Origin of the sequence: Pantoea sp. B623, assembly GCF_024814475.1 — a bacterium.
In the GTDB taxonomy this organism is placed as follows: domain Bacteria; phylum Pseudomonadota; class Gammaproteobacteria; order Enterobacterales; family Enterobacteriaceae; genus Pantoea; species Pantoea ananatis.
Genome location: NZ_JANUXM010000002.1, coordinates 1 through 57,671 on the forward strand (window position 1 = coordinate 1; position 57,671 = coordinate 57,671).

Sequence of the window (57,671 nt, forward strand, 5' to 3'; positions counted from 1 at the left end):
GATAATATATTCAACCACTGCACGGCACTGCCTGATGAAGGCTGGGAAATCCTGCGAGAAGCCGGTGTCCGGGTGAACGTATGCCCGCGCTCAGATTCGCATTACGGCATCGAAAGCGGGATGTTCGCTATTGAAGCCGCGCAACGTCATGGTATCCATCCTGGCCTGAGTGTTGACAATGAAACGTCTTACAGCACCGACATGTTTATGGAAATGCGCGTGGCGTTCTATCTGCAGCGTGTGATGGGTATGCACAAGCAGCACTGTTGTGATTCAGCGCATTCGCTGACGACGCTTCCGGCTGCGCAGCTGCTTAAATCGGCCACCGTCGATGGTGCTTACTGTGCAGGAATGCAGGACAAAGTGGGCAGCCTGACGCCAGGCAAGCAGGCTGATCTGGTGCTGATTAACGCGGCTGATATCAACCTCTATCCCAACGGAAATGCGTTTGGTACCGTGGTACATGCAACCGAGCGCAGTAACATCGACACCGTGATGATCGGCGGGCGCATCGTCAAGCAGAACGGCAAAGTGCTGGGTGTGGACAGTGAGCGCCTCCGCGCAGCCATTGATGAATCACGCGAGCACCTTTTTGCGGCGGCAGGGTATGAGCCAGACATCTTTGCGGAAAAATTCCTGCCGCTGGTTCAGGCTAACTGACAGAGACGAACAGCATGAGCGCGATTTATTACGTGATAGCTTTTGCAGCAGGTCTGGGGATTACCCTGCAGACGACCCTGAACAGTCAGCTTGCAAAAGGACTCGGAGGCGACTCTGTCACCGCCGCGTTGTTTTCCTTTACGGCCGGGGCGTTCAGCCTCGGGATTTACTCGCTGCTGCGTGGAGGGTTATTCACCTCCCTTTCAGCCATTCCTTCTCAGCCTGTCTGGAGTCTGGCGGGCGGACTGATCGGTGCCTGCGCGCTGTTCAGCTACGTGGTACTTGCACCGAAAATCGGTTTTTCAGCTCTGCTCGGACTGGCAATTGTCGGGCAGTTGCTCTCATCTCAGATGATCGACCATTTTGGTCTGCTGGGCGCGATCAAGCGTCCGGTTTCTTTAATTAAGTTGGCTGGAATGCTTGTAATGCTGGCCGGTCTCGCCGTCATGCTTTTCGGCGATCGACTTTCCGCACGTTTTCTGCAGTAACGGCTTTCCCCCGTTTGCTACCACGCAGGCGGGGATAAGTCTGGTCTGGCGCAAAGTACGACCTTTATTTATCGAGAGGATTCACATGTTTTCAATCGCAGCTGATATAAGGAATACGCTGGGGGAGTGTCCCCTGTGGTGTGAAAGGACCCGCAGGCTTTACTGGACTGACATTGAAGCCTGTGAACTGCTCGCATTAGAAGAAGGTAACGACGCTGTCATGCGCTGGTCGCTGCCTGAACGCCTTGGTTCCTTTGCTCTGACTGACCGAAGTCATATTCTGCTGATGGGGCTTGCATCCAGGCTGGCTTTGTATGATCTCAACACCGGTTTTCTTACCACGCTGGCCGCCTCACCGGGAGGCACGGGTACCCGCATTGGGGATGGCAGATGTGACCGTAGCGGTAATTTTGTCTTTGGAACAATGGATGACGGTTTTCCCGTGAACGTTATCGGTAAGTTTCACCGGCTTAATGCGGCAACGCTGACAGTTGAGACGCTTGCACTGCCCGATGTCGCCATTCCAAACAGCATCTGTTTCAGCCCCGATGGCGGCACCCTCTATTACTGTGACTCGATGCAGGGTCGGATAATGTGCTGCGATTACCCCTCGCTGCAAAACCAGCGCGTATTCACCAAAGTCGAAGGCGCGCCTGATGGTTCCTGCGTGGATGCCAGGGGCTATTTGTGGAATGCTGAATGGGGAGGGAGTCGTGTGGTCCGCTACCGGCCGGATGGAACCAGAGACGCAGTTCTGTCGTCGCCGGGAATGCAGAGCACCTGCCCGGTACTGGCAGGTGAGAACTTCAGCCGCCTCTGTTGCACTACAGCGTCTGTAGGGCTCACTACGCTGTCTGAATATGACGGTAAATTACTGAAAGCTGAATCTGATGTCAGTCCCGGATTATCTGAAAGCCGCTTTGCGACACATAGAATTTAACGGATTAAATTTGGACAGCATCATATCTGCTTCAGGTCGTAAGGTGACGCTTGCTTTTGGCACAACGCGACTATACGCAAGTAGACGTCTGCCATGAGCGCGATGTAAACAACAGATTATGAAATTGTTCTCAGGCGGCGGGAGTCAGAATGCCGGTTAACGCTTCGGCTGTCTGCCACAGGCGCGTCGGGTCGGATTTCATTACGGTTTTGGGTTGTTTTGCGACATGGGGAGCTCCAAAAAGCAGAAAGCGCGGGCCGTAAAATTCTCCCTGCGTCGCCGAAGGGTCAACAGCTGCTCTCAGGAGCGATTCTGTTGCCCACTCTACACGCACTGAAGGCACGAGATAATACATCAGTTTTTTTCGGGTCGATGCCGTTCCCAGATTCGGGCCACTTGTCTGCAGATTAGTGCGCGTATGGCCCGGATGCGCACTCGTACTGAGTAACGGCCAGTGACGTGTTTTTGCGATATGGCCAAGTTGATTCGCAAACAACAAACAGGCCAGTTTGGACTGTGCATACGCCGCAATCGGTTTTTAAGACCGTTCACAATGCAGGTCATCAAACCGAATGTTTCCCATCATTGCAGCGCTGCTGGTCATGGTTGTGACGCGGGGATTTTTTGCTTCCAGTAAAAGCGGTAGCAGAAGATTCGTCAGCGCGAAGTGGCCGAGAAAATTTGTCGCAAACTGCAGTTCAAAGCCGTCTGCGGTGAGCTCACGGCGTGGTGGTGCCATGATCCCCGCATTGTTCACGAGCAGATCCACCGGGCGTCCCTCTCTAAGCAGCTGATGGCTGAACATACGCACGCTTTCAAGGCTGGAGAGATCAACGATACGAACGTCAAGCGAAGCCCCGGAAACGGCCTGACAAATTTCCCGGCACGCCTCTTCCCCTTTCGCCTCATTTCGTACGGCCATGATAATATCGGCTCCCGCTGCCGCCAGCCTCTTTGCTGCTTCCTTACCCGTGCCGCTGTTGGCTCCGGTGATAATGACCCTGCGGCCCCGTTGCTGGCTGATTTCATACATCTGAGTTGCTCCTGTAGTGCATTGTGACAGGGCTGGCGCTGCTTTCACGCTATCCTGACCCAGCTTAACCGATAGGGCAGGCCAGTACGCCTGCAATCGGTGCCAGAGTTAATGCAATCAGCGCCATTTCGACGCCCGCCTTCCGTTTTCCATTGCTTACGGGTCAAAGCTTATTTCCGGGGAAGACTCTGATGAGCGCGCCCGACCGTTTGTCCAGTCCAGTCGTGAAATGCGCGGTAAAAAGAACTGGGGTCTGAAAAACCGAGCAGAAATGCGATTTCTCCACCTGACATTGAAGTGGTGTTGAGGTAATGGCGTGCCAGACGCTCGCGCGTGGAGTTAACCAGTCCGCGAAAATTGACACCTTCTTCTGCAAGACGGCGCTGGAGCGAGCGCTGACTCAGTCCGAGGCGGGTTGCCGCATTCTTTATCGTGGCCGTATTACCCGGTAGCAGCTCCAGCAGGACGGCCCGGACCCGTTCTGCCGATGCGGCGGTTGCTTCAAGTTCACTCAGTCTCTGACGGAGATCAGGCTCAAATACGCGCCACATACCTTCACTGGCGGTAAGAAATAGCCTTAATGCATCCCCGGCGGTAAACGTAATGGAAGGCACGCTTCCTTTCATGATGCTGGTACCGAAGAATTTCTCATAGCGTCGGGCATGGGGTTCGGGAAGACTGTCTGGCAGTACCACACGACAAGCGCGGACAGGCTCGCGGGTTGCGAGACGGGCAAACCACAAAAAAGACGATTTCCGCGATTTGTAGCGACAGCGGAGCCTCGGCCTGAAGCGTCAGCCAGCGTGGAGAAACTGTCAGTTCACCCTCTGGTCCCACATCCAGCATCAGCTCCATAGGGCAGACAAGCTTTTTGTACGTGGCGAGGTGCTTTGCAGCCTGAATAAGGTTTGGACTGCAAAGGGCGGCAAAAAGTGGTGGGCTGAAAGATTCGGTCGTCAGGGTTTCCATGACTCGCAGGGGAAACATCGCGTCACCAGACTCAGTTTCCAGCGCGTGTCAGAAGCGGAAATAGTCCTGTGTTGAAAGGGGCTGTTTTCCTCCCGAGAGTAAGTCTTCCGGGAGCGCGGCGCGGCGTAAAACCTGCGCAGGTGTCAGGCCCAGGTCTTTCAGTAAAGCCTGCCAGCCCACATCCACCGGAAAGGTTGCGCTCTAAACCATCTAGTCTCCCTCGTCACGTTCTGGGGCGAGTGACCAGGCTCTTCAATAAGGTGGCTGCAAAGACTGACAGACACCTGACGACCTAATCGCACACCAAGTTTTTTAATTTCATTAAGGCACGTCTCCGGAACGTATACTCCAGTAATAACTTTTGCGACTACTTTTTCACTTTCTCAGGTTTGATGCATTGTACGACAAGCCCCCGTTTTATCCCGAGGCGCCCGATCCCGGCCATGTCTGAAAGTGTCAATGTCCGCTTCTGGCACAAAGCGGACGTTCTAACTTAGCTGAAGGTCCGCTGAGAGCGAGAAGCGGACATAGTGTAAGTTTATACTCATAAAGCTTTTAGTAAATTTATGCACTAATTACTAACTTGAATGAACGCGAATTCAAAGAGTGTCAAGATGAAGAAAGAACCCAAGTGTCTATTCGCAAAAGTGCGGCAACCTTGTGATTATCGTCCAAACGTAACGGCTATCGTGCTGTTTGGGTTAAAGGTCATGGGAGATGAAGAAACGGTTTATATTGAGATCCGCTTTATCGATTACGACAGCTTGCAGGTTGAGGGCGACCATATAATGTTTTCACTTGAAGAGGCCCTTCAGTTTGCTCTTATAGATTATGGTATTGAGGCGTCGGATTGGCGCGAGATGAACCAGCAGGAAATAAGTCGGATTGAATGGTAGCCAGTGACCTGCTCCCCATAGATTAACATATCTTAATATTATCAATGTCGGCCTTTGGCACAAAGCGGGCAGGCTGACTGAGCTGGAGGTTCGCTATGAGCGAGAAGCGGACATTGCTAACAGCGTTATGAGTGAATCAACGGGGAGCAGGTCATTTTTGCCATAACGTTTGCTCACGTTAAAAATTTCATCAATCTTAGGACACATCATTCCTGCTGAAAAGCTAGATGCTCTACCCCTCAATTACATTACTGATATTTATCATCTGAATATGTAAGTATCCCTGTAAAACGAAACATCAATTTTTAGAGGACCTCAGGCACTCCAGATTCCGCTCTTGGCACAAAGCGGACGTTTATACTTGAATCAACCCCTGCAGTGAGAGCCGTATTCAGAATGCCGCTTCAGCGGCATGAAGGCGCCAGATGACGTAAAAGATGGCGCAGAAGCTGAACGGCGCCGTACGCCCGGCGTAGCCGGTTACAGACGTATAAATCGTGCTATACCCTACCTTTCCCTGAACAGCCCTGCGGGCTTTCAGTAGTGAAGAAGCTTATGTAACCCCTTTTAACCCCGGTGAGCGGGCTTCACGGCGCTTGCGACGTGAAGGGCGTGATTTCCGGGGCCTTGGGGTCGGCAGCTTGCTGCTGACGCTTAGGGGGGTGTTAATCGAAACTTTCAGCGAAAGTCATGGAACTTAACACGGTAGCTGATAAGCCAGACCCGCTTTCCGCTGCACGAAAGCCACTGTACGCCGTCGGAGTGGTCACGACAAGGCGGAGCCGCAGTCGGGGCGTATCTCCGCGTCAGCGGGCCGTGAGGGCCGCTTACGGGCGTGTTCACTGTATCCTGAAGCGAGACTACTCACAGCAATACAAGAGCCATTAGTTACAACACCCATTAATCAGCCACGCCTGTTCCGGCCCTGCGGGACGGGCGGGGGCGGCTGGTCAGTGGGGGCGATGGGTTTTCAGGTCCGGCTCAGGTCCCTGCCAGGAGGGGCACTCAGGGTGCAGAACTGCGCCGGTGCTGTTTACAGTGAACTAATGTATGCTGTAACTAAAATGGCTGGTTTTGGGGCCCGCGTCAGCGGGAGCTACTTCCCATTCTGAGCGGCGCGGACGCCTGCGGCCGCTGCGAGCGAAGGCCTTATTTATCCACACACAACGTCTGCATGAACACCTTATTTTACTTATGAATATTTCTTTATGACGTAAGTCAGGAATGTTTTGCGGGTATCTCATGAGTCATGTGCGGCTAACAAATTTTTCACGATTGCGGGTAAATGTAGATAGAAATTGCGACGGTCGTGTTTCTGGCCAGCGCCACTGAATTCAGCGATAAAAACGGCGTGTAGTGTGCGCGAACGTTGCCGCTTTTGCTGCCGGCACAAACGACTTTACCGCCAGTTAAGGCGGTTAAAATGAGGGGGGGGTGTCAGTGTACGACGTCGGGCGGCGCCGGCTCATAGCCGAGGCCCAGCTCCAGCTGGTTGAGGCTCTGCCACACCAGACGGTCGAAGCCGTCAGCATCGAGGTTAAAAAGCTCGTGGTTCGGACGGGAACGGATCAGCCAGCTGGCCATCGTCTGCCGGCGTTCGTCCAGCGGCAGACGACTGAGGCGTTTTCTGCGCTTCTCCATCACGGCCTTTTCCCGCCGGTGAAGCAGCGTGGCCATACGCATATTTTCGTACCAGCGCTTACGCGCTGCGCGAACGGATTCATGCGTGCCCGGCTCGATGATGCCTTCAGCCTGGGCCTCAAGGCGAACGTTACGCTGGTGAAGCAGCTTATCCATGTTGACGCCGGAGAGCTTCCAGAAGCGATCGGTGAGGATGATGTGCCGGGGCATCCAGTATTTCTCAACCGGGTCCCACTCCAGGCTGGGAAGCTCTATCAGGCCAAAGCGTGCCAGTTCCTGAAAAAGCCTGGACAGACGGCACGGCTCAACCCGCGTTTCCGGAATGACGTTGCCGTTTTCATCTTTCGGACTCAGCTCTCTGGCCAGCCCCCTGCCGTGAACGGTGACTACCGACGTGGCCATGTCTGCGCGCTGGACAAGCAAAGGTGCGATCGCATCGATGAGGTTTCTGCGCTCCGGCCGGAAATCGCGTTCGCGGCCTGCGGCCTTACGGAGTTTCACAAAATAGGGGTGACGGGAGAGGCGCTGGCGCAGCCGCCACTGACCGGTAACCTTGTCTTTAACAACAAAGTTACGCATGGCATGTCCATACTCGCCCGGCAACGGGCGGTAGTTTTCCGGCGCGAACCAGACGGGTTCTGGGCACTTGCAGGCAACAGAATGGTCGCCGCGACGACGTCTGTCTTCTTTTAGGGTCGGGCAGTTTAACCCGATTAAAATCTGATCATTCACCCTGTCCCGGACTTATGGCGGGCAGGGCTTGTCTTATGAAACGCATGCGTTATAATCCTTCACAGGCCAGCGCCTGCTTTTGACCCCCTGATATCTGCCGCCTTCCGCCAAGTTGATGACAGATTTCGGGGGGTTTTTGCATTCAGAGTCTGGTGATTTACCTTGCTCTGTACCCTGGACGTTTTTACGGATACGTCCTATCCGGATAATTCTTTGCCCTCACCGCGCATGACCGGTTAGGGGTTATGCTTTACCTGCCTTCGACCACCACAGTACCCGGCAAGGATCACACTCGATCGCCGGAACCACTCGGCAAAGTCCGAAAATCATAACCGCAGCCATCCACTAAATCCAGCACTGAATAAACAGTAAGCGTACCTGATGGATAAAAATACTCATACGTCGAGGTTTGTTTTGGTCAGTACCTGCTCATGTGTGCGGAAAATTGTCAAACATAGGAAATACGCGTAAACAGAAACGCTTCTTCCTGCCATTTCCGTTGTCTGTTTTGAAGCGCCTCCGTACGAAACAAGCTATCCCTCCCTGAATAAAGTTGTATAAGGGTTATACATACCGTAGTACCAGTTTATGCTGTTCCCAAAAAAATTGGGACAGGATTGCCAGCCACTTCCTATTCATGCCTCACTTTAACAGACCTCAGGATACGCCCATGGAACAGACATATTCGTTCAAAAGATGAGCTTAACGTACAATAATTTTTGATATCCAAACTGACCCCAACCTGTACTGCAGCAAAGGCTGGTCAGAGAAAGACAACAACATCGCGGAGAACGCGCTGCGTGGTGTAGCCTGGGCCGGAAAAACTGGCTGTTTTCCTGTTCAGACAGGGGCGGAGAACTTGCTGCTGTGCTGTACTCACTGCTCGGAAACTGCCGGCTGAACGATGTGGAGCCGGAGGCGTGGCTGCTCTTCGTGCTCAGCCACATTCAGGACTGGCCAGTGAACCGGCTGCGCGATCTATTACCGTGAAAATTCAGCATCTCACCTGCATAAGCGTACATCGATTTGGCCGTGATCTCTCGGTCCCGGAACGGCGGCTGGCGTGATCATCACCCCCCTCATCTGATGAGGGAGTACCGATGCGCAACTACTCACTTATGGTAACCAATCATTCCTCAAAGGAAAAAGCTAACTAATGCTAACTAATGCTAACTAGCCAGCGCCCCAGACTGGCAATCAGATAAGACATTTCGTCATTAAAAGTCCATAAAAAGGCGCTGAAAAGGGCATAAATTGTACATCCGCAGTAGTTCATGTTAATAAACCTGCTGTTCATTCAGGAGGTTAACTGCTAACAAATACGGTTTAATTAGTAAACAAAAAACATATAAGCTTAAATTTTAGCTAAATTTTTTAGCGTCTCCAGAGCCAAAATATCAGCTTATATACCGTTCAGGTTTGCTATCGTCCGTGCAATATCATTGTCAATACAGTTTGTATGTAACGCTTATCAAAAGTTCGATTTATTCAACAACGCTTTTTCTTCCCCCAAGTTTTAAAGGGGGGTATGGGCACATTTATTGAACTTTTACGGGATTACTGTTGTTCAAGAACCAATATGGCACTGGCGCTGAAAGGCCCCGTTTCAAGAGCCCCGGGAGCCACAGAGGGATTCCGGGTCACAACAGCCGTCAGGGTGTCATGCCCCAGTCCATCCTGCACGCGAGTGGAGAATTTTCCATTTGGCTGCAGCGGCACGCTGTTATGAGTGAGGGCTATGCCCACGGCAGGATTGGTGCTGGCAATGACAGAGTCAGAAAAGCCGGACCTCTGAGCCAACAGGTGCACTTCCGCCGGTAGCGTTTTTTTCACATTACAGCGGTAATCAAGCCCGATAGTCTTCCTGTTTTCATTTTCTCGCGCCGGGGTCAGGGAATCCGTAACGATATTACCGAAATCGATATACTCCCCCCCCGAAACACTAATCGAGCAGGCTGCAGGTGCCGGAATGAAGCCTCCGGTTTTAAGATAAATCTGGCTAAAAATGACCGAGCTATCATAGTGATCTGGCCAAAAACCAAGTATTTGTATAGCACCATAAGTATAAATCAGTGGGATTTCAGCAGGCGTGATGATGGCCCCTCCAACTACATCGTGTCTCAGCTCAAGCGTAAGACTCCCCTTTATTTCTTTGTTTATCTCAACTTTACCACTATATGAAGGTGGTTTGAATCCAGATTTGAACACTGAGTAGAACGTAACTGTATTTGTGACTAGATCAATTGGATTGCCTGTAACTTTAAAGCTAATTAAGTTTAAATCTTCATTGATCTTCCGCTTCCATCCATCTTTGGGGAGCATCAAATTGTAGCTACTGATATAGTCATACAAATTTACAGCTTGTAAATTGTTGAATTCATAATCCAAGGTCTGTGTGAAATGGGCGCTGAAATTCACCGTCAACTGCGAGCCTTTGGTGTAAGCAGGAAAACGCCCCAAGTCCGCTTCAATAATGAGTTTGTTTGATCCTTCGGGCCACATGCGAGCAGCCTTACAGTCAGTTGCATAACACAGCGCCAGCAGAAAAGCCAGAACAGTGACGACGCACCTATTTTTTGAAAAATTTATTTTCATGTTTAGTGGCTCTAGGTTTTAGGGGTACTGCAGAACGAAACTGGCGGTGGCATGGAACTCACCCATGTGGATGGCTTTCTCTCTGACCGCCTCTGGCGAGCCCTTCAGGGAGGCAAAAAGCCTGATTTCATTGTTACCTGAGTGAAGCATCGTGCTGAGTTTGTCCTGATTTATTCTTAAGGGTTCATCCTGAGGACCTGTCAGCCGCACTGCAATTCCCTGCGCTGCCCCGTCCACGGCCAGCAGGCCCGGCTGGCTCCCATCTTCCGTCCCATAAAACCTGATATCAACTCGCTGCGAGGTTTTAAATACGCAGTCGAGCAGACGGATGACAATGGGCTGCCGTGCAGTGGTAGTGAAGTCGTAAAAGTTTTTGACCGGTATACGACCAAAGTCCACCCTCTGGTACGCAGATTCGGTGTCGAGTTTACAGGGCGCATGACTTAGCACGCCGGAAAACGTCAGCCGGGCAATCCCCTCATCCGCAGTACATATGTTCACTGCAAAGGCTGAAACGGCAACTGCGCAGAGCAGGCCGGCTAAAAGCTGGTTGTATGTAGAGCCCGCCAGGCCTGCGCTACCGGTTTTCTGCTTCACAGTGTTCTCCTTCACAGTGAAAACTGACCTCGTTGCGTCCGCCAAAATCATTAATGTAGGTGAGCACCGGCCGGGCAAGACGAGTGGTGCTGAGGCGGGCATGCCCGCCCGGAGCAAGCATCAGGGGAGTCATGTCATTATCGGGCTGGCCCTGGTTTTTCAGGCTGACAACGGTAATGTAGTATGGGCTCGGATTGGCTATTTCATAACCATCATCAATGCGTCTCAGACTCATTGAGTCCTGTCTCCTGGAACCGTGCCTGAGCCTGAGTGCTTCAGGCCGGTAAAAAAGCTTGATGCGCGTCTGCAGCGCAATTTGCAGAACATTGCTGTTTTCGGCACGCGGCGGAATACCGCGCAGGTTAAAATAAAACAGGGATTCTTTATCACGAGGCAGACGCCCTGCGGCTTGCGCTGCAGTTATCCTGACGAGGCTGGAGCCTCCCGGCTCAATACGCTGCACCGGGGGAATGGTGACCAGCAGGTCGGTGCTTTTTTTTCCGGCTGAATCCTCCACCCAGGCCTGAGCCAGAAAAGGGCGAGCGCTGTCATCATTGGTGACGGTAAGGCTGACCGATGGCTCCGCTGCGTCAAAAATGATGCGGGTGCGATCCAGATTGACGGCGGCCCGCGCCGGGCACCCGGAACAGATAATACAAAGAAAGAAGACGACGTGTTCCATACGCACTATGCCACGTGGATCTTTATCAGCTACATGTGCTGTTTTTTTCGGCCGCTTCTGCTGAAAGCGCCCCCTTCCGGCCACGTAACGTTTCACCTTATTATTCCTCCCGGATCTTCCTCTTATCATCATGATGTCCTTAATGCCGGTCCGGCTCATTTTGGGGCTGTCACCTCATTAAAGAAGCAGGACGCCCGGGAGTGAGATAATTACGGGGGTCGAACGTCCGGATCATGCTCACCCTTGTGGGCATCCTTCTGTCGGCATCCCGGCTCTGCACCACCGTAACCCGGCCGCCGAATCCGGCCTGCTGAACGGCCTCCCGCCACGCAGAAGGAAGCTCGGAAAGAGTGGCATTCAGTATTTTCCCGTCCGCCTGCATGTCCTGTATAACTGTTCCGTCTGCCAGCATCTCGCGGGCCACGAGCGGGATAACGGCCTGGCGCGTAAGCCCCTCCCGGCGCCCGGGCAGGTCAACGCGAAACCAGATCCCTTTTCCACCGGCGCGCACTCCCCGCCGCTGACGGAAGTCGGCCACGAAACGTTTCTCCATTGATATCTGACGCGCACGCTCTGCGAACTCGGCCTGGTTGAGTTGTGCAACAACCCGCTGCTGTGCATTCTCGAGCTGAGGGCCTTGCAGCTGTATCTGCCGGTGAAAGACGTCACTGATACCGGCGAGAAATAACGCACTGTCATGCTTAATACCGGAGCGTCTCAGCGCGTCTTCCCTGCTCATCAGCGACGTTCCGGCCATTATGCCACTCGCGTAAGACTCTTCATCTCTGGCTCCGCTGATAACCAGCGGTCTTTTCACCGGCAGGAGAGAGATATAGTTAAACAACGCCCCGCTGCTCAGAGCCAGAAGACGCCGCGTTTTTCCGGCTTCGCGGCGTTTTTGTGTCTCTCTTATCATGGCGTGTACCGCATCACTCAGGCGTGAAAGCCAGTCATTCAGGTTTTGCACACCCGGAGGATGAATGGATTTCTCTGCCGTGCTCTGCACGGCAGAATGAGGTTGCGGTGCCGGCTCTGCTTTTTTTCTGGTGATGATTTCACAGACGGCGTTGCCCGTAAGCGTCGTCTGCCGGGGCAGCACGGGGCGTTGCGGTTTACTTTTGGGTGCATGAGAGCCGCCGCCGGTGAAGTAACTTTTCCCGTCCGGAGGCGGGGAATATCCTTCAGCCAGTGACCAGAGTGCGTTCAGTGAGGCTGCTGCTTCCGGACGCAGGATATCCCTTACGGGGGACGCAGCCTGAAGGGCTCCTGTACAGGTGAGCCAGAACACGCCAGTTGCCACGCGCAGCTTCATTCCTGCACCTGTCCGGCCTGCTCACTCAGGCTGTTCAGTAGGGAATGACGGATATCTGCGCAGAGCCTGTTAACCCGGTAGCGGTAGAGGGCATCCATTGTTTCCTGCAGAGGAGGCGACAGGGTGTCACGAAAGCCGGCATACTGGTTCATCTTCTGCATCATCGAAGTAAAGGTGTGTGAAAGAGGAGACGCCGCCGCGGGAGACACTGTAATTAATGCTTTAAGTTCCTGACGACAGCGGATGAGTAGGGCCCCGCCGCTGTCCTCCCGCGCAGACGTTTCCCCGCTAACATTTCGGTAAAGCGCAGGTGGCGGCACGGCTGTGCCGTCAGGCTTTCTGTGTTTGCCGACATCGCTAAAAACGCTGCAGCCACTCAGTGTCAGCGAGAATGCAGCAGAAAGTGCGCACGCAACGCAGGTGCGTAACCAGGCCTCAGGACTGTTTAACATAACAGCGTCCCCCCTGGCAGGAAAAAGTCAGCTCCGGCCGGGCACCGTAGTCGTCAATATACGTCAGAACCGGAACTGGCAGGAACGGAGAGACTAGGCGGGCCTGGTTTCCGGGGGCAACGGTCCGGGGCGCCATGTCGGTGCTGCCGCTGCCCTTCGCCTTTAGATCGATGATGGTGACATAGTAAGGCGTCGGGTTGTCCAGAAGGTACCCGTCCGGCGTTCGCGTCAGCGTCAGCTTGTTCATGCTGGGGCTGCCGGACTTTACCATGAGCGCCTGCGGGCGGTAGAACAGTTTTATCCGGGTCTGCACGGCAACCTGTAGAACGTTGGGCTTGTCTGAACGGGGAGGGATCCCCCGGATATTAAAATAAAACAGGCTCTCTCTATCAGACGGCAGTGCTGACGTCCCGGGAAGTGCGTTGAGTCTTATCAGGCTCCGAGCACCGGCCTCAAGGCGCTGTACAGGCGGAACAACCGCCAAGGGAAGCCCTGAGCGGGTACCTTTTTCGTCTTCGAGCCAGGCCTGTGCGAGAGCAGGCTCTGAACGGTCATCATTAATTACCGCCAGGCTGAGCGCTGACTGACCGCCATCAAAGATAATTCGCGTCCGGTCCGGTGTGACTGCGGCCTCTGCGACATGTATCAGCAGGCACTGTGTTACGGCAAAGACGGCTGAAATTGTCTGACCTCTGAGTTTCATAAAATTCATCCTGTTAGGTGCGTTATTCTTTACAGCGCAATGCTAGCGTGTCAGGCGCGGTGGCAATGTCAGCGGGAACGCGCAACCGGCAGCGGGGCTTTCCGTCCCAGACCACGCGGAGCGACTCCTTTTCCCTTAGACCGGCGACGTAAACCTGCCCACCGTCTCCGACAATTCCCCGCTCACGGCCGCCTTCATCCTGCACGCTGGCCCCAAATGGGGGAGGCAGTTTTCCCGCTCTCTTAATGGCAATCATGCCTTTCCAGCCCTTAAGGACGTCAAAGCGGTGATAGCCGATGGCCCCTTCCGTCAGGGTGGTATCATTTACCGGCCGGAATATTTCCACGCCGGAGGGTAGGTGATTAACGTCGATACTGGTATGCAGGCGATAGTAACTGCTCTGATTAGTGAGTACGCCCTTCCCCCATGGATTGGTAACGACTTCTCCGCCGTTTACCGGAATGCCCCCCGCCGGAGACGTATCTACCATCATCCGGGTTCCGCCGTTTCCGTTGCCGGCGCTCAGCGCCAGCCCTCGGGGAGTCGCGGTTATCCCACCCTGAAGGGTCAGGCCGGCTGAGCGGTACTGGTTGCGGGAGTAAGCCGCAGTAAGAGACATATCGCTCCAATCAGCCTTATGGTTAAGATAGCCGTTCACATAGGCTGGCGAAGACGCTCTGTTGCCCCCTCCTGCAGACAGTCGCCAGGCATTATGCCGGTCCAGCATCCGGTAGTAGGATGCACTCTGTAACAGAGTCCGCCCCTGACGCTGCACGTCATAACTCACTGACCCCTGATCCAGAGGGAGTGACAGGCTGACAAACAGCATATCGTCATGCCTCCCTGCCAGCTGCGTTCGCGTCGCGGACAGGCTCAGCGAAAGATGCTTCAGGCTGAACATATCAAACAGGCGGCTGAGTGTGAGGGTATAGCTGCGGGTTGCAGGGCGGTCCCAGTAATTCTGATGGCTGTAATTAAGGTACAGACTGATGCCTGAATCAGAAAAGCTTTTATTCATCATGATGTTGTACATCGATTTGCTGCGCCCCTGCAGAAGACCGGGATGTTCCCGCAGGTTCAGGAACTGATCCATCGACAGAAAATTACGCTCAGAGAACCGGTAGCCGGCAAAAGTAATGCCGCCGTTCAGCGAGGAGAAATATTTTGAATAGTTGAGACGCCAAGACTTACCCGACTCACGGGCGCCGCTGCGCAGCCTGGCCAGCGATTGAGTAACGTCCGCCGACACCGCACCGAAGCCAAACAGGTCGCGGCCGATACCGGCCGCAACGGCCTGATAGATAGCGGAAAAAGTGGTCCCCCCGTAGAGCGTCCACGCACTTGAAATCCCCCACGAAAACTCCGCCACGGTAAATAGCGGACCGCGCAGCTGATGATCGGGGCGGGAAGGACGCCCGGCGGCGATTTTATAGCGCAGGTGGCCGGGGCGTGTCAGATAAGGGACGGCACTTGCATCAACCTCAAAATGCTGAACCTCGCCATTCTGCTCCTCAACTCTGACATTGAGCTTGCCGGAGAGTGTTGAGCTCAGCGTCTGTATCCGGAACGGACCCGCGGGCACCGTTGTCTGGTAGATAACCTGCCCCTGCTGGGAAATAACAACCCGGGCATTGGTGTGGGCTATTCCGCTGACCTCAGGCGCATATCCCCGTTGGTCTGGTGCCAGCATGGCTTCATCGCTGGAGAGGCCGGCGCCGGTATAGCGCCACGTGTCGAATATTTCGGTATCAAGAATACTTTCGCCCAGCGTGGCGCGCGCCCTCATTGACGGCAGCGGGCGGTAGGCATAAAACCGTGACCAGCGGAAATCACGCTTTGCGCCCCTGCCTGTCGCACGAGAGATATCGCCCTGATAATCCCCTCGCAGGCGCCAGGCACCAGCATTAGCACCCGCCGTGCCAAAGACGGAGCCCTGCATTTCAGATCCTTGATGTTCCGGACTCAGCACAGTGGTGCTCAGGTCATAGTCAATGAATGCGCCTGGGATACCGTTGTCCCAGCGGGAAGGTGGATCCCAGTCCGGATTACGTTCGTCGAGGTAAGCCTGGGGCAGTGTAATGGCCAGTTCCGCCTGGCTCAGGTTAATGCGGACAGCACTACCCGGCAGAGCCTGCAGACCGAAGCACTGTCCCTGATGCCAGCCGACAAGCTTCGCCCGTTCACTTTTGCGCAGTCCGAGCATATCGACGGTATCCGCACTCAGACAGGCAGCAGGTGACCCGGCATTGCCCACCTCTGTGGGGAAAACGTCCAGCTCCTTTTCGCCGAGTCGGTGGTCATTCAGCAACACGGTCAATGAGTAGCGGCCGGGCATGACATAACCCTCGGAGCTGAAACGGGAAAAATCAACATTACGGGTGTCCTCTGCGTCGAGCATTCCCGTGTCAAACTCCGTAGCGCTTGTATAACTGGGCAGTAACGACATCATAAAAAGCAGAAGTCCGGGCAGAAGTGAGACTGCATTGGCGTGCATGTGCAATTCCCTCCGCCCGAATTTTATTACTGATAGGTCAGAGTAAAGTTAGCGGTACTGAAAAACTGCCCGGGCACCGGAACATCTTTGTCTCCTCCGGTTTTGGTGAGGTAAGCTGCAAACGGCAGGTCCTGATTACCGTTTTTGACTTCGCGAACGGGATAGGTCTTCCCTAGGGTAATCTGCTGGGAATCGCCGTTCTGCAGGATAATGCCGACGTTCTTCGCGGAGCCTGTCACACCCAGAATATTGGTGCTTGTTCCCTCAGGCGCATAGGCTCCGCTGCCTGTAAAGGTGATGAACACGGTTTTAGACTTGTCTTTGTCACCGATGTTGCAGTTTTTAAGGTTGATATTAAAATTCTTGGGATTCGTCTTGCCGTCCTTCAGCGCCTGAACGGAGGTGCTGCCTAGGTCAACGGGTTTACCGTCATTTGTATCAACCGAGCACGGAGCGTCGATGACTGAACCGATGAAATCGACCTTACCGCTCCCTTGGTCGGTTGTCCCGGGGGACGGTGTTGGTGTTGGTGCCGGATCATCGGCATAGGCGGATGAGATACCTGCGCAGAACACAGCCATGGCGGTCATTAATAACACTTTTTTCATTACATTCTCCTTGATTAATCATTTGGCTAAGATAAAAGTTGATCCTGTTACATGTACAACTGTCGCCGCATCTGAAAAAGAAGCGGCACCCTGTCCGTCAGGAAAACCTCCTTACTCTTTTATAAATTTTTAATGGCAGGGATAGTGAACGTTTATAGGCCGATGTATTCCATTACCCCTGATCGGAAAGTTCTGCATGAATTCGTAAGTACAGGGCGTAGAAAGCCCTCTGCGACATGTCACGGTTTACATCATTCGTGCAGGGAACGGTCAGCTGTGGCTGTTTCTAACCGGTATATGCCTTTGCAAGCCGGAGTACGATTTCTTCACTCTCAGAGGAGAACCGCTCCGAAGCACCCGCCCTCACGGCGTCTTCCAGCCAGTCCGGCAGTCTCACAGCATGCCAGCGTCCAACAGACACTCTTTCTAAAGCCTGGCAGAGCATGAATCTCGCCTGGGCCTCCGGCGTTCTTTCGAGGTATGCGGCCAGCTCATGCAGATAGAGGTTTTTGTCGTCGGGGAATTGATCAATCCTGATTGTTGCCATGTAGCCTCCCTAATATATAAATCATCCAGAAGCGTGCTGATCATGCTCTACTTGCAAACATCACGCTGACCAACATGCTTCACAAAAAAATCGCTTTGCATTTAGGAGTAGTCCTTTATTTGACTTAAATCATAACAAAACCACTATCATTGATCAACAATAACGATCAATATGTCATTTACAATAGATTGAAACTATTAAACATGAATTATCGATCGGTGCCACCGTTTCGCTTAAGTCGCACTAATAAGTTTCAATGATGTTTCTTTTGGACTTTAAGCTACATAAAAATAATGCATACCCCCACAAGGAAACACATGTCGACGCATCTAGTTGCCTGGTCAGGAGCCTGAGCTGCAGACGATACTTGAGAGATGCATACGCCGTGGCCAGTAGTATGAAGCGTCATGCTCCCCCAGTTGAGAACTTAGGCCACAATGGCTGCATTCCACGCGCCACCGGTTGCCGAGATAATGCCTGTAACGACTTATGGAAAAACGCCAGGAAGCATGAATGTTGTCAACCACTTTATTCCTCTAAGAAGGAAGGCTCGGCTGGCCTCCTTAAGTTTTCCGGTGATCATTGATGTGCGTGTGATGGCGTTAAACAGCACATACCACTTTGTATCCAGCATGATCATTGGCAGCGTCCAGCAGTCCAAACTTTGGACTAATTTGACAATCATCATCTAAACTGGCGGATAAAAAATGTTGTTTGCCAGAATAATTTCAGTCGGAACTGAATGCTTCAATCAGGGAAGAAGAGAATCTATCTCGGAAGAAACCCGCTTCAGCCGTCTGCTCAGAAAATAAGTCCGGAGCCTGCGGAATAAAGGATCATGTTTACTTTCCGGTGAGGGAACCGGACGGGGAGAATAGCTTTTGAAACCACCAATCATATGCATGCATGATGAATGATTAATAACAAGCGTCCAGCCAAGGCTGATGTTGCGAGAGAAAATATGTAACATTCCACACCTCAGAAGCGTGTATCACAAAACTGTTCTGTACTTAAGCCGTTCAGTTGACTTTGTACTCTTGCTGACAGTTCCGATTACACGCTGTAGTGTGGAGAACTGTCAGTTAATCCCAGACCTGCCTGAAGGAGGTTCGTCAACTGATATAGTTCGCATTGTCTTATTCCTTTTCACTTGAGAAATTTTTTCGTAGGCAGTATGTCCCTGCCACATTAAACCTTGCATAAACGAAAGTAACGGTGCGTAATTATTATGGGCATCCTCAAGAAATCCGGAATTGTCATAGCGAATTTTTACATTTCTGCTTAAAAGTAGGCGTCACATCCAGACCATATTGAGGCTTATTCAGATGTGAGGTCTAATGCGCCACCTTGATGATTGAGCTAATGATGCCGGGCACCTCGTTGAAATAATAATTTTCGAAATAGCTTTGCTCACACTCCGTCCGATAGCAACATAACTCTAATGCGGAGTAGTTAACTGATAAGCTTCGTATTAAATACGTACAGTTCTCAGCGTTGCTTTTTTCAGCAGTCTATAGCTAACAAGCAAATATATGAAGCTATTATCAAAACCCTCATGGAGTAAATTGTTTAACGAAAAATCTGGTCATCTGGCATAGTGCATCATTTCCAGTAAATTCTCTTAGAAGTAGTGCACGAATCTAATCTGAGAAACAGTGGAACAAACAGCATGCTAAAAGGTTAAATAACCCTTTGGTGATCGCCTACTATGCTTAGTTCGATGAGGAAAATACATTTTTATGTCTACGAGCATTGCACAAAGTATGCGTGTATACGAAATTACACACAGTAAACGCGTTATCTAAGAAGTACTTTCAATCAGAAAACTTTGTCTCACTTCGATTTTTTTCAAAAAACTTTTTCAATACTGGTTTTTTATATAATTTTATTATAGATTTTTTCATGAATTTTAATATAAGATGAGCGTTTATTGTTAGGGATCTGGAGCATAATGAACAAAAAAGATCTCATTTCTGTCATTATTTGCGTGGCAATATTTGGCCTGACTTACGGCCTTAGCGCACCGTTGATCGCCACACGATTGCAGGATAATGGTTTCAGCGAAAGCTATATCGGACTCAATGCCGCGATGCAGGCTATTGGCGTTTTTGCTGTCGCACCTTTTATTCCTCGTCTCTTTCAGCGCTTCCGTCCAAGGCTGCTTTTGGGGACTTCGCTTTCCGCCGTGGCCGTCATCATGTTGCTCTTTACCTGTTTGCCTTTTATTTACTGGTTCGGACTCCGGCTTGCTTTGGGCATTTTCAGTGAGATTATAATGGTGCTCACAGAAACCTGGATCAATGACGCGACCGTTGAGCAGGCAAGGGCAAGAACAATGGCATGGTACACAGCCGGCATCTCGACAGGGTTTGCCTGTGGCCCGTTAATACTGACCCTTAGCGCAAGCCAGAGCAATTTTCCTTTCTTTATCGGCACGGCCATTGTTCTCCTGGCGTTGGTGCTGGTTAAACTGCTGGGCATGGCGCAGCATCACTCGTTAACCAGCCACGCTATTGGCTTTCTGAAAAGCATCCGTATCGCCTTTTTAATGATCGTTGCCACGGGGTTAAATGCTGCCGTCGAAGTGGCCGGACTTAATTTTTTACCGCTTTATGCCGAGTCCCATGGCTGGAGTCGACAACATGCCGTTGGATTAATTTCGGTTCTGATGTTGGGTGCCATTCTCTTACAGCCTGTGGTTGGCATGATTGCTGACAGAGTTGACCGCCGACGACTCATCGTCATACTGGCGCTGTTGTCCACGGTGGGAGCGGCCATCTGGCCATGGTTATTATCCTGGCCGGTTGCAGCTTATCTGATCCTCTTTGTGTGGGGTGGGCTGTTCGTGGGGATCTATACCGTCGCAATAACCTGGGCAGGCGCGACATTCAGTGGAGCAGAGCTCGCAGGCGTATATGCCGCTGCCTCGGTAGCATGGGGCGCAGGGGCTCTACTGGGGCCGCTGCTGTGTGGCCTTGCCATGTCAGCAACGCAGAATGGCTTGCCGTTGATGGTCGGCGCGCTTTGCGGCCTCTTCTGTTTAATGGCCGCAGTGGATCTGGGTATTCATGGCCCCGGACGAGCCTGATAAGTGGTTACCGCCTTTGTCCTGAACGGTTTGCGAAGAGGGCTGGCAGGTTATTTTTCTATGGCACGGCGCCAGGGCAGACGGTGATACCAGGGACGAGGAACGGGATGCACCAGCGCATTCAGTGCCCGGCTGTAATCCATTACCAGGCCAGGCGTCCAGGCCATGATCTGCGCGCGTTTACGCACCTGTGCAGCGATCCATAGCTCCGGCACCAGCAGGTCGCTCAGTTTTCGCTCATGTGCCAGCGCACCATCCAGGGCGGCTTCAAGAGCATAGGCAACACTACTTGAGCAGTTACGATAAGTCAGGTTGTAGGTGTTATTGCGGCGATAAGATTCCCAGAAGTGATTCAGTTTCCGCAGGCTGAATTTTTTAAACTCGATTTGACGTACAGAATGACACCATTCTGAGGATTCTGTGGCGTAGTCTGGCAGAAAGCGCCCTGCCACATCATTATCACGGGTGGCCTTAAGTGTGCGCAAAAACTCCGAAGGAGACCGATCAATCTCCTCGGCAGGATAAAGGCTGATGTAGAGATAATCAGCCACTTCAAGCGCCGCGTGGCCGGTTGAGATAACACCATTTTCGTCCACGGCGGCGATATAACGGTTAATGACAGGGCGCGAAACAGGCCTGGCTTCGGTGGTTTCTTCAGGCGTCCATACGTGCACAATCAGTGCGCGCGCTGCAGCAGACGTCGGCACCGGATGGGGGGCGGTCAGTTCTTGTTCCTGGATTAAAGGGGAGCTACTCAGCAGTACGTCGCCGGGTTGAATCAGCTGAAAAATAGACGTACCTCTTTTCATCCGCATCGCCTTCCTGGCGATGCCAAGGGTACTCAACCCACTGGTAACCATCTGAAAACCAATAAAGAATGATACGGTCGCATCATGGTGACTGAGCAGGAAGAACGAAAAGGAAATTAATCCCAGTCCATAAATAAGCGTCAGCTTCCAGCGGGGAAAGCGCACAATAAAAGAGGAAAAGCTGGTGAAGAAGCCGATGATAAAAAAAGTAAAACCAAAAATGACAGCCAGCAGGACATTACTGTATTCCTGATTAACGATGATAATCAGTGATACGAATAAAAATATGCCGCCTTTGAAAAAAAGAATGCTCTTTTTTGTTCCGACAGCGCTGGTCGCAACACAAAGTGTAAGCATGCTTTCCAGCAGCAGAATATAGCCAAAGATCTGTAATGGAAAGTACGAGTGAAGGTCAAGACCATCGATGAAAAGTAATATACCTGTGATAAACCACAGTGTTGCGGCAACCGAAAGGTATCGGGCATTTCGCTTAATATATGCCGTACCCAGTAGCAACATGGCTATCTGTATCAATCTATCCCTCTCCTAAATGCGCTGAAAAGTCAGGTGGAAACCGACCAGTTACCCAGTATGAACAGCGATCCCTGACGCTCGAACATCAGGGCTCCGCTATCGGTAACGTGCAGCCATTGCCTATTTCCGTATTGCAATCTGAATTGAATCGCAGGAAGCGTCTGCTGACGTGGAATGGCCTGCCAGTGTCCGGCGAGGCGCTGTTTATCCTCTGGATGCAATTGCGCCAGTATTGCCTCTTTCTTTTCAAGAATCCCGGGAGGAAGCTCAGCAAGTTCACCAGAAAGGTTTTCCCAGCAGAGCGTGCCCTCTGTCAGGTTTAGCTGATAAATGGCCTGTAAATTGAGTCGTGCGTCGGTTTCTGAATTGAAGCGGTAAATATTTCGCGTCACCACCCGTAAAAAAACCAGCAGCAACGCACTGGCGCTTAAATAGCACTGCACAAGGAGCAGGGGTTCACCGGTATGTAATCCCTTGAGAAAGAACGGCCCCACGCCCTTATCGGCATAATAGATAACGCAACCTGACAACGTTAATAACGCTATCGATCCGCCACGATTACCCCAGAAGAGCGTTAAAAAAGCGGCAAGAATAATCGGGAGGCAACTGAAAGCGAAAATCAGGCTTTCATCGTGGGTGATCGTATTAGCGATACTAAATTCTTTAACACCGCCACTGAATATCCACAAAGACAGTGCCACAAGCGCGGCGAGCAGCGTTAAGCCTGACAGAAGTATTTTGATGGAAATCTGAACGGCTGTGGTAAGGCGGCTGTTAGCAAAGCCCATAATAATGGTGGTGGCCAGGAAAATGCCGGTCATGTCGGCAATAAAACCGGTCCAGAACAGATCGGAGAAGCTGTTTTTTCCTGCTAATGAGAGTCCGATACCGAAAAGCACGGCATCCAGAAAGCTGATGATAATGGTTGAGGCGAACCACAACATAATAATATTTAAATCATCACCGGGCCGGGAAAAACGTTTAACTATCCACGCAATTATCAGCGAAGAAGGCAGATCAAGAATGGCGTAAAACGTCTCGGTCGGCAGCCTGCTGAACGAAGGTTTGTCCAGAATCACATCAAGCACAACAAACAAAACACACAGCGCTGGCCATAGTCGCCAGCGCGAATTTAAAAACGCCGCAGTGGCGACGCCGGCAGGAAACCATACGACAGATATGTGCAACTGAGGATCGTCAAATCTCAGCGAAAGCACACCAGAAAGGTAATAAAGGACTGCCCAAATCGTCATTGCTATAAAGTTGGACATTACCGCTGAGACAAATTTTGGCATAAAACTGTGAAAAATCCTGAGTGGCTAACTTGCTAAAACAATCATCGGGTTAAATTTTAGCAAAAATTTTTTTTTTGACCAATAATAGAGACTCTTTTTGCATCATTAAACTTATCTTTTTCAAAAGCAGTTCCTATCGTCAGAATTAACAACGGTTCAGACCATTATCACATCGTTGAAGAAGAAGGCACTGGAGACTTTTTGCACGAATGTGATACCCAGGAAGATGCTATCAGTGGGCTAAAGGACAAAGGTCATTCCTGTAAAATTCACCGGGAACGTAACAGAGAACCCGGGGGCGAGCACGATCAGTTCCGTTGATACAGTCCCGGCGGCGCAATCCTGTCGCCGGGCGTTCCTTCCTTTCCGGCCGCTTTGTTGATGGCATGCTGCATCACCGCTTCGCTGACCACGCCCGGTACGACCGTTGTGTTCTCCGGGCTGGCATTCTCTGCCGGCATGACAATAATCCCCGGCGTTCCTGAAAGCCCCAGCATCTCAGCCAGAGAATCATTGTTAGCAATCAGGCTGTCAGATTTTGCATAATCCTCCTGCTTTTCAGGCCCTGCACCCGCTGTTTTCGCAGCAGTTTCTATGTCTTCAGCTGTAAGCTTTCCCTCATTGTGCCCTGTCCGGTAAATGCCGTTGTGATAAGCCATATAGGCCGCAGCGCCCTTCTGCCTGAATACGTCCAGACCACGTCGGGAGGCCTGAGTGGACTCCGGGAAACGGGAGGCAAATATCGTCCAGTCACGGAATGCAAACCTGACATCCGGATTACTGGCCATCACCTTTTCCATCACCGGCGACATCATGCTGCAGGCAATGCATTCGTAATCAAAAAACTCCGTCACGATCACCTTTGAGTCAGCCGGGCCTGTCACCGGCACGCCGTCGAGCTGCATCAGCAGCCGGTGGGCTTTAACCGCCGCACCGACAAAGGCCTTTTGCTTCATCTCTTCCTGGCGAGCCTGAAGCTTTTTACTGACTTCAATCAGGACATCCGGATGCGCAACCAGATAGTCAGCCGCAATTTCGCCGATTCGGGCCTGCTGCGCAGGCGTAAAGTCCTCTGCTGCAGACGTCGGTGCCGCCTGGGCGGCGCAGGAAATGCCAGTGGCCAGCATCACTGCCGCCATTTTCAGGTGTTTTTTCATAAGATTCTGCTTTCTCTTTCAGGAATTCAGGGAAATTAATGGCTGGCTGTTGCGCCAGCTTTCGCGAGCTGCAGGGCCGTGATACTGCCCTGCATGTGTATCAGCGCTCTTTCTGAATATTGCGGGTAATCTCAGGGACAGGTTCTTCACGCTCCCTGCCACGTCCTTCTGCCGGCAGGGTAGGCTGACTCTGTCTTTCAAGCTCACGCGCCGCGCTGGCAATGGCGCGCTCCGACAGTTCGGCTTGCGCCCTGACAGGAGCCTGCACAGACCGGTCCAGTTCTTCTGTCGCCTTCCGGATGACAGATGCCGGTATGGCACCCGCACCGCCCGTCTCAGCAGGCAGACGAATATCACCAGGCAGGCCTCCGCTCGCCAGTGCACTGAGCACCGCACTGGCTGAAGCCGCAGTCAGACCTCCCTGCGACGAAAGCTCGCCGGCAGCCTGACCGATAAGCCGTGCATAGTCAGGTTCCTTTTCCCCTGGTAATGCCGGTATTTGCTGTTTAACCGACTCCACTACGCGTGTCAGAAGTCGTGAATTCAGCTTCTCCTTTTCAGCATCAGTTTCAGGCAGTTTCACCGCAGCCTGAGCCTCAGCCATAAGCTGCTTCGCAAGCTTCTGCATCTCCGCCATTCCGTCCGGCTCTGTTTTTTCGGGTAGCTTTATGTCTTCCCTGGCGGCTTCGGTAGCCAGCTTTCTGGCCAGCGCTTTCATATCGGGCTCTCCTGCCCGCTCTGACCGGTCCGTTTCGGGCAGTGAGAGCGACGCACCCTGTGATTTTTCAAGCGCCGCGAGGGCCGCCTGCAGCAGGGCTGACTCGTCGCGGACGGGACCATCCGGAGGCAGATTTCTGAGCATATCCGTTAACTCATGCTGCACAAGGCTCACCAGCGCAGCGTCGGAACGGTATGCCCGTTCTGGCTGGCCACCGGCGACTTTCAGCATCCTGTCAGTCGGTGTTTTACGGCCGGTCTGAAGGATAACGCCGGTATGTGGATGCGTCCTGGCAGCGTCAAGCCCCTGCCCCAGTGACGTGACTATCATCGTTTCTCCGTTCCGGCTTTTCTGCAGCACAGCAGCCTGCGCTTCGCGGGTGGCCAGCTCCCTGCCCACACCTGTTGTCATCTGACCAGCGTCCGCACTGATCGGGTAGAGACTGACGCCGGCAGTCTTGCCATTGCCGTCAAAGACCGGCAGGGCAAGGTGGGGTTCCGGATACTTTTTAGTGGGGGGGATAATTCGCACGGTTAACGGACTGTTTTTAAGCCCATGCTCCCGCAGAAAGGTCCGGCCTATGGCCGTTTTTGACGCCGGTTTTCCCATACCCCAGATAAGTCTTGCCTGAGAGCGTTCAGGCTGAGGATCGATGGCGTCGTGCGCCGTTTCAGGGCCGTTATCCCTGTTACGAAGCGTGGCCATCCAGTCTGCCATTCCGTCCGTGTAAATCTGTACGTGGTCAACCGCACGGGAGATGCTGATGTAAAAGGCGCGCATACCGCTCATGCGCTGACGTGCCCCCTCAGTACCTTCAAGCGCAATGACGTACTCTGCACTGGCCCCCTGAGCACCGTATCCCGTTACCGCCCACGCATAGTCAATATGCTGGTCTGCAGTTACCTTCCCCGGCTCTATGACCTTTTCCCCTGCTGCACTCCTCAGTACCACCTCGCCATTATCCCGTAGCGCCTGTACCCGATACTGTTCATGTGCGGTGTGTCCGGCCTGTTTCTGCGTTTTGGTCATGCGCAGACTGTCGCCAACCCGCAGCTCCAGGCTTTTGCGTTCAAAAACCTCGATCTCCGTGGCATTGAGTTCAGCCGGTGAATAAAACTTTGTCCTGCCGTCTTCATCCCGTAACACGATGCGGTTAATACCCGAATCAACAGCCGTCACACTGAGATAGCTGTCGTTCACCATAACCACCTGCCCCGACTTCCAGGATGACGTGCGGTTAAAGTCATGCCTGCCGCCCGTGACACGCTCCAGAACAGGAACGTTTACGGCTTTATTACCCAGCTCCTTCACCTCAAACAGCCTGTCATGAATGCCCTGATTGATTGCCCGCCTGTCTTCGTTCAGCTGTGCGATGATCAGGGTCTTTTCCCTTGCCTCTGTCGTTCGCCCCATGTAGTCCGCAACGATGGCCTCCACCGGCGCTTTGGTTTCAGTAACAGAACGTTCCGGCTGTACCACGCCGGCTGCACGCGGAACCGCAGAGGGCTGGACCTGCATGATTTTCTCAATCGCAGCCGCTGCCTTGTTCTCGATAACGCTGTAAACCGCAGATTTGAGGTTTTCATCACGCTGACGGACGATTTCTTTCATTACGGCAACGTCGATGGGACTGCGCTCCTGAACCAGCCTGAACGGTGCGCCGCTCTCGGGCGAGGTGAACTGCGCGATGTCCCCGACCGACACCGCCCGGCCGTTTCCGGTCGATATGGCATTGTAAGCCACGGCCGTGTCCTGGTTTCCCAGCATGGAAGACTCATCGATGAGGAAAAGCGTGTTTTCAAAGCGGACGCTTTCACCCGCAGCCGTGCGCTGCTGCCAGTCAACGATGAAAGACTTCAGGGTCTGCGCCTCGATGCCGACGCTGCGCATTTCCTTCACCGCCCGGTGCGTAGGCGCCAGCCCGATTATCTGTGGCCGGGAGCCATCCGGGAGCGTGTCCAGCGCAGCTTTAACCGCCCTGAACTGGGTAGTTTTACCCGTACCGGCATAGCCCTGAACGGCAGTGAACCTGTCCTTACTCTCAAGGATCAGCCGCGTGGCATCAGTCTGGCCAGCCGTCAGTCCCGCCGTCACCGAACCACTGACGTTCTGCATCAGGGCAGGCACTGCGTTTTTTCCGGCCGCGATTTCCCCGACGATGGTTTTCTCCATCTCCCAGGTGGCGCGGGCGACGTAGCGGAACTCGCCACCGGCCTGTACGCGGATCAGCTCCCTGTCGGCCACCTGCTGGTCAAACTGCTTCTGCAGATCGGGAACGCCTGGCCCGAACTTCATTGCCTCCTTGAGCAGTTCGACCTCAGTAAAGGCCACATCACGCATCTGCTCAACCGCGCGCGAAAACGCCTTCTGAACGTCTGTCTGCAGGCCGCTTTTAAGAGCAGTCAGTGCTTCTGCTGCGTCATCCCTGCCGCTGGCCTGGCGGACCAGAGACAACGGAGAACGGGTTGCACGCATCCGTGCGAGCCGGTCTTCTGCCCGGACAAGAGGCTCCCCCGTAAACACTTCGGCTTCGTGGCCAGAGCGGGCAAGACTGTTCATCATGTTGGCCGTCAGATCGCGGCCGTTGAGGCTGGCCAGAACCATGCCACGGTCATTGTCCTGGCTTCCCGGGGCGGACACATAGGCGTGGGTCAGATAAAGCGGCCGACCGGTTTCAACCCGTACCGGCTTTTTCTGTCCGTCACGCAACAGTGTTATCTGGCCGTCGCTGACGGACTCAACCGTCAGCCGATCGCGCGCCTTAATTCCTGCCGCCTTGTCGCCGGCGACGGCAAAGAGCCGCTCGCCGCCTGCGACCTGCAATGATTCACGCTCAAAGAGCCGCCAGTCACCAGTGAGCTTCCGGATGTCCTGTACCGTCTCAACACCATCGGAGTCAACCAGTGACAGTTGGCGGCTTTTTTCATGAACCCGGTCGATGACGTAATGACGTGTTTCGTTTTTATCCGATCTGTCCTCCAGTACCTGCCCGGGACGGTAGGTACTGGTAAGTTTTCGGATTTTAGCGGACGTATAAACAGGAATACGCGCCTCAACAGTCACCTCTTCCCGTCCGAGTTTACCGGCATCTTTAAGCGCCGAACGGATCTGATCGTTCAGCTGCTGCTGTTCACGTTCGCCGACGACCGTCGCCGTCAGTGCGGTTTCCGGACCGCTCAGCTCTGCATAACGCGTGGCCAGCGCCTGATAGCGATCGCGCTTGTCCGCGATACTGATAACGCGGGTTTCCAGCCCGGACGAGGGCTCGCTCAGGGAGAGTCGCGGCACACCGGACTGTTCAAGAACCGACAGTGCGCTGGTTGCCGACGTGCGGCCGGCTCCGTCCAGGAACAGCAGCTGCGCATTCTTCTCCAGTGCCTCGCCGGTCAGCACGAGCATTTCTTTCAGGCCCAGTCGCTCGGCCCCCTCAACCACAAGCGTGCTCTGTGGCGTAAGGGTAAAGCTGCTGTCCAGAATTCGGCTGCGGTGCATCAGGTTATCTTTGAGTAAATCTGATTTACCGAGTGACAGCGCACGCTCTGCAGAACTGGCCATGACCATCACATCTCGCCCGTGGGCACGTGACAATGTCACCAGCTTTTCAGCGGTTTCACGCTGACGCAGAGCAGATGAGGGCGAATTAAGGATGGCCACCGGTGACTGGAGAGCCTGAACGAAACGCGCGGGGACTTCACTTTTCGGCGTACGGAAGCTGGCCACAACATTTTCTTTGACCGCATCGGCAGCCACAGACTGTAATGACAGCTCATCCAGCAGGTGGATACGAGACGTAAATACGCCCTTTTCCGCATCCAGAGGGACAAGCTCGCCGCTGCTGATCACCTCATCAAGGGCGCGTTTCAAATCCGGTATCTTTTCTTCGTAGTCGCCTGCACTGAACGCGGTGACCAGCAGGTCGCCGTAGGTAAAACGCGTCTGACTGTCGCTCAGAACTGAAATCGCTTCCTGAACTGACCAGATGGCGTTTTTGCTGATATCCGCCTCGGGTTCAGTCTGCTGCACCTCGCGAGATTTCGCCTCACTGATGACTTCCTGAATGTCAAAATCCAGCTTCTCCATCTGGCTTTTCCAGCGCTCCTGAAGACGGCTGCGGCCCCGTTCAGTTTCGGGCTTGGCAATGGGCTCCTCATCCTGAACCGGTGTCATGTCGTGGTTCTTTGCATTGCCCGTTCTGTCATCTGCCAGCGCGGGTTCAGTCAGCGGCAGTTCGGTTGAATCTGTACTGAAACGTTCTGGCCCGGACGCCTTTTCAGGATAATCGTTCCTTCTGGCCAGATCGTCGTTAAGCGTGCCTGTAACCTGCCGTTCTTCATTGCCGGAAACCTTATCTGGGAGGCCTGAACCGGAGACGTCCGGCCCGCCGGAATGGCTGATGACTTTACCTGCAGTTTCCGGAGAGACACTGTCAGCTTTGTTGATACCGCCAGTTTCTTTTAAGGCGTCGGCCTTAACCTGCAACGGCGTCCGCTCATCCCGAACGGCCGGCGTATTGTTTTCAGGCACCGTTTTAGGGTTTGCGTCATCCTCACCATAGCGATCGAGAGACTGTTTTCTCTGGCGGGTATCGAGCGCCGCCACATCGCGGCTTTTCAGGCTGGCTTCCTCACCCACGCTGAGGTGAATTTCCCTGTGCCGTGATGAGAATTCTTCCAGCACAGTTTCAGTAAAGCCTTTAACTTCCCAGAGATCATGAGGCCCGCCAGTCAGTTCAGTCTCATACCCCAGCGCTTCGGTTTTCCCTTTAAGCGAGCTGCGGTAAATCTGGCCAAACTTCACCTGGTGTTTGTAAATCGTCTCAATAAATCCTGTCCCGTGAATATAATCGGTGGACAGAGCCTTCCATTTGCCGTCCAGCTCAGTGGCGTTAACAATGACGGCGTGGGTATGTATCTGCGGATCAAGGTTACGGGACGTGTCATGGGTAAACAGTGCCGCCACCATTTTTTCTGTGGGTACAATGCGCGTTATGCCGTCCTTTGTATCCCTGGCGCTGATCAGGTTTTCAATCACCCCCAGCGCATCTTTTACTGCCTCATGGTGAGCATCCAGCAGGCGCTTGTCGCCACCGGCCAGAATGAGCATGGATATACTTTTGGGTGCGGAAAACGTCAGATCATGGCCGGGCCGGTGGACGTGGGAACCCTGAACCTCTTTGCCCAGTTCGACGCCGTTCGGCAGCTTACCGTGCAGGACGTCTGTGAACGTCTGCAGGTCAACCGGTCCCTCCAGTCCCAGCTCTTTTGCCCCCTCGCCCAGCCACTGACTTTCCAGATCATCAAGAAAATAATAGTTATCTTTGCTGCTGTAGTAGCTGGCAGCATCGGCGGCCGAAGCCACCGACGCAACGGTCATCATCTTTCATACCCTCCGGGTTCATGATGTTCTCCCATTTCCTGCCAGGCCTCGTAATCTTCACGGTGGCGCAGGATGTTCTTTTCATCGTCAGCCATTTTGTAGTTGGCCTGCCGGTACTGATCGGCGTAAGCCTCTTCCCTGCTGTCGGGACCGGTTTTCTGATGGCCAGCCGTATGCACAATCAGCTGACCGGCATCGTCTTTTTCTGCCAGCATTTGCAGATCGGGTGCCTCCCCCTGAGCGGCCTCATCAGACGTCGCTGATTCATCACCTGTCGCAGGCTTGTTTGAACGCTGTGCAAGCAATTCAAGCGCGCTCGCCGTTCTCACCGGTGACTTAGCATTTGCAGGAGAAACGGAAGATTTTGCGGCAGGCAGGACGGTTTTTTCATCGGCCGGAACGGACGACTGCGGCCTGTCATCGGGACGTTTGGCCGCGCTCTCTGCGCTGACCGGCGCCTGCGGGATACGACCAGGAAAAGCCCTGACGTTGTCCGGCAACCTTCTTCCGGACTCAGGCTCATCAATCCGTTGCGGTATATTGCCTGCGGGTTTACTGGCGTTTACGGTGCCCGCCCGCTGAGGTTCCTCCACAGGCGCTGAACGTGCTTTGGTCTGCACTGGCTTAACCGGGGTCTGCATTTCCTGTACGGTCTGCTGCTCACGGGCGTCAGCAGCCGGCGCAGAGGCGACGTTGACTGCATTTGCCGGCGCAGGGTTTTCAGTTGAAAAAATGTTTTTAGTGGTTGGAGCTGGAGCCTCCCCCCTTTCCAGATGCTCATCGCCGGTCGGAAAGCGGAGGCCGAGGTTGACGGCATCCCGCTCGTTCCGGCTGATGATTTTTTCCAGCTCAGGACTGAGGTTGTCCCTGAAATCACGCTCGATGAGCGCAGGATGGTATTTTTTCTGTTCGCGGTACTTCAGGCTGAGTTTCACTACCGGATATTCGCCCGGCAGACGGACGTAAAAGCGCAGATTGGGCAGCTTCATGATGTTGTCATAATCAACAACCGGCTCCCTGACCTTGTCCTTGCTGATAGAAATACCGTCACGTTCCTGCGCCAGACCAAAGCTGTTCTGCTCCCGGGCTTCACGCCGGCGTTGATAGCCCAGATCTTCCTCCACCATTTTTGCCACTTCAGAACTGGGAGAGCGGCCGTAAAAGCGCGTGTTCAGCAGGTCAAAAATGGCTCTGGCCATTTCGCGGCCGTAAACGTTAATCAGCTGGGGCATGTTCTGAATACCCAGAACAAAGCAGGCACCGAACTTACGGCCCTCGGCAAGCGTTTCGCCCAAATCCGGGAGTTTCTGCAGGCCCAGAATTTCATCGCCGATAATCCACACCCGGCGCTGGCTGTCCTCGCCCATGCTCTGGATAAACAATGTGGCCAGCGAGAGCCACATCGTTATAAGCGGGCGGACAGATTTACGGTGACGTGCCGTGGTGGAGATAAAGAGCCAGCTGTTGTCATACTGCTTCTCCGTCATCCACTCCCGGATACTGAACTCCGGTTTACCCTCCTTGTCGAGCCCCTGCAGGTAGCGCAGCGACTTGGCGTAGTTGGTCAGCACCGAGCGTATCGAGATGGCGGTTTTTTCAATTTTCTCCTCCACCAGGTTGGCGGAGGGCGTGTTCTTCAGGAATTCACGCAGGCTTTTCAGGTCGATGGACAGCAGGGTTTTCAGGAATTTTTCTATGTTGCGATCCGGGTCCGATGCGAACTGCATGGCCGTATCACTGAAGATAGTCCGGGAAGACGAAACCCAGAACGGGTCCGAATCGCCCTCAACCGGCATCAGCGCTGCCGTCATGTTCTCGTAATCCACGACCTCGCGGCCTTCACGCCACAGCACCCAGTTTTCGCAGCGTCTGTCATGCGTGTTCAGGATTTTGTCCACGCGTTCGTCGTAGTGCGTTTCGACAAACGTACCGCCCGAGTCGTAAATGATGGCGCGGTCACCCCGCTTGCGGATGTAATCAAGCAGCCAACGGATAATGGTGGATTTCCCGACATTGACGGTTCCGTGAATCAGGTAATTCATGATCTCAGCATTGCGGACCATATGAAGCCCGGCCACCTGTAGGTTTGATTTTTCTCCGGCCTTTTTGAGTAGCCGGTTAATCTCTTTCAGGTCATCGGTAAGCTCCATACCGGATATAAATTCATCCGCACTCTCTTTTTTGCCTATCCGTCCCACATACCAGAATACGAGGCTGAAAAGGGCCATTGCCGCCACGCCGCACCAGAAGGCACAGTGTTTGAGATTCTGAATAAGCAGCGCACCCTGCTCCTGCATCCAGGGATTTGCGAGCAGCTGAGCGAGGGTAAGGTTAATGGTGCATATTCTGTCGGGTTCGCAGTGCCAGCGGATATCCCACACGGGCGGGCCGTCGTGCTGCATCAGCCGGATAAAGCCCGACTGCACATAGCCCGTCCAGTACCAGAAGCCGTTTCGTAGCGTATCTTCCGGGGTGATGTACCAGAACGAGCCCAGCGTCGTCAGAACAAAAAACAACAACATCCAGTGTGAAATCCACTGGTTGACCTGTATGAACATTCGCAGGCGGTAGGCCGTTATCTGACCGCCCTGAGTAAGATTTTTAGGCGTGAAACTCATGGAATAACTCCGGCAGACGCGCGCAGGCGGCCCGCCCCGGTTAGCAGGAGCGGGCTGGGGTTACAGTGAAACGGAAGCGCAGGAAAGAGATAACCGGCGTTGGGGCTTACAGCATCAGCCCGGAATTTTGCGAATAAAACCAGTACGCTTAAGCAACCAGCATCCCGCCAGAACCGGCAGGCCACAGACTGCGAAGAGAATATTCCAGCAGAGCAATGTCAGTACCGACAGCACGGCACCGGCCGTCAACGTCAGCAGTGCCATCAGGAAAGAGATCATTCCCGGCGGCGTCAGGCCGTTTTGTGTGCTCCGCATGGCTACGTCATACGCGAAAAAGTCGCTGTGCGACATGATGTACTGAATCACTGGCTGGCCGAACTGGCACAGAACAAATGCACTCCAGGCGAGGAAAAAAGTAAACCAGGTAATGAGGGTGCGTGGTGCGCCGTTAAATTGCAGCATAGGTATCACCTTGTTATCAAAGTTGAATGAGAGGATTGAAAGGATTGAGAACGTCTTTTTTAATGCAGCGCCCGCCGCAGGTGCTGGCTCAGTAAGCCAGCGCGAGGAGGCGAAACGTTTGCGGTAAAACATGAGGCACGTACGCCCGGTGTCTGAACATGAGCGCGTTTTTTGTCTTGCAGAAGGCGTGGCAGGTACAGGATTAGGACGGCACACGTCCGGTTGTCAGGAGAGACGTTGTATTGTCGTCCTCAGACGCATGCCGTTTGTTTCTGTAACCGCCGCCGTTTAGGCGGCAGTCAGGATATCGATGCAGTTATGCGATGATCGTCTTCGCGGGTAATGCAGTTACGGGAGAATGTTAGTAATTGATTTCGCCAGCTGGGCTTCAAGCACCGGTTTGGCTTCTTCGAATTTCAGATTGACCTTGTTGGCATTTGAAACCACACGAGTCTGATATTTCAGGCGGTTGCCCTGCTCGCTGCTGGTCTGCAGTTTGATGCCTGAAGTACCCTGACGCAGAGCGGCAACGTTATCAGTGGTGACGGCGGCTTTACTGCGCTCAGAGATTTGCAGATCGGTCACCATCGTGTAGTTGACGTCTTCCACCATTGCATCAGCCGCCATGCCTAAAAGGCCTACGGCAAGACCAGCTCCGAGCACTGCGCCACCTGAATTTCCGTTATAGGCAGTGATACCTGCGCCCAGCGCTGCACCTGCAGCTCCGCCTTCATAACCACTGGTCAGAAAGCCCTGAGCCTGACGCAGGTCCATTTTATCTGCTTTAAGTACGTTGGCCTGAACCCAGTAGAATGCGGTGTCAGGGCTGCTGGACAGGTTATAACCTTTTGCCCGAAGGTCGTTGGAGATCATGGTCTGCAGGTCACTCATATCTTTATCGGACGTATTGCGTACCTGAACCCAGACTGTTTTTTCACTCGAAGGCTCCATCCAGACCGTCTGACTCATCTGAGTCTTCACGTCGAGATTACGCTTTTTAATTGCTGTGCTCATTGCACCGCAACCAGACAGCACAAGACATGCAGCAGCAATGGCCGCCACAAAAAATGAACGGTTTTTCATTTCAGTATCCTTGTTAAACGAAAAAAAAGGGCGCAGTTGCCCGTTGGTTATGTCTTCAGAGGGATTCTTTGGTGGTGATCCCTTCCGTCAGAAAGACGGAAGGGTTATCGGCTGGAGAGTTTGAAACTTAAATCTTTTTGATGAAATTTGAGATTTTTTCAATGGCGAATCCTGCGCCTAGCCGGTTTATTTCCGCTCCAACTAAAAGGTTTACAACAAACAATAAAGCGAATAGTAATCCAGAAATTGAGAAAGCAAACCAATTCGAATAACCTGACAAAATGGTTGCCAAAATCATAAGAGTTACAAAAAAATTGACTGTTCTTTTAACGATCTTCCTCAAATGCTCAATAACCAATGACTTCTTACGAACGTTTTCTGGAATACTCATGTACAAGAGCACATTGTTATAAGCCATCAAAGTAAACAACAAACCGATTGGAATTGTTGGTGCCACGATGATCCAACCATCTGTCATGAAATAGCTTATGAAACCTTGCAAATCCATCTGCGGCTTGTAGCCAGTGAAGTAGACAATAGCGGAGCTTATTATGCTAAGCATTACTGCTATAGCAGGGATTGTAAGACTTTTTTTCAGCATACTAGAGGAGGAAGGAATCATCCTTGTGTCAGAACTGAATCCATCCACTAACATAGATAAATCAGCACTTATGTCCGACGCCATAACACTTTTCATATTCCATCCCCCTCCAGAACCAAATTAAGAAGCTTTATTTTGAGATCGTCTAAACTGTTCAAGTTTTTCCTTGAACATATCGTTTTTTTCCATTTCTGTACCATAATTGGTCTGCTTTATATCTTCTTCAGTACGGCCAATTCTTTGGTTGTTGACGGCTCCCAGATGTTCTCTTTTGAGTATATCACTGGATGCCTGAACAGTGCTTTTATTTTTGCTTATTTCCCGGTTAATGTCTCCTATTTTTCCCGTATTTTCAAAGTTTCTGTCTGCCACTTTATCAGCGATGTTTTGTGGCGTATTCAGTGAGCCAGCCTGTTCATTTACACGGCTTACTCCTGAGTTGTAATCCTGTGCGATTGCCGGTGAGGTTACGCTACCTCGGGGAGTAATGTTCCGCTCGTTTAAGACCTGGCTGTTTTCACCTGACCCACTATTGCGACCATGAGAGGTGCTCCCCTGGTGAACTGTTCTCGCTGATTCGTTTTGACCTCGATGATTTACCTGTACCGGATCATGTGACGAGTCCTGACTGTCATTACCCGTGACTGCAGGTAACGAACCGGAAGGTGTCAGCGCCTGCGTTGCGGTCTGCTCTGTTCTCCCAGCATAGTTCTGCATGATCTCCGGTTCCAGACGCTCTTTCATGAATTCGGTCGCTGCAGTCTGGGCCGTATTCACGTTTGTCAGGACATGCTGTGCATCGCTGCCGTACTTGGCTGTGGTCCAGTCCACAAACTCCTGATTGTAATTGGCGTCCAGGCTGGCACTCTGGTTCTGCGCGAGCGTGGCCATCCTGCTGAACTCCTGACTCCGCGTGGTGCTGTCGGTGAACTGATGATACTGACTCTTGGAATCATTAAGCGTGGCCGCGAACTGTTGCACTTTCGAATCTGACTCGTTGTTGCTGTGACTCCCCGACTCGCTCAGGCGCGTTGAGGTAACCATGTCCATGCCCTGACGGAAATCCTTCGCCTCCTGGCTGTTTTGATCCTTACGGTAATCATGCCCTTCGGCGTGGCTGTCCTGCGTACCGTGGGAGCTGCCTGAAGAGTGACGCCAGTCAGCATTCAGGTTAACCTCCGCTCCTGCACTCAAGCCTGCTGCCCATTTAGGCAGCTTGCCTGCCAGCATGTCACCGCTATCAAATTTGCCGTAAACCCTGCCTCCTGCTCCAGCACTTCCCGTATTGGTGATATCCATTAACTTGTTAAACGCTTCTGACTGAGAAATATTATGTGACTTCGCGTAACTCTCAACAGCAGATTGCATTTGACTGATTCCACGACTTTCATTACTGGTCACACTGTTATCACTTCCTTTAGTGATTGTGTCGCTGGTTCCGCTCTGGCGATTGAACTGTTCGAGTTGCTGGAAGCCACTGGTTACGCTGTGGTTGTAACCGTCCAGAGCCGTCTGCGCCTGTTGCTGGGCCTGACGTGACTGTTCGGAGAAACCGCTGCTCGCCAGCGAACTGAGTTTCAGGTTAACCGGCAGATTTGAGATAGCCCCACTGGTGTCGTAAACGTTGTGGCCATCGGCCGTCTGCGTGTGCATCGCGCCATTGCTGGTCTGGAAAGCCTGCTGTCCGGAGCGCTGCATGACGTTGGTGTCGAACTTATTGGCACTCACGTTATCCATCGACATGTTGTTGAATGACCAGTTGCCGTCTGCTGTCGTGGAGGCCTGCCCGCCCGTTGAGAACGCGCCGGAACTGATAACTCCGCCGACCACCTGAGAAGCCACCGACGCTGCACCCTTCGTCAGAAAGAACGACATCGCGGGTATCGATGCACTCAGGTAGCCCGCTATATTGGCTGCATCCGAATGCTGAAGCGCGACCTGATCTGCGTTGGCAAGTACCAGAGGCGTGGCACCGGTTTTCGACTGCAGGTAAAAGTTCATCATTGAATTCAGAATGGCGTACATCACGGGCCACATCTGAAAGTACAGAAAGCCACCGGCATACATCTTCAGCGTGTTTACCCCGAAAATGGTGTGGTTGGTCAGAGCAAGCGCAATCACCAGCGGGAAAAGCCCAATCAGGATCAGCATCATCAGCGACTGGAAAATAGGCAGCGTACGGCCGATGACGACACCGAAAGAGGCCCAGCTGAGTCGTTGTTTGGTCATGCTGGATTCTGTGGCCAGATTCACCAGGTTTGCCGTATCAGACGAACGCGCCGCAAAGCCTTTCCATCCGTCACGGATAGCGGCATTGGTCACGTTGTTTCGCATAATCTGCGCTGCGCTCTGGCCACCTGAATAGAAAAAGCCATAGCTGTCGTTCATCGCATTACCCAGGAGCGTGTCTGCGCTGACGCGGTTACCGAAAATTCGCGTAGCCAGCGTGTGCCAGCTGAGCCCTCCAACACGAATGTCGTCGTTCATCAGCGAACGCATGGTGACAGATGCCTGCTGACAGGTTACAAACTGCCGGCCATTACCGGTATCCTGAAAAATGCCCCTTAGCTGACTTGGGTTACTGGTGATAAGCGTCAGCGGGTCGGTACTGTTGAGCAACTGGGAAATGGTGTACTTGTTGTTCAGCATGATGTCGCCGATCACGCAGTTTTCAACGTAGTCAGTAAGCAGCGCGGCCAGCTGAGGATTCTGCGTGCGGAAATCTGACGACTGCGCGACGATTTGCGATCCAAACAGCATGCCCGATTTGGTATACGTCAGGGAATCAGGACGCGCCAGAGTATAATCATACAACTGAGCCATCCCGAAACCTGTGCCTGTCGTCAGGCCCGCAATCATCGCCAGCCCGACCGGCACGTTATCCACTTCATACACCGCTGCAGGATCGGTGATATCGATTATCTGCACACTGCGCTTCGGCACCAGAAGGACGGAAGTGATCAGCATGAAAATACCCAGCCAGTGAAGAAATGCCATCGGGTTGCGCGTTTTAGTGAATGTGACCATTACGCCCAGGATGCTGAACGTGCCCACGATGTGAAGTACCGTGGTGAACGTATCGGAGCCCAGTATGGTGACGACGCCGTTAAACATCTGCCGCCACATGTCTCCGCCGTAAATCGTGTAAACCTCAGTCATTGCCGTTTCCCCAGCGATAGTTACTCTGATAGGAGGTTGAGATAATGGTGGACACCTGCTGCTGCAGGTACTGCATGTTCCGGTCGATGCCGTCGAGCGCGTTCTGATCCGCAGCAGACTGCAGCTTCATCTGTGCGAGAAGGGACTGGGCGTTAAGGACGTTTGAGCGGAGTTCGCCTGCCGCCTGTTCCGGATAATTTTTACCCGCAAGGGACTGGCTGGCCTGCTTTACCAGCTCCTGCAGGTACTGGATCATCATGTCCTGCGCAATAAAGTCCGCGACCTGGAGCAGATAGGTCGGACTCATGCCCATGCTCCGGGAGTTGGTCAGATATTTGAATACCGGCACCGACGTCGTGTTGATGAACCCTTTTTCACGGTCAGTCATCGGGGTATCGCTGGTCAGTTTACTGTCGAGTGACAGCATGATGTTGCGGACCTGCGTCACCAGTGCAGCATCACTGCTGATGTTGACCGTCCCCACCGTGGGTCCGAGGCAGAGGTCCATCGTGTCACAGCCATAGATTTTCGCGCTTCCGCCCCGCATAAGCACGGTGATGATGTCCCGGTTATCCACCATTGGGGTCAGAATGGTGACCTGCCCCTGTGCGTTAAAAACGATGGAGCCGACGATGCTCATGACCAGTTCTTTGAGCTCGTTATTACCGTCAAACAGATGGTTGCGGCCCAGCGCGTCCCAGATAAGGTTTTTGTTTTTCAGTACCTGATCTTTCATCTGGTCAGAGGCCCGGCTGGTCACGCTGTCGCCCTGTCCGCCGACCGTACAGCCCTGCCGGGATGCCGCCCAGTCTGAAAAAATGTTGCTCTCGCCGGCAATGTCCTGGCAGATTTTCTGATTTGATACCTGTGACACGGGCCACAGGCCCCCGATGATGCCCTGCGCTGCCTGACAGGAGCTCATGTTTGCAGAGTTGACGTCTGAGGCCAGTTTCTGCAAAAAGTCCTTAGCCTGCTTGAGTTCAGGGACCATTGTCTGCAGCGCCAGGTCAAAAGCATATCCGGCTGCGTTACTCATTATCTGTTTGACAAACCGCTGCAGTTCCGCGCCGTTAATGAACGAAAATGAGCCCAGGTAAGCGTCAATGCCACCGCAGCCCGCGTTGAGTGAGGGAACCTGCATCGAGATAAGCTGAACCTGCTTGACGGGGTTGCGCAGGTAAATTGAGCCGCCTGTGATATAGCCCGCCGCCTGTCCCTGCCATGCCTGTGCCTGAGAAACATTGCCGTCAAATCCAAGGCTGCTGAAATAGCCATTAAGGTCACCCTGTACGTCGGCCTGAGCCGTACTACTGATTGTCAGCGCTGTGAAGGCTGAAAGAAGGAACTGCCTGATTTTCATGTTCTGCGTTTTCCTTTTACGAGCGGTCCCACTGAGTGATTCATCATCATTTACTCCACTGCGTCATAAACCCGTTCCGCCGGAGGGTGATACTGATTAGCGCGCCACAACCTGATCCCCCGGCAAGGGAAAACAGAAAGAGCAGCGGAAAGTCCCGGACGGCGCTGAGCAATCCGGCATCCGGTCCGGTTGTCAGAATCAGCAAACCGCCTTCTGTGAACTCACAGACAAGCCAGGCATAAAGCCCGGCCGCTGCCAGAAACGAGGCGCAGATAAGCAGTAACGCCGTCTCCAGTCCGGAGAGCGTCAGGGGATGTTCAGTCATGATTTTTTCCGTGGGTGACAGCGCGGCGGGTTACTGAGGCGTCAGCGCTCCGCTGCTGGGAACCGGCCCTAATGTGTCCGGGGAAAGGTGATCAATATCGGCTTCGATCATCAGGGTCAGGCGCTGGCTTATGGTGGCCATGTCGGCCTCGCCCTGATAAAGCGGATAGGCCACGTTAGTGTTCACGTTAACCATGAATGTGGTCGGGGTCGCTATCGGCAGCCCGTTACCGAAGAATGTCAGAATCTCACCGGCAATCGGCTCGTTCGGTCCGGCCTTACGGGGGATCAGCACGACCGGAAATGAACTGTCACCGTATCCGTCCAGCGTGTAGGGATAGACCTTTATGCCTGCCTCATCCGCCCATGCCTTCAGCAGCGGGTCAAATTTGGCACTGTGCGTGCAGCTGCGTTGCATAAACACCACCACGGCATAATCGTTCAGGTTTGCCGTTCTGCCGTCAGGAAGCGTGATCGGATTAGGCGCTTTAGGTGCGCCACGCCGCAGCGGCGTCGCCACAGGGAGTCCGAAGTCCGGCAATACCGCACCGCGCTGCGCCTTTGTCTTCTCCATCGCGGCAATCTGATCCGCAACGGTGGACGCGCCTGCCGTAAACGACAGCCCCAGCAAGAGAGAACCCAGCAGAATTGTTCGCTTCATTGTCCGGCCACTCCCGGACGCCGGCCCCGCCGGAGTGCCTGAACGAGGGAAAATATCGCCAGGACACCGGCAATGGTGCCGCTGGTGACGGCTCCTGTCACCAGCACATCGAGCGTGAGTGAGGCAGAGTAATTCAGGAGCATTCGCAGGCAGTTGAAGATGACTGCCGACATGAAAAACAGGGCGATAACTGGCAGATGATTCATGATTTTTTTCCTTTTTCATGTCCCCGATATCCCCACACGAACATGCTCAGGCAGAGAGAAAGTAATACGCCGGACTTGTAGAGCATCCACAACGTGTTGTTGGTCTGTTCAACCCACGCATCACGGTTCACCGGCTCCCTTTTGCACAGAACCGGAACCGGAGCGGGCTTCAGCTCTGGGAACTTTTCAGTAGAGCCTGTTTTCGCTGTGCCGGATAAGTCAGAAGGCATGGGTTTCGGGGACGGGTGGCACCCCCAGACCTGCGAGGCCGGCGCATCACGCACCAGGTTTTCAGCAGAGTTCAGGAGCATCTGGCCGCCGCTGCCGGCGCCCGTCGAAATCTTCAAAAACAACAGAAAGAAAAGCAGCGCAGGATGTATCACAAGCGTCTGCAGGACGAAATTTGCCAGACGACGGACAGCAACGGCGCGCCCGTGCCAGACAGGAGAAAGTGCCAGCATAAAGATGTCCTCAGAAATTGGGTTTAAAGGTAAGCGGCTCATTCAGACCGTCTTTCATTTTTCCCCTTGTTTCCTACCATGGACACTTTCGCGAACATGGACACTACCGTGGACAAAAACACGCCTTACACCAGAAGACCCTGGATCATCAACGCTCTCAGCCTGCGGTTTAACGATGCCCTGACCTACCGTGAAATCGCTGAGCAACTGAATATCAGCACTTCCGCTACGCATAAAATGTTCAAGCGTTTTCGTCGTACAGGTATTAACTGGCCACTACCCGAAGACTACACACCGGAACGGCTTGAGGAGGAGCTCTATGCTTTCAATCTGGAAACAAACCTGCCCGTCAAAAAACGTCGTCCGGACTGGCCAATGGTGTTCAAAATCCGCATGGCGGAGCTGAGCCTGCAACCGGGTGCCTGCGTGGCAGCACTGGCAAGGGAACATGGCGTTAACGATAACCTGGTATTTAACTGGCGTAACCTGCACCGTCAGGGCCTGCTGGACCCTGCCACGCGCGCCGGGATGATACCCGTCACGGTTGAGCCTTTTCCTGTTCCGGTCAGGCAGAACGGCGGCACACCGGATTCGCCCCCCGTTATCAGCTGTAAGCTGACGCTGCCTGGCGGCACCCTGAGCCTGACCGGCCCCGTGACACCGGAGCTGCTGCGGGCGCTGGTCAGTGCAATCCGTGGGAGTGAGGTATGATTAGCTTTCCGGCAGGCGCACGCATCTGGCTGGTTGCCGGCGTGACGGATATGCGCTGCAGCTTCAACGGGCTGGCGGCGAAAGTGCAGAACACGCTGCGTGCCGACCCTTTCAGCGGCCACCTGTTCATCTTCCGGGGCCGGCGCGGCGATATGGTTAAGGTCCTCTGGGCAGACCCCGATGGTCTTTGTCTTTTTACGAAGCGCCTTGAGCGGGGGCGTTTCGTCTGGCCGGTGAACCGGGACGGCAGGGTGCACCTGACGCAGGCCCAGCTGGCCATGCTGCTGGAAGGCATTAACTGGAAGCATCCGCAGCGGATAAATCCTCCTGGCCTGCGCATCTGAACCGGCGTAATGTGAGCGCATGGAACGCTCACTTTCTGCAGAAAATGCCCGCCTCAGGGCGCTGCTGGACACACAGCAGCGAAGCCTTGAGCAGATGGCCGAAAACAACCGCCTCCTGTCACAACGGGTGGCGGCGTACGCCAGCGAAATCAGCCGGCTGAAAGCGCTGGTCGCGAAGCTGCAGCGGATGCAGTTCGGCAAAAGCTCCGAAAAGCTGCGTGAGAAAGCAGCGCGTCAGGTGCGAGAGGCAGAGGAGCGCATCAGCGCCCTGCAGGAAGAGATGGCAGAAGCTCTGGGTGAGCAGCATGACCCGGCACTCCCGCAGCCGCTGCGCCAGTCTTCCGCCCGTAAACCGCTGCCGGCCTCACTTCCCCGTGAAATCCGCCTTCTGTCGCCAGCCGAAGCCGCCTGTCCGGCGTGCGGCGGTAAGCTCAGCCCGCTGGGCTGCGACGCGTCGGAGCAGCTGGAGCTCATCAGCAGCGCCTTTAAGGTTATCGAAACACAGCGTCCGAAGCTGGCCTGCCGCAGGTGCGACCATATCGTTCAGGCTGCTATGCCGTCAAAACCCATAGAGCGCAGCTACGCCGGCCCGGGCCTGCTGGCGCGCATCGTCACGGCGAAGTTCGCGGAGCACACGCCTCACTACCGCCAGTCGGAAATATACCGCCGTCAGGGCGTGGAGCTTAGCCGGGCCACGCTGGGGCGTTGGTCCGGCGCGGTGAGTGAACTGCTGGCGCCGCTGTATGACCTGCTGAAACAGTACGTGCTGATGCCGGGCAAGGTGCACACCGACGATATCCCGGTACCGGTTCAGGAGCCGGGCAGCGGCAGAACGCGCACGGCCCGGCTGTGGGTGTACGTGCGGGATGACCGCAACGCGGGGTCGAAACTTCCGCCCGCGGTCTGGTTCGCGTACTCACCGGACCGTAAGGGAATGCATCCGCAGCAGCACCTTGAGGGGTACAGCGGTATCCTGCAGGCAGATGCGTACGCTGGCTATAACGCGCTGTACGGAGACGGTCGCATCACGGAGGCGGCCTGCATGGCGCACGCCCGGCGAAAAATCCACGACGTTCATGCCCGCACGCCGACCGGTATCACCACCGAAGCGCTGAAGCGCATCGGCGAGCTGTATGCCATCGAGGCGGAGATACGCGGAAGCCCGGCAGAGGAACGGCTGGCGGTCCGGAAAGCGCAGACCGTCCCTCTGATGCAGTCGCTGTATGACTGGATACAGGCGCAGATGACGGTGCTGTCGCGCCACTCGGATACGGCGAAGGCGTTTGCCTACCTGCTGAAACAGTGGAACGCGCTGAACCTGTACTGCAGCAACGGCTGGGCAGAAATCGACAACAATATCGCAGAGAACGCGCTGCGCGGGGTAGCCCTTGGCCGGAAAAACTGGCTGTTCGCCGGCTCCGACAGCGGCGGTGACCGGGCCGCCGTGTTGTATTCACTCATCGGCACCTGCCGGCTGAACGGCATCGACCCGGAGGCGTGGCTGAGTTACGTGCTCGGTCACATTCAGGACTGGCCGGTGAACCGACTGAGTGACCTGCTGCCCTTGAAAGCTGCCCTGCCGCCTGCAACAGGATGATGTCTCAGAACCGGTAGCTCACCTGCAGTGAACCCTGACTGTCGCGGTAGCCACCGGCCCCGGCCTGTTGGGTGAATACCACGGCGCCCGTCAGACTCTGCGAAAGACGCCCCTCCACGCCCGTTTTCAGCTCCGCGATATTACGGCTCCTCCGCACACCATCCGCGTCCTCGTTCATGCGCACGCCGTACACCTGTGTATTGTGCAGCCAGTTCACTTCCACGAACGGCTGGAACTCGCGCACGGTCTGCTGGTCTGCCCGGCTTTTCCCGTTCAGGTAAGTTCTGAGTCCGAGGCGGGTGGTAACGCCGTCGTTTGCCGTATCCTGCACGCGGGTGCCGCCCGCCTCGGTGTGGTCATCCGCCCGGATGCCGGACCAGATGAACTGCGCGTGCGGCTCAAGGAATACCCGGCTTTCCATACCGGTGTCACTCTGCCAGCTGTTTACCTGCCACGCGTAGCCTCCTTCCAGCGACGCTTTCAGCCCCTGGCTGTTATAGCGCTCCACCGGCAGCATGTCGCCGGATACCTCGTTGCGGAACCAGTTATATTGCGCCCACGTCTCTGCCCACGCGCCGGTCTTTGACTCCGCGTTCTGGTACCACGTGCCATAGGCCCCTGCGCTGTATCCGCTCACGCGGCCTTTCGCGTCCCGCCCGGTGAGACCGTTGTGCGAGCTGCTGTCTGCCCTGCCATATCCGCCCATGAGGCCGGCGTGAAGCGTGTCCGTACCGTTTGTTGAACCCTGAATAACATCACCGCCCAGTTGCAGCACGTAGCGGTTAGTCTGAGTACTATTCTGTCCATCTGCCATTGATGCCCGCCCGTGTCCGCCCAGGTTGCGCATCCACAGGCTGGTTGTCCGGTTTTCACCCGTTAACGGGTCGGTATAGCGCATTTCGCCGCTGCGATCCCGCATTGACAGGTCAAACAGGGTACTCGCCGCCTGCAGGTTGGCGGTATAGGCCGCCGCTTCCGGGCGGTACATTCTGACCAGCTCAGGAACAGGCTGAGGCTGAGGCTGGGGCTGGGGCTGGGGCTGGGGCTGAGGCAACACGGAGGTGAAACTTGTCAGGTACCAGCCTGCCGGGTCAGTGCCCGACACGTTTCCTTTACGCAGACTGTAGTCATAGGCCCCTGCGACCACGCGGTTACCCAGCGAGAATACCGCATCAGAACGTCCGCCCACGCTGATGAGCTGAATACCGTCCAGCGTCTGAGCGCCACCGCCGTTCTCATTGGTCACGAAGAGGGTGCTGGCACCGCGCGTATTCCCGGTCACCGCCAGACGGTCGGTCAGGGAGTCATCTCCGGCCAGTACGGTGCCCAGTGATACTGAGCTGCCAGGAAGTCCGGTATAGTCACCGTTAACGGTCAGGGTATTGCCGGCGCTGATCGGGGTCGGGTTCAGCACAAGGCTCCCGCGGTTGGTCAGGCTGGCGTTGATGGTGGAGGACGCGGTCTTTTCAGTACTAAAAAGAAGCGTGCCATTCTGGGACAGGGCGCCTTCAAGCACGCTGCCATTTTCCAGCGTCAGGGTGCCGTTGTTTACTGTACCGTTTACAGCCGCCCAGCGGGCAGAGGAAGAGAGGGTCAGCGAACTGCCGGAGTTGACGGTAATGTTGTCTACGCTGACGTTATTCGTGGCAGTGAAAGCTGCGTTGTTACTGCCGTCGCCCACGGACACGTTGGAGCCAGCCTGACCAGTCACTGCACCGTTAATAACTGCTCTGGAGCCACTGATATATATTGCTGAGTGACCAAGGTATACCGGCCCGTCAATCAATCCCGAGTTGTGAACACCGCCACTTATATTACCTGAGTTATAAACAGACCAGTTTCCCCCTCTTATTGTACCGCTGTTTTCAATCTGAGAGATGTTTCCGGCATTGCTGATTCCGGTGTCTGCGCCCTGAATGATTCCGGCAGACTCGTTTATAATACTGCCCACTGTTCCTTCATTGAGAATGCCATTGCCGACGGTGCCCGAGATGATGCCTGAGTTGCTAATCTGGCCTATCCGGTTGGTTATTCCACTCGTTGTGAGGTTGGTGATGCCGGTCGCCGCCCTGATTACCCCACTGTTAAGCACCGAATCAATCGATGAAAGATTATAAAGAGCCGTGGTGTAATTGTCTTTCCCGGTCAGGTCACTGTTCAGAGCCAGGCTGGTGATTGCTGAATCGTTCTGTAGAGTTCCGTTATTTGTAAAATCACCAATAAACCCTGAAACGTTATACACAGCGGCAATACCTGTCCCTCCGGTCACGGATATAAGTCCGTCATTAATAAAGTCATCAATGTGAGTTTCGTTTGACACTCCAGGCCCGTTACTGGCTATGCGTATACCCGTGTAAGCAGAAGTGATGGTGCCATCATTGCCAAACACTTCCAGATTGTTATCCGGAATATAGACCGCGACGCCCCCCACACCCTCACGGGTAACATCAACAGAAGCACCCTGAGCCACCGAGAAAAAACCCAGTGACGGCGAAACCGTACATTCTTCGGTTTCCTGACTGGTGACGGTCTGTGAATCTTCATCGGCAACCGAATCACAGACAGTGGCTGCCACTGATGAAAACGACAGTAAGTTTAAACTCATCAGGCTAACGGTCCACATTACGTGCTTTTTTTCATGAATCATTTTGAACCCCGTTCAGGAAAAAACTTCATAAAAACTGGCGTTAAATTAGCGAAGTCTGGTTTCATCAATACATATATCTGATGCTGTAAAGATTCCGGCCCAGACCAGTCATAGATTCCGATGTGGCCTAAACGCGTTTTTTGATTAAATTAATCCACAGATTCCGGTTTGTTCCGGCCAAAGATGGCCGTCTGTCGGAATCACGCATTTTTCACTTTCAGAACAACATGTAACACATCTTCCTGATAACTCACTCCAAAGGAGTGTCGCCCTGGCAAGGCTGAAACGCGCCTGAGAGCAGTTAAAGAACTGCCGCGCAAAAAATGTGAATTCCACCTGCGCAACAGGAACGTCTGAACCTGTCTGACTGGGTCACTCAATACAGATACAGCGAAGTGGCATGGCCCCTGCCGCAGCGGCTAACCGAAAGCGCAATCAGCTACCGTACATGATTTGTTACATCTCCGCTTTCGCCCAATAATGGTGTTTACAGGTGCAGTCCGGCCCCGCTGGTGTGTCCGACTCAAATGACTTTTCCCCTTAAGACTGGCCGCCTTGGGGGGCTCTTTTTAGCAAGATGATCCTGGTGATTTTTTTCCCTAACTGCACAGAGGGTATTTCAACCAGCCTGAACATCACTGACGCTATTACGGTGCTTACTGCAACTGAGAGTAAAAAAACAGCAGGATTTCCGTTTTGTAGCGCTGATGACGGTAACGCTTTTATTATAAAAATCAGTACTGGGTAATGAACCAGATAAAGTGAGTAAGAAATATCACCCAGAAATGACAGCGCGCGAATATTTACGGTTTTTGTATGGCAGCTCAGCGTAATGACCGAAGCCATAATTACCAGCGCCGGCCAGAAGCCCCCGCTCATGCCGAAAACCTGCGGCCCGGTGAGGGTGACAAAAGTGATGGCTAAAGCGAGAGCCACCCACGCCACTGCCCGGATAACGCGGGAGTCGCTTATTTTGTCATTCACCATCACTTCTGCCAGAAACATACCCGCAATGAATTCAGAAACAATCGTGTTACTGCCAATTTTAATCCAGCCCTGCCACCAGTGTGAGACAGCTATTTCGGGTGACATCTGTGAGGAAAGGCTGAAGCTGCCGTTGTAGGCGAGCTGAAATCCCACCATGGCAGTCATAAAAATCAGCGAACAGAGACAGCTGCGGTAGCGATAACTGAGACGCATGGAAAGGGCAAAAACGGCGTAGAACATGACTTCATAGGACAGTGTCCAGGGGGGCCCCAGCGGGCTGAAACCAAACGTTGGCCCCTGACTGCTGTAATCCTGAAGACAGAAATAAAGGACACATGACATCTGGCCGATGGTACGTTCAGGATAAACAAAAACAATCGAGGCGAGCCAGACCAGGAAAAGAGGAGGCCATATGCGGAAAAAACGCTTAATTAAAAATGTACCGGCTCCCTCCGGCACCTGGCGGGTGATGAACGTCATAATGAAACCACTGACGATGAAAAAAACATCGACGCCCAGGGCGCCGGGAATGTGGCTTACCCAGTAATCACCCAGAAAGGCAGAATTATGGGCAATGACCACAAGCAATGCCGCCAGTCCGCGTACGTACTGAATCGTCAGAATCCTCACGGGTATATAGCATCCTGTTCAGTCAGAAATAATTCAGAATTACTTAACTTATCAGCATTCCCCTTATCGCACCAGATGCCAGACGGCACTAAAAATGAGCGTAGGGCATGACGGGGCATACGGCAGACTCTTCCTCCTGACAAACCCTCACTGACGTTCAGTACTGGCGGCTGACCGGCGCTGAGCCCTGGCTGTCACGGTTACCACCGTTATGAAAAGACTGTTTTGGACACCGGTTTTCAGTGCCGGCGTTAAGCAGGATAATGCCAGAATTTCGCGGGAGGTGTGTTATTTTACCCGGGCGGTGAATCCCCCTCAGCGGCGGGGCTAAGCCACAAAAGGGGTGAAAGCCTTGGCCAATAAGCGGGTCAGGTTGTGGCTTTTCCTGACTCACCGGGAGGCACCCGGCACCGCTCGGTTTTCCTCAGGGAAAACTGACAGACGTAAACAAACGGACGTAATCGGGTCGGGCCCGGTTCTGCCCCACGGGCAGCCGGCATGCCCTGAACAGCTACCGTTTTCAGCAGACAAAAGCCCTGCGGGATTCCCTGCAGGGCTTTCTTATTCACCGCTGTCAGGAGGCAATTACAGTATTCAACATATTATTCAGGAGGATAAAAATGATTCAGGTAAATAACAGAAAGACCATAATACTATCGTTACCTCTCCTTTTGCTTTCACTGGCTGGCTGTACGCTCCCATCGCATCCCCCCGTCCAGAAGAACACGGTTCCCACCGAAACGCCTGTGAAAAAAGAGTGTTCCGGTCAGAATGGCAAAATATACCTGATTGCAAGCTCGTCGCAGTACGACGAAAAGGTCATCCCTGAGATTGAGGAGGCGTTCTCACGCCTGTGCTACGTCACTGACCTGCAATATCTTGACCAGAAGCCCACCCGGCTTGGTTACGTCAACACCGATGAGAAACGGGCAAAAACGCTTACCGACGCGCTCAGCGACAGGAATGTGCATTTTCTATGGTTTGTCAAAGGCGGTTCAGGGGCTCTGAACCTTTACCCGGCTCTTCATTCAAGCCGGAAACGTATTTCCTCATCCACACCGAAAATCATCGTCGGCTTCAGCGACGTGACCGCCGTTCACAGCTTTGTTAACCATGAACTGAACTGGCCCAGCGTGCATGGCGTTGTTGCCGCTTACAACATGAATATGAATGAAATTGACAAAAGCAAAACGCTTAACCTTAACAGCAGCCTGAATGAGGTGTTTGCCACGCTGTCTCACGGGGTGGATTACTCCGGCGTAGAGCCGCTGAATCTTCAGGCCATTAAAACGGTGACCGGTAAGATGGATGGAGGAAACCTTACGCTGGTCCAGTCGCTGTTCTCCACAAAGTATGAGGGCACTTATACGGACAAAATAATGATGCTTGAAGATACGGGTGTGACGGCAAAGCAGCTTGACCGGACCCTTCATCAGATTGAGTACAGCAGGAAATTTCATCCACGCGCCGTCGTATTTGGCCAGTTCTATAACCGGAATGCAGGTGATGCTGAAAAAAGCCTCTATAGAGAGGTGGTAAAGCATTTTGCAGAGCGTGTTAACTACCCCGTTTATTACTATCCTGAATTCGGAAACGGAGAAACCAACCGGCCCTTCATTCTGAATCACCGGGCCAGCATTTTGTGCAGCAGCGTACAACGGTTGTGTACTCTGAAGCAGTCACCTTTAAAAGCGGAGCAGTAACAGTAAAATTCTGCCAGCCAACCGCTGGCAGAAAGACAAACGCTCTGTGACCGTTTCAGTCTGTTTCGGGCAGTTCCACGAATAAGTTAACGTATTGTACTGTCGCTTAACTACCTCAAATTATTCTGTCAATACGGTCTGTATGTGACGTTTACGTTTAAGGCGCTTGTGACAGGAAAATTAAGTCTGGCGAAAACATTCTGGGGATGGGGATTCGGCGGAACCGCGCTGATTGTGGCCATCAGCAAGGCTGGTGCATATGCAGGCCATTACTGGGTGATCCCGGTGAGTCATGTACTGCAGGCCCTTCTTTCACTGGCGGTGCTGTCCGGCCTGACGTTCATCCTTAAGGAGAAGCACTCCTTTCTGGGTGTCTTACTCGGCGGCATCGCTTTTGCCATTTTTCTGGCGCACTTCATCCTGAGCGCAATATTTGCCGTGCGCTTTTCGTCAGTGATTTTTTTCTGATTACCGGCAGGCTTTAAAATGAGACGGAATGCTTCAGACAAAAAACCTGAACTGCGCAACTGAACCGGATGCCTCTCAGGACCGAAAGCCTTAATCCGGCTCTCTCAGGAGCGGTCTGGGGTGTAGGCGGTAACGCCTTCTTACAGACTGACAAATTTTCAGAGTACCACTTCACGGTACGTTAGTTATCATGAGTGTGCTGTGAGTTTCCAAAAGACTCATGATGGTAGTTACTGGTCCTTATTGCCCGGTTGCCCGGGCTTTTTTAACTTCCCTGACTGAGTTTCCTGAGTTCCGACATCGCCTGACGGACCATCCAGAAGCCGGGCGAGTAAAATACGCGGCCCAGCTTTTCTGCAACGGCAGGCGTGACCGTCAGTCTGTCCCGCAGAATAAGCCGGACCTCATGCTCCGGCAGCCTCGAACGCCGGCAGAATTTGTCCACGCTCATGTCGTATTCGGCCAGCAAGGCCGCCAGAAAACGGCCCACTGATTCATGCTCATCCATAAAAGCTTCCTTCGTCCGTGATTTTCACCCGAGCATAAAACATGCACCTGCCCTGTTCAACTTTCACACAGCCAGATAATACCGCCCTTAAAACGTGAGCCGGCAACGCTCGCCGCAGAACATGGCTGAGGCGTACCGCAGCGGAGCGAGGAACGAACAGCCGTGTCGAGGAAGCGTCACTTCACCTGGGCCTGCAAAGACTGCTTACGCTCTCCCCTGACTGAAACTGCCCGACAAAAAAATAATTAGCCTGCTCAGTAACATAGGCATCCCTTTGGCAGAGTACCGTTTCGTTCCTCTTGCCATGCGCCTCCGGCTCAATAATACTGTTTTTATATACAGTGTTATTTAGGGGGGGAAATTTACTATGTCAGACTCACTCACAACCGCCCCGGCCTCAGGCCATTCAGTCCGGAGAACGGCACCATGAAAGCGACGTCCTCCCGGGGCGGACTGACGGTATTCAGGCCTGCCGACATCCGTCCCGTGATGCGCATCCCGCTGTTTGTTGAGCGCTGCGCCGCCGGGTTCCCCTCCCCTGCCACCGATTATGTCGAAAGCGAGCTGGACCTGAACGAGCTCTGCATCACACACCGGGCCGCCACGTTTTTCGTGCGCGCCAGCGGCAGCAGTATGGAAGACCTGGGCCTGTACGACGGGGACGTGATGGTCGTCGATCGCGCGAAGGAAGCCACCCACGGTGACATCGTCATCGCGGAGGTCGGCGGGGAGTTCACCGTCAAGCGCCTGCAGCTGCACCCACAGATTGCCCTGCGCCCGATGAACCCGGCCTATCCGGTGATTTACCCGGAGGAGCTGCACCTGCTGGGCGTGGTCACCTGGTTTTTCCACAATACCGAGGCGCGCCGGAGGTAATCATGCCGATGTTTGGTCTGGCTGACGTCAACAGCTTCTATGCGTCCTGTGAGGCCCTTTTCCGGCCTGATTTGCGGGGAAAACCTGTCGTCGTCCTTTCGAACAACGACGGCTGCGTCATAGCAAGAAGCAAAGCGGCCAAAGCCCTGGGCATAAAAATGGGGGTGCCGTGGTTTCAGTTAAAAGCGCTGGATTTTTCTGAAAAGGTTCACATTTTCAGCTCAAACTACGCCTTATATCATTCATTATCGCAGAGAACCATGTCAGCACTTGAGGAAATGACGCCCAGAGTCGAGCAGTACTCCATCGATGAAATGTTCCTCGATCTGACCGGCATCGATGGCTGTGAGGACTTTGAGCACTTCGGCCACCGGCTGCGCGCCCATGTTCTGGCCAGAACCGGACTGACGATTGGCGCCGGCATCGGACCGACCAAAACGCTCGCCAAATCAGCCCAGTGGGCCTCTAAAGAGTGGCCGCAGTTTAAGGGCGTGCTGGCGCTGACGCCCGGGAACCCGAAGCGGACCGAGGCGCTGCTGATGCGCCAGCCGGTCGAGGAAATCTGGGGCGTCGGGCGCCGCGTCGGTAAAAAACTGAACCTGCTCGGCATCACCAACGCGCTCGAGCTGGCACGCACGCACCCCGCCTTCATCCGGAAGAACTTTTCGGTGGTGCTGGAAAGGACGGTGCGGGAGCTGAACGGCGAAGCGTGCATTCCCCTCGAGGAGATGCCGCCGGCAAAGCAGCAGATTGTCTGCAGCCGCAGTTTCGGTTCACGCATTACCACCAAAGTGGCCATGCAGCAGGCCCTGTGCCAGTACGCCACGCGCGCCGCTGAGAAGCTGCGGGGCGAACGCCAGTACTGCAGGCACATCAGCGTGTTTGTCCGGACATCGCCGCATGCCGTCGGCGAGACATTCTACGGCAATACGGCCGGGGAAAAACTCACCCTGCCCACGCAGGACACGCGGGACATTATCGGCGTGGCCATGCGCGCACTGGACCGCATCTGGATTGATGGCCACCGGTACATGAAGGCCGGTGTCATGCTTGATGACTTCACGCCTCACGGCGTCAGCCAGCTCAACCTGTTTGACGACAACCGGCCGCGGGAGAACAGCGCACAGCTGATGCAGGTGCTGGACGGCATTAACCAGTCAGGCCTGGGACGGGTATGGTTTGCGGGTCAGGGAATTGATACGGAGTGGAAGATGAAGCGGGACATGCTGTCACCGGCGTGGACGACGCGCTGGAGCGATATACCGGTTGCCCGGGTAATCTGAACCAGCGCACAGAGCAGGTGACTGTGCGAACGTCATTCAGACTTCATGTCATCAGGACTGAACCGGTGGAGTCCTTATTTTGAGTGTAACTCATCAATAAGTACGATCCTGTCACCTGTGGGGGAGATGACATTCAGGTTTTCGTCGGCGGCGCTTCGTAAATCTTCCATGCTCTGTACCACAGATGCCACCGTCATGACTGACGAGAAGCGTAAGAACGGATCGTTATTCCCTGCCACTACGGGTACAGCGGGAAAGAAAATGGATGCCGTCGGCTCGCCGAGAATATCGCGGATGCGTGACAGTTTCTCGTCCGTCAGCGAGGCCGCAAATGCTCGCTGTCTTGCCCCACTCAGCTCTTTCACGCTGATCGTGACTTCCACCCTGTTGGCCGGTTTAGACGGCCGAAGTTTAGAGAGGTCACGCAGATCTTCCTGCAGCGTTTTGTCGATAAGCACGACGGTCATGAGTTTGCCTGCTTCAAACACGAGCTGGTATTCCACCCAGTAAATCAGCTTTTGATTGCACTCTTTAACCGATGTGTAGATATCGACTGTGCCCGTATGCGGCACAGGCACCGCGGCGGACTCCCCTGCCCCGGCATCACTGACATTCCTGTAGAGCTGTCCGTTAAAGATACAGTAATCGGCCATGCCGTATTCCATATCCAGGTCTTTGGTCTGGAAATACTGGCCATTGTGGCTGCGGTCAAACCCTTCGTGAGTAATGTTAACCGGCCGGATATCGCTGAAGCTGCTCATGGTGCCTGCCTTGATTATTAATTTTTAGACTGTCGTTAAGCTGCGCGCAGAGGTTCATCGGAAACTTAAGCTCAGGTTTCAGCGCTGCTGCTTGTTCTTTTTCCAGGTATCATTGGCCAGAAAAGCTGATCGGGTGATAAAAACGCCCCAAAACAGCTGGAGTACCACTTTGGCAATCACACTTTCGATAACCCCTAACAGAAGTGGAGCTATACACGCCATTCCGAGTAAAAAGCCCCATTCAGCCGCACTTTTTCTGTCTTTGCCCGTGAGCTTTTTTATCCCCAGATATCCTGATACCAGTAATAAAACTTTGTTCATTGATACCTCCATATGAGTACATTATCTAATAGTCTAAAGAATTATCTGAAAGCTTTTAAGTACACCTAAAATGCACATCAGATATGCATTAGATATTCTTTGCATACACAAAGCGTATGCAAAATGCGCTCTTTAGATATCTATCTTGTACTCTTTTGTCTGCTTTTTATTAATTTTCCAGGGCTCCGTCATTTTCAAGCTTCTCACGCAGCGCTTCCAGAATATAAGCACTGAAATCGAGCGATGTTTTGTTGGAGGCCTTTAGTTGAGCATGGGCTTCAAAATAGGTTTCGGGCACAGCCCTGAGATTTTTGCTCCGAGCTTTGCTTTTGGCGACTTGCTTAGGATCGACGGCATTTTTCTCAGTTTGGGTCGGTGAGGTTTTGAGCTTTGCTGAACTCATTAACCCAGCAAGCTTTTCATGTTGATTTGCGAAATCGAGCTTTTTATTCATTGGTACACCATAGGATATTCAATAGATATTCGAAAGATATACATAGCATACACCATAAATACACATTGTGTATTCTTTGTGAGCCTTATGTGTACTTACTTGCTTTGAATAATCTCTACCATTTCTTCCACCATTGAAATAACTTCTTTACCACCTGCAGTAACGCGACCATGAACAGACTCGGTTATACCAAACCCCGTTTCGATTGTTTCTTCGAAGTCTTGCGTGCGGTACGACAGCCGGCTCTTCATTAATTTGATGTGATTGAACGATGGAAGCAAAGCCTCTAATTTTGGGTAGTGCTTTTTGTTAGGGTTAGTTTTGCATAGGAACAAATGAGCCTCTACATGTTGTCCTATGATTTCACTTATCTCTCCTAGCACCCTGTCAAAACTCATGAGCCCTATTCTCTCGGTCAGAGAATCTTTAGCTGGGACGATAATCAGGTCTGCAAAAGCGACGGCTGTACGAGTCATATCGGAGTCGAAGCCACCACAATCGATAAATAAGATATCATCGCTGTCTTTAAACGGGCTAATTTCTTGTACCAACTCTTCTTGAGTTTCAGGAATTGAAATGGGGATCTGCCTTTCTTCTGGACGTAAACCATGAATAATTGAAAGGCCCTTGTGAGTATCTAAATCTAGAGCTTTAGCTGGTTTCAGTTCACCTGCAACATGTACAGCTGAAGTAGTCTTTCCTGCCCCACCCTTGTTATGTGCCATTACAATAACTGTCATATTAGCCACCGTTTGTATATCTAACAAATGCGCCATGTATACATTTAATGCGCACAACAAAACCACTTAGGATATTCGTTAGATATTCAATGAATATCTACGAATCAATCTTTTATATCACTGAATAATATTACGTGCAAGTAAATCATGTACTCAATGAGAACACGTTGGATACTCAAAAGGCACACAAAGAACATCCATTAGATACACATCGTGTATACGATAGGTACCTATAAAGTTAATGGGCATATCGCAGGGCAGGGCAGGGCAGGGCAGGGCAGGGCAGGGCAGGGCAGGGCAGGGCAGGGCAGGGCAGGGCAGGGCAGGGCAGGGCAGGGCATTTTGGGAAATTGTTTTAACAGTGCAAGTATGAATAGTTTCTTAAGGAAAAGGACAACGCAGTTTTGGGGGAAGAACTAAGATAAGAATTTATGTGGAATTTTACTTATTGTCTTTGTCGATGTGGTGTCGTACGTATTTACGCTGTTGATCTTTCAAGATTCTAGTTTTTTTTCCATAAGGCATGAACATAAAATCATGATCAATCATGGTTAAAATAACAGCCTTTTCATATTGTTGCTGAGGGATAATCTCACCTTTAAAAGTGATGATTACAAGTGGGTCATTTTCATCTTTAAGGACACGCGCATGATAGAAATCATCATAAGCAGGTGATGCACCAGGATCAGAAATAGAGGATTTTACCATTCCATATGCAATGCGATTATGGACGGCATTATCGAAAACTTCTATGTAACCTTGGGTTTCCCATAATTCCTGAAGATCAAGAATGTCGTCTTCATAAGAGTCGACAACATCTTGATCAAATCCGAATTTGTCGCTTGTGGTAGCAAATTTATTTGCAATCTCAACGCGCGAAATGGTGATCTTTGCCAACGGTCAAGCCTTCCTTTTCTCGATCTGAAGCACGCATTGCCCGGAACTGAGCACGACGTTCATCCCTTGAACCACGAAGATGTACACTTCCGGACTCACTAGAGTCTCGAAGGTAAGCAGCAATCTGTTCTTGAGATAAAAGATTTTGGTTGTTCATATGAACCTCCATTGATTAACACTCACAGTATAAACTGTATGCAACCAGAAAAACAGTCAAACCTATTTTTGAGAGATCCTGCTGGCCACGAAACCATCTCTGATGATGAGCATCAAAAACAAATAATTCCACACTAAAATTATTAGCTGAAAAACCATTTATGTTACTCAATTCCTTAAGCTTAGTTTGAACTGATAGAAATTTTCAATAGCATGAAACTTAATAGCGCACAATCATTTTAGTTACTGATTTTATAGTACCTTAAGTTACTATACCAATCGAAACTTGAAGCCCCAATGCTCTACTTTTGACCATAATTTCTTTACGGATTAAAAAAATGGTCATTTTAAGTAGCCAATATATTAATAGCCAATTTAAACCGCGTACTGATATTATTGGCCTGTAAAAACACACAGGCCAAATAGAGTATACCCGCCGTCATTCCTTCCTCAGCATCGCCACCGCTTCATTACCCGGCATGTGAAACTGCACCCGGTGACGCGCCGCCACGTCCAGCGCAAACACTTTCGTATAGACCTCCGTTGACTTCAGGCTCTTGTGACCCATCAGGCTCTGCAGCGCCTTGAGCGGAATCCCCGCGTAAAGCATGTGCATGGCGTAGCTGTGCCGGAAAGTGTGCGGCGTTACCGGCACCGAGAAGGTCACACCGTCGGCCGCAGCGGCCGCCACGGCTTCATTGATCCAGGTCCTGACGGTGCGGTCGGTCACGCTCCAGAGCCGCACCTTTTCCGTCCGGCCGGTGTCAGGATTGCGCCGTTCGACCGGGATCCGCAGCGTGGCGACCATCATCTCCAGCTGGGCGATGTACTGCGGATCGGACAGCGGAACCAGCCGGTGCGGCACCACCCCGGACGGTGCGCGCCCGGGGCCACGGGCCGCCTTCTCACCACGTTGTTTCAGGGTGGCCAGCTGCACAAACGGGTGGGGCGGCGTCAGGGTGAAGTCGGCCCGCGTCAGGGCCAGCGCCTCGTTGATGCGCGCGCCGGTGTTCCACATGGTGGTCAGCAGCATCTTCCGGTGCAGGTCCGGTACGTAATGCAGCAGGGCACTGACCTCCGGCGCCAGCAGGTATCTGGGTAAGTCGTCAATCAGCGCCGCCATCTGTCGCAGCGCCAGCGCCGCCGGATAATCGATCGCGACAGGCAGTAAAGCAGGGGTCGCCGCGGACGCCTGTGTCGGGTAAATCTGCAGGTCAGTCTTGATTGTCATGTCTCCGTTGTGAAGGCTTCAGGTCATCAGGCTGGCCGTCCGTCCTGCCCGCCTTCGTTCTTTCAAACAGGCGGTCTGCCCTGTTCAGCAGATAAA

The 57,671-nt window shown here is 53.2% G+C and carries 48 protein-coding genes and 2 pseudogenes (1 of these 50 running past the window's edge); 14 read left to right on the forward strand and 36 right to left on the reverse strand.

Translation table 11 applies throughout. The features are described from left to right. The 3 genes from NXS97_RS00110 to NXS97_RS00120 form a co-directional block, all read left to right on the forward strand. Positions 1-660: amidohydrolase family protein (locus NXS97_RS00110; protein WP_259231468.1), on the forward strand; the 660-nt coding region annotated here is incomplete at its 5' end. Positions 661-674: 14 nt separating this feature from the next. Continuing rightward, the gene (locus NXS97_RS00115) at positions 675-1,148 is read left to right on the forward strand and encodes a DMT family transporter (RefSeq protein WP_028715695.1); all 474 of its coding nucleotides are present in this window, start codon (positions 675-677) and stop codon (positions 1,146-1,148) included. Between the two features lie 85 nt (positions 1,149-1,233). Next, entirely contained in the window at positions 1,234-2,088 is an 855-nt protein-coding gene (locus tag NXS97_RS00120; protein ID WP_028715694.1) for an SMP-30/gluconolactonase/LRE family protein, read from the forward strand. 538 nt (positions 2,089-2,626) lie between these two features. Here NXS97_RS00120 and NXS97_RS00125 read toward each other — a convergent pair. Beyond that, positions 2,627-3,121: an SDR family NAD(P)-dependent oxidoreductase gene (locus NXS97_RS00125; RefSeq protein WP_200870533.1), complete on the reverse strand. Its 495-nt coding sequence runs from the start codon at positions 3,119-3,121 to the stop codon at positions 2,627-2,629. Positions 3,122-3,291: 170 nt separating this feature from the next. After that, a pseudogene (locus NXS97_RS00130) lies at positions 3,292-4,276 on the reverse strand (AraC family transcriptional regulator ligand-binding domain-containing protein). A 428-nt stretch (positions 4,277-4,704) separates the two neighbouring features. Between NXS97_RS00130 and NXS97_RS00135 the strand changes: the two are divergent. After that, the gene (locus tag NXS97_RS00135) at positions 4,705-4,986 is read left to right on the forward strand and encodes a hypothetical protein (RefSeq protein WP_227022864.1); all 282 of its coding nucleotides are present in this window, start codon (positions 4,705-4,707) and stop codon (positions 4,984-4,986) included. 1,437 nt (positions 4,987-6,423) lie between these two features. Here NXS97_RS00135 and repA read toward each other — a convergent pair. Further along, positions 6,424-7,359 carry a plasmid replication initiator RepA gene (repA, locus tag NXS97_RS00140; protein ID WP_259231469.1) on the reverse strand — a complete coding sequence of 312 codons (936 nt, stop codon included), beginning with the start codon at positions 7,357-7,359 and terminating at the stop codon, positions 6,424-6,426. 745 nt (positions 7,360-8,104) lie between these two features. Here repA and NXS97_RS00145 point away from each other — a divergent pair. Continuing rightward, a pseudogene (locus tag NXS97_RS00145) lies at positions 8,105-8,349 on the forward strand (transposase domain-containing protein); the annotation flags it as partial. A gap of 567 nt (positions 8,350-8,916) precedes the next feature. Here the strand turns inward: NXS97_RS00145 and NXS97_RS00150 are convergent. From NXS97_RS00150 to NXS97_RS00190, 9 genes are all read right to left on the reverse strand, one after another. Beyond that, entirely contained in the window at positions 8,917-9,954 is a 1,038-nt protein-coding gene (locus NXS97_RS00150) for a fimbrial protein (RefSeq protein WP_259231470.1), read from the reverse strand. Positions 9,955-9,972: 18 nt separating this feature from the next. Next, a complete protein-coding gene (locus NXS97_RS00155; RefSeq protein WP_174260927.1) occupies positions 9,973-10,551 on the reverse strand; it encodes a fimbrial protein in 579 nt (192 codons plus the stop codon). Beyond that, on the reverse strand, positions 10,532-11,233 hold the full coding sequence (locus NXS97_RS00160; protein WP_174260961.1) for a molecular chaperone: 702 nt from the start codon (positions 11,231-11,233) through the stop codon (positions 10,532-10,534). Before NXS97_RS00160 ends, NXS97_RS00155 begins: the two co-directional genes overlap by 20 nt. Positions 11,234-11,402: 169 nt before the next feature. Continuing rightward, a complete protein-coding gene (locus NXS97_RS00165) occupies positions 11,403-12,545 on the reverse strand; it encodes an FKBP-type peptidyl-prolyl cis-trans isomerase N-terminal domain-containing protein (protein ID WP_259231472.1) in 1,143 nt (380 codons plus the stop codon). Then, positions 12,542-12,697, reverse strand: coding sequence for a hypothetical protein (locus NXS97_RS00170; RefSeq protein WP_174261896.1), 156 nt, complete (start codon positions 12,695-12,697; stop codon positions 12,542-12,544). The genes NXS97_RS00165 and NXS97_RS00170 overlap by 4 nt, the downstream gene beginning before the upstream one ends. Before the next feature lie 283 nt (positions 12,698-12,980). After that, positions 12,981-13,700 carry a fimbria/pilus periplasmic chaperone gene (locus NXS97_RS00175; RefSeq protein WP_259231473.1) on the reverse strand — a complete coding sequence of 240 codons (720 nt, stop codon included), beginning with the start codon at positions 13,698-13,700 and terminating at the stop codon, positions 12,981-12,983. Positions 13,701-13,722: 22 nt separating this feature from the next. Further along, positions 13,723-16,194, reverse strand: a complete 2,472-nt coding sequence (locus tag NXS97_RS00180; RefSeq protein WP_310504043.1) for a fimbria/pilus outer membrane usher protein — start codon at positions 16,192-16,194, stop codon at positions 13,723-13,725. 26 nt (positions 16,195-16,220) lie between these two features. Next, positions 16,221-16,802, reverse strand: coding sequence for a fimbrial protein (locus NXS97_RS00185; protein WP_259231474.1), 582 nt, complete (start codon positions 16,800-16,802; stop codon positions 16,221-16,223). 286 nt (positions 16,803-17,088) lie between these two features. Beyond that, positions 17,089-17,349, reverse strand: coding sequence for a hypothetical protein (locus tag NXS97_RS00190; RefSeq protein WP_174260932.1), 261 nt, complete (start codon positions 17,347-17,349; stop codon positions 17,089-17,091). A gap of 437 nt (positions 17,350-17,786) precedes the next feature. Between NXS97_RS00190 and NXS97_RS00195 the strand changes: the two genes are divergently transcribed. Next, complete coding sequence (locus NXS97_RS00195) at positions 17,787-18,041, forward strand: hypothetical protein (RefSeq protein WP_238492997.1); 255 nt, start codon at positions 17,787-17,789, stop codon at positions 18,039-18,041. A gap of 1,259 nt (positions 18,042-19,300) precedes the next feature. Continuing rightward, positions 19,301-20,437 carry an MFS transporter gene (locus tag NXS97_RS00200; protein ID WP_259231476.1) on the forward strand — a complete coding sequence of 379 codons (1,137 nt, stop codon included), beginning with the start codon at positions 19,301-19,303 and terminating at the stop codon, positions 20,435-20,437. 50 nt (positions 20,438-20,487) lie between these two features. Here NXS97_RS00200 and NXS97_RS00205 read toward each other — a convergent pair whose 3' ends face one another. The 14 genes from NXS97_RS00205 to NXS97_RS00270 all read right to left on the reverse strand — a co-directional run bounded on the left by NXS97_RS00205 (position 20,488) and on the right by NXS97_RS00270 (position 41,261). Next, positions 20,488-21,780 (reverse strand): MFS transporter, encoded by a 1,293-nt coding sequence (locus NXS97_RS00205; protein WP_088900695.1) that lies wholly within the window; start codon positions 21,778-21,780, stop codon positions 20,488-20,490. Between the two features lie 29 nt (positions 21,781-21,809). Then, positions 21,810-23,075, reverse strand: a complete 1,266-nt coding sequence (locus NXS97_RS00210; protein ID WP_310504044.1) for an MASE1 domain-containing protein — start codon at positions 23,073-23,075, stop codon at positions 21,810-21,812. Positions 23,076-23,383: 308 nt separating this feature from the next. Next, positions 23,384-24,232 (reverse strand): DsbA family protein, encoded by an 849-nt coding sequence (locus tag NXS97_RS00215; RefSeq protein ID WP_259231477.1) that lies wholly within the window; start codon positions 24,230-24,232, stop codon positions 23,384-23,386. Between the two features lie 100 nt (positions 24,233-24,332). Further along, positions 24,333-30,326 (reverse strand): MobF family relaxase, encoded by a 5,994-nt coding sequence (mobF, locus tag NXS97_RS00220; protein ID WP_259231478.1) that lies wholly within the window; start codon positions 30,324-30,326, stop codon positions 24,333-24,335. Next, positions 30,323-32,944, reverse strand: coding sequence for a type IV conjugative transfer system coupling protein TraD (traD, locus tag NXS97_RS00225; RefSeq protein WP_259231479.1), 2,622 nt, complete (start codon positions 32,942-32,944; stop codon positions 30,323-30,325). The genes mobF and traD overlap by 4 nt, the downstream gene beginning before the upstream one ends. A 114-nt stretch (positions 32,945-33,058) precedes the next feature. Further along, entirely contained in the window at positions 33,059-33,406 is a 348-nt protein-coding gene (locus tag NXS97_RS00230) for a hypothetical protein (RefSeq protein WP_259231480.1), read from the reverse strand. A 348-nt stretch (positions 33,407-33,754) separates the two neighbouring features. Next, on the reverse strand, positions 33,755-34,489 hold the full coding sequence (gene traT, locus NXS97_RS00235) for a complement resistance protein TraT (RefSeq protein WP_259231481.1): 735 nt from the start codon (positions 34,487-34,489) through the stop codon (positions 33,755-33,757). 127 nt (positions 34,490-34,616) lie between these two features. After that, entirely contained in the window at positions 34,617-35,186 is a 570-nt protein-coding gene (locus NXS97_RS00240) for a hypothetical protein (protein ID WP_259231482.1), read from the reverse strand. Between the two features lie 24 nt (positions 35,187-35,210). Further along, positions 35,211-38,249 carry a conjugal transfer mating-pair stabilization protein TraG gene (gene traG, locus NXS97_RS00245; protein WP_259231484.1) on the reverse strand — a complete coding sequence of 1,013 codons (3,039 nt, stop codon included), beginning with the start codon at positions 38,247-38,249 and terminating at the stop codon, positions 35,211-35,213. Then, positions 38,242-39,609, reverse strand: a complete 1,368-nt coding sequence (gene traH, locus NXS97_RS00250) for a conjugal transfer pilus assembly protein TraH (RefSeq protein ID WP_259231486.1) — start codon at positions 39,607-39,609, stop codon at positions 38,242-38,244. Before traH ends, traG begins: the two co-directional genes overlap by 8 nt. A gap of 46 nt (positions 39,610-39,655) precedes the next feature. Beyond that, the gene (locus NXS97_RS00255) at positions 39,656-39,934 is read right to left on the reverse strand and encodes a hypothetical protein (protein ID WP_259231487.1); all 279 of its coding nucleotides are present in this window, start codon (positions 39,932-39,934) and stop codon (positions 39,656-39,658) included. A gap of 30 nt (positions 39,935-39,964) precedes the next feature. After that, positions 39,965-40,594 carry a conjugal transfer protein TrbB gene (locus NXS97_RS00260; protein WP_259231488.1) on the reverse strand — a complete coding sequence of 210 codons (630 nt, stop codon included), beginning with the start codon at positions 40,592-40,594 and terminating at the stop codon, positions 39,965-39,967. Then, complete coding sequence (locus NXS97_RS00265) at positions 40,591-40,800, reverse strand: hypothetical protein (protein WP_259231489.1); 210 nt, start codon at positions 40,798-40,800, stop codon at positions 40,591-40,593. The genes NXS97_RS00260 and NXS97_RS00265 overlap by 4 nt, the downstream gene beginning before the upstream one ends. Further along, a complete protein-coding gene (locus tag NXS97_RS00270; protein WP_201252995.1) occupies positions 40,797-41,261 on the reverse strand; it encodes a hypothetical protein in 465 nt (154 codons plus the stop codon). Before NXS97_RS00270 ends, NXS97_RS00265 begins: the two co-directional genes overlap by 4 nt. Positions 41,262-41,357: 96 nt before the next feature. Here NXS97_RS00270 and tnpA point away from each other — a divergent pair, with 96 nt between their 5' ends. Genes tnpA through tnpC form a run of 3 tightly spaced genes read left to right on the forward strand, consistent with a single transcriptional unit; the run spans position 41,358 to position 43,913 of the window. Further along, positions 41,358-41,972 carry an IS66-like element accessory protein TnpA gene (gene tnpA / locus NXS97_RS00275; protein WP_259231492.1) on the forward strand — a complete coding sequence of 205 codons (615 nt, stop codon included), beginning with the start codon at positions 41,358-41,360 and terminating at the stop codon, positions 41,970-41,972. Next, on the forward strand, positions 41,969-42,316 hold the full coding sequence (tnpB, locus tag NXS97_RS00280; RefSeq protein ID WP_058702782.1) for an IS66 family insertion sequence element accessory protein TnpB: 348 nt from the start codon (positions 41,969-41,971) through the stop codon (positions 42,314-42,316). The genes tnpA and tnpB overlap by 4 nt, the downstream gene beginning before the upstream one ends. 19 nt (positions 42,317-42,335) lie before the next feature. Next, on the forward strand, positions 42,336-43,913 hold the full coding sequence (gene tnpC, locus NXS97_RS00285) for an IS66 family transposase (protein ID WP_259231496.1): 1,578 nt from the start codon (positions 42,336-42,338) through the stop codon (positions 43,911-43,913). Between the two features lie 4 nt (positions 43,914-43,917). Here tnpC and NXS97_RS00290 read toward each other — a convergent pair whose 3' ends face one another. Further along, positions 43,918-46,518: an autotransporter outer membrane beta-barrel domain-containing protein gene (locus NXS97_RS00290; protein WP_259231498.1), complete on the reverse strand. Its 2,601-nt coding sequence runs from the start codon at positions 46,516-46,518 to the stop codon at positions 43,918-43,920. Positions 46,519-47,100: 582 nt separating this feature from the next. Then, positions 47,101-48,177: an acyltransferase gene (locus NXS97_RS00295; RefSeq protein WP_259231500.1), complete on the reverse strand. Its 1,077-nt coding sequence runs from the start codon at positions 48,175-48,177 to the stop codon at positions 47,101-47,103. Positions 48,178-48,923: 746 nt separating this feature from the next. Here NXS97_RS00295 and NXS97_RS00300 point away from each other — a divergent pair. Both NXS97_RS00300 and NXS97_RS00305 read left to right on the forward strand, forming a co-directional pair. Further along, complete coding sequence (locus tag NXS97_RS00300) at positions 48,924-49,880, forward strand: LD-carboxypeptidase (protein ID WP_259231502.1); 957 nt, start codon at positions 48,924-48,926, stop codon at positions 49,878-49,880. 168 nt (positions 49,881-50,048) lie between these two features. Further along, a complete protein-coding gene (locus NXS97_RS00305) occupies positions 50,049-50,348 on the forward strand; it encodes a hypothetical protein (protein WP_259231503.1) in 300 nt (99 codons plus the stop codon). Positions 50,349-50,613: 265 nt separating this feature from the next. On the opposite strand, the gene NXS97_RS00310 is transcribed toward NXS97_RS00305, so the two are convergent. Beyond that, complete coding sequence (locus tag NXS97_RS00310; RefSeq protein ID WP_259231504.1) at positions 50,614-50,856, reverse strand: XRE family transcriptional regulator; 243 nt, start codon at positions 50,854-50,856, stop codon at positions 50,614-50,616. A gap of 426 nt (positions 50,857-51,282) precedes the next feature. Here NXS97_RS00310 and umuD point away from each other — a divergent pair, with 426 nt between their 5' ends. Together umuD and umuC are read left to right on the forward strand one after the other, a co-directional pair. Then, positions 51,283-51,732 (forward strand): translesion error-prone DNA polymerase V autoproteolytic subunit, encoded by a 450-nt coding sequence (gene umuD / locus NXS97_RS00315; protein ID WP_259231505.1) that lies wholly within the window; start codon positions 51,283-51,285, stop codon positions 51,730-51,732. Between the two features lie 8 nt (positions 51,733-51,740). Continuing rightward, complete coding sequence (gene umuC / locus NXS97_RS00320) at positions 51,741-53,015, forward strand: translesion error-prone DNA polymerase V subunit UmuC (RefSeq protein ID WP_259231573.1); 1,275 nt, start codon at positions 51,741-51,743, stop codon at positions 53,013-53,015. Positions 53,016-53,089: 74 nt separating this feature from the next. On the opposite strand, the gene NXS97_RS00325 is transcribed toward umuC, so the two are convergent. From NXS97_RS00325 to NXS97_RS00355, 7 genes are all read right to left on the reverse strand, one after another. Then, positions 53,090-53,776, reverse strand: coding sequence for a hypothetical protein (locus NXS97_RS00325; RefSeq protein WP_259231506.1), 687 nt, complete (start codon positions 53,774-53,776; stop codon positions 53,090-53,092). A 78-nt stretch (positions 53,777-53,854) separates the two neighbouring features. Continuing rightward, a complete protein-coding gene (locus tag NXS97_RS00330) occupies positions 53,855-54,097 on the reverse strand; it encodes a hypothetical protein (RefSeq protein ID WP_210526113.1) in 243 nt (80 codons plus the stop codon). 169 nt (positions 54,098-54,266) lie between these two features. Then, positions 54,267-54,551 carry a molecular chaperone GroEL gene (locus NXS97_RS00335; protein WP_259231507.1) on the reverse strand — a complete coding sequence of 95 codons (285 nt, stop codon included), beginning with the start codon at positions 54,549-54,551 and terminating at the stop codon, positions 54,267-54,269. Between the two features lie 95 nt (positions 54,552-54,646). Continuing rightward, complete coding sequence (locus tag NXS97_RS00340; RefSeq protein ID WP_259231508.1) at positions 54,647-55,291, reverse strand: ParA family protein; 645 nt, start codon at positions 55,289-55,291, stop codon at positions 54,647-54,649. Positions 55,292-55,732: 441 nt separating this feature from the next. Beyond that, complete coding sequence (locus tag NXS97_RS00345; protein WP_259231510.1) at positions 55,733-56,188, reverse strand: hypothetical protein; 456 nt, start codon at positions 56,186-56,188, stop codon at positions 55,733-55,735. A gap of 595 nt (positions 56,189-56,783) precedes the next feature. After that, the gene (locus NXS97_RS00350) at positions 56,784-57,575 is read right to left on the reverse strand and encodes a site-specific integrase (protein WP_259231511.1); all 792 of its coding nucleotides are present in this window, start codon (positions 57,573-57,575) and stop codon (positions 56,784-56,786) included. Continuing rightward, positions 57,559-57,671, reverse strand: the 3' end of a protein-coding gene (locus NXS97_RS00355) for a GNAT family N-acetyltransferase (RefSeq protein WP_259231512.1). Its footprint extends 748 nt past the window's final position; 113 of the gene's 861 nt are visible here — the last part of the coding sequence; its start codon lies off the right edge, out of view — the gene reads right to left on this strand; the stop codon is at positions 57,559-57,561. Before NXS97_RS00355 ends, NXS97_RS00350 begins: the two co-directional genes overlap by 17 nt.

Coding starts and splice junctions, on each gene's coding strand:
- traH (WP_259231486.1), bottom strand. CDS start 39,609: ATGAAAATCAGGCAGTTCCTTCTTTCAGCCTTCACAGCGCTGACAATC.
- NXS97_RS00265 (WP_259231489.1), bottom strand. CDS start 40,800: ATGAATCATCTGCCAGTTATCGCCCTGTTTTTCATGTCGGCAGTCATC.
- NXS97_RS00115 (WP_028715695.1), top strand. CDS start 675: ATGAGCGCGATTTATTACGTGATAGCTTTTGCAGCAGGTCTGGGGATT.
- NXS97_RS00120 (WP_028715694.1), top strand. CDS start 1,234: ATGTTTTCAATCGCAGCTGATATAAGGAATACGCTGGGGGAGTGTCCC.
- NXS97_RS00125 (WP_200870533.1), bottom strand. CDS start 3,121: ATGTATGAAATCAGCCAGCAACGGGGCCGCAGGGTCATTATCACCGGA.
- mobF (WP_259231478.1), bottom strand. CDS start 30,326: ATGATGACCGTTGCGTCGGTGGCTTCGGCCGCCGATGCTGCCAGCTAC.
- umuC (WP_259231573.1), top strand. CDS start 51,741: ATGTTTGGTCTGGCTGACGTCAACAGCTTCTATGCGTCCTGTGAGGCC.
- NXS97_RS00195 (WP_238492997.1), top strand. CDS start 17,787: ATGGCTGCATTCCACGCGCCACCGGTTGCCGAGATAATGCCTGTAACG.
- NXS97_RS00330 (WP_210526113.1), bottom strand. CDS start 54,097: ATGAACAAAGTTTTATTACTGGTATCAGGATATCTGGGGATAAAAAAG.
- tnpA (WP_259231492.1), top strand. CDS start 41,358: ATGGACACTACCGTGGACAAAAACACGCCTTACACCAGAAGACCCTGG.
- umuD (WP_259231505.1), top strand. CDS start 51,283: ATGAAAGCGACGTCCTCCCGGGGCGGACTGACGGTATTCAGGCCTGCC.
- NXS97_RS00175 (WP_259231473.1), bottom strand. CDS start 13,700: ATGAAACTCAGAGGTCAGACAATTTCAGCCGTCTTTGCCGTAACACAG.
- NXS97_RS00185 (WP_259231474.1), bottom strand. CDS start 16,802: ATGAAAAAAGTGTTATTAATGACCGCCATGGCTGTGTTCTGCGCAGGT.
- NXS97_RS00200 (WP_259231476.1), top strand. CDS start 19,301: ATGAACAAAAAAGATCTCATTTCTGTCATTATTTGCGTGGCAATATTT.
- NXS97_RS00150 (WP_259231470.1), bottom strand. CDS start 9,954: ATGAAAATAAATTTTTCAAAAAATAGGTGCGTCGTCACTGTTCTGGCT.
- NXS97_RS00165 (WP_259231472.1), bottom strand. CDS start 12,545: ATGAAGCTGCGCGTGGCAACTGGCGTGTTCTGGCTCACCTGTACAGGA.
- NXS97_RS00170 (WP_174261896.1), bottom strand. CDS start 12,697: ATGAACCAGTATGCCGGCTTTCGTGACACCCTGTCGCCTCCTCTGCAG.
- NXS97_RS00190 (WP_174260932.1), bottom strand. CDS start 17,349: ATGGCAACAATCAGGATTGATCAATTCCCCGACGACAAAAACCTCTAT.
- NXS97_RS00160 (WP_174260961.1), bottom strand. CDS start 11,233: ATGGAACACGTCGTCTTCTTTCTTTGTATTATCTGTTCCGGGTGCCCG.
- NXS97_RS00210 (WP_310504044.1), bottom strand. CDS start 23,075: ATGCCAAAATTTGTCTCAGCGGTAATGTCCAACTTTATAGCAATGACG.
- NXS97_RS00255 (WP_259231487.1), bottom strand. CDS start 39,934: ATGACTGAACATCCCCTGACGCTCTCCGGACTGGAGACGGCGTTACTG.
- NXS97_RS00350 (WP_259231511.1), bottom strand. CDS start 57,575: ATGACAATCAAGACTGACCTGCAGATTTACCCGACACAGGCGTCCGCG.
- NXS97_RS00325 (WP_259231506.1), bottom strand. CDS start 53,776: ATGAGCAGCTTCAGCGATATCCGGCCGGTTAACATTACTCACGAAGGG.
- NXS97_RS00340 (WP_259231508.1), bottom strand. CDS start 55,291: ATGACAGTTATTGTAATGGCACATAACAAGGGTGGGGCAGGAAAGACT.
- NXS97_RS00335 (WP_259231507.1), bottom strand. CDS start 54,551: ATGAATAAAAAGCTCGATTTCGCAAATCAACATGAAAAGCTTGCTGGG.
- NXS97_RS00290 (WP_259231498.1), bottom strand. CDS start 46,518: ATGAGTTTAAACTTACTGTCGTTTTCATCAGTGGCAGCCACTGTCTGT.
- NXS97_RS00215 (WP_259231477.1), bottom strand. CDS start 24,232: ATGAAAAAACACCTGAAAATGGCGGCAGTGATGCTGGCCACTGGCATT.
- traT (WP_259231481.1), bottom strand. CDS start 34,489: ATGAAAAACCGTTCATTTTTTGTGGCGGCCATTGCTGCTGCATGTCTT.
- NXS97_RS00230 (WP_259231480.1), bottom strand. CDS start 33,406: ATGCTGCAATTTAACGGCGCACCACGCACCCTCATTACCTGGTTTACT.
- NXS97_RS00240 (WP_259231482.1), bottom strand. CDS start 35,186: ATGAAAAGTGTTATGGCGTCGGACATAAGTGCTGATTTATCTATGTTA.
- NXS97_RS00310 (WP_259231504.1), bottom strand. CDS start 50,856: ATGGATGAGCATGAATCAGTGGGCCGTTTTCTGGCGGCCTTGCTGGCC.
- NXS97_RS00260 (WP_259231488.1), bottom strand. CDS start 40,594: ATGAAGCGAACAATTCTGCTGGGTTCTCTCTTGCTGGGGCTGTCGTTT.
- NXS97_RS00180 (WP_310504043.1), bottom strand. CDS start 16,194: ATGCACGCCAATGCAGTCTCACTTCTGCCCGGACTTCTGCTTTTTATG.
- tnpC (WP_259231496.1), top strand. CDS start 42,336: ATGGAACGCTCACTTTCTGCAGAAAATGCCCGCCTCAGGGCGCTGCTG.
- traD (WP_259231479.1), bottom strand. CDS start 32,944: ATGAGTTTCACGCCTAAAAATCTTACTCAGGGCGGTCAGATAACGGCC.
- tnpB (WP_058702782.1), top strand. CDS start 41,969: ATGATTAGCTTTCCGGCAGGCGCACGCATCTGGCTGGTTGCCGGCGTG.
- NXS97_RS00270 (WP_201252995.1), bottom strand. CDS start 41,261: ATGCTGGCACTTTCTCCTGTCTGGCACGGGCGCGCCGTTGCTGTCCGT.
- traG (WP_259231484.1), bottom strand. CDS start 38,249: ATGACTGAGGTTTACACGATTTACGGCGGAGACATGTGGCGGCAGATG.
- NXS97_RS00135 (WP_227022864.1), top strand. CDS start 4,705: ATGAAGAAAGAACCCAAGTGTCTATTCGCAAAAGTGCGGCAACCTTGT.